Genomic DNA, 57,671 nt, shown 5'->3' on the forward strand with positions numbered 1-57,671 from the left:
TGACAGCTTTTCAGTTGTGGGCCCTTAACCTGTCAAGAATACACCTTTATTTTGACAAGTTTTCAGTTGTGGGCCCTTAACCTGTCAAGAATACGCCTTTATTTTGACAGCTTTTCAGTTGTGGGCCCTTAACCTGTCAAGAATAGGCATTTATTTTGACAGCTTTTCAGATATAGGCCCTCAACCTGTCAAGAATACGCCTTTATTTTGACAGCTTTTCAGTTGTGGGCCATTAACCTGTCAAGAATACACCTTTATTTTGACAAGTTTTCAGTTGTGGGCCATTAACCTGTCAAGAATACACCTTTATTTTGACAGCTTTTCAGTAGTAGGCCCTCAACATGTCAAGAATACACCTTTATTTTGACAGCTTTTCAGTTGTGGGCCCTCAACATGTCAAGATTACACTTTTATTTTGACAGCTTTTCCCTTCTAACCTCAAAACCTGTCCAAACTTCCGCCTACTTTAGACAACTTTCCCTTCCAACCTCAAAACCAGTCCGAACTCCTACCTCAAACTAAATTCTTCCCTGCTGCACAACAATTCAATCCTACTAAAATTCCTCCTACCAATCAGTTCTAAACCTAGCATCCCGCCAATATGTTAGTGATAGGAAAACTAATACTATGGAAAATAGGTGATTTGCTATGTTTGTTGTCCATTTTTTCGAAAACAGAAATGAGCTTTTGAATCAGCTCCGCCAGCAGGTTCCTTCTGTTGGGGAGGATCTGAGGATCAAGGGGCGCAAAGGAAAGGTTACAAGCGTTCTGGCTGTTAATGAGAAAACCTACCATGTGCACCTGGCACTTGAATCCAAGCAGAAACCAACCGTGGCTGCGGATCCTGGTAAAAAGAAAAAGAGGTAACTAGCAAAAGTGGAGAGCCCATAGGGTTCTCCACTTTTATTAGTTTTTATTCAAATAAGCCCATGCATACTGAGCGTAGAGTTCTGCGCCGGTACTCAAAGCATCTTCATCGATGTTGAATTTGCCATGATGGTGGGCCCACTCTGTATCTTTTTCGGGATTGCCGCTGCCTACAAGGGCAAAGCTGCCTGGCACCTCGTCAAGATAAAAGCTGAAATCTTCGCCGCCCATGGTTGGTTTTTCATGAAAAATGACGTCATCACCGAATGCTTCTGCAGCCACCTGCTGTACTAGCAGCGCGCTACTCTCGTCATTGATGACCGCCTGCGTACCTCGAGTATATTCTACATGTGCGTCAGCGCCATATACCGCTGCGACGTTTTCTGCGTAATGGCTGAGCTGCGCCTCAATGTGGTCACGTATAGCCGGGTCAAAGCAGCGTACAGTTCCCTCAATCACGGCATTCTCGGCGATGACATTAAAACGGGTGCCGACGACCATTTTTCCGACAGTCAACACAGCTCCCTGCTGGGGATCGATCGTTCTGGACACCACTGATTGCACATTCATCACAAACGATGAGGCGACGATGGCAGTATCAATGCAAGCTTGCGGCATCGCTCCGTGTCCGCCTTTTCCCTTAAATGTAACTTTGAACAAATCCGCCGAAGCGAAGGATGGACCTGGTGTGCAGCTGACCTTATGGGTCGGCATTTGCGACCATATATGGATGCCGAAGACGTTGTCGACACCTTCCACTGCTCCTTGTTCAACGAGAGCCTTAGCACCCTGGGCGACTTCTTCCGCCGGCTGGAATAATAAGCGGACATTGCCAGGAAGGTCTTCCTTGATCTCATTCAGTGCTTTTGCTGCAATCATCAACATTGCCGTATGGGCATCATGGCCGCATGCGTGCATTTTCCCTTCTTCACATGAAGCGTAGGACAAGTCCTTATTCAATTCTTCGACTGAAAGGGCATCCATATCCCCTCTCAAGGCGACTGTTTTTCCAGGCTTCCCGCCCTTGATTTCAGCAATCACACCTGTAGGTTCTGTCCTGCGATAGGAAATGTTCAGTTCATCAAGATAGGCGCAGACAAAATCAGTTGTTTTGTATTCTTCCCAGGAAAGCTCCGGCTCGTTGTGCAGCTTCCTGCGCAAATCGGTTAGTTCTTCTTTATATTCATGAAAAGCTTCCTTTAATTTTTGATTAATCATCATTCCGCCTCCGTTAAAGTCTTTGCTGTTTCGTAAAAAATCTTTACGGCCGTTGCGATGTCTTCTGAATCAGACCACTCTTCCGGACAGTGGCTGAGCCCGTTCCTGCTTGGAATAAACAGCATTCCAACATCCGTAAAATCGGATAGCACCATTGCATCGTGGCCTGCGCCGCTGTTGATCGAACAATACTGAATACCTAGCTCACTGCTTCTCTCTTTTAAAAGAGAGCGGACTTCCGGATGTAATTCTTTCGGCTGGGTATACAAAAGCTGCTCCACCGAGGTTTCGATTCCATTTCCAGTAAAGGAAGCAATAAGATTATTTGTTTTTTCGATCACGTTCAGGACATTCTCTTCCTTTCCAGAACGAATGTCCACAGAAAATACAACTTGATCCGGGATGACATTGGCACCGTTCGGATAGACATTCAAACGGCCAACCGTGATGACTGTGCCTTCTCCTTCTTCATTTGCGAGCCCTGGCAGCTGGCTGATTATTTTGCTCGCCGTTACCAGTGCATCAGCCCGGCGATCCATCGGCGTTGTTCCTGCATGGCCTGCCTGCCCTTTTACGGTTACCTCCAATTGTGTCAGGCCGACGATGGCCTCCACTACGCCAATAGGAATCTCTTTTTCTTCTAAAATAGGTCCTTGTTCGATATGTAATTCCAGAAAGGCTTTCATTGTTTTTGGGTCCCGTTTCTTTGGCAGTGATGGATCTAGTCCAATATCGGTCATGGCTTCAACAGTTGAGATTCCATTCTGGTCCTTTAACAACTTAAATTCTTCTTCATCAAGAAGACCAACCATACCACGGGACCCCATCAGGCCTCCGCCAAATCTCGTACCTTCTTCTTCCACCAATGCGACGACTTCCAAGGGATACTTGGGTTTCAAGCCGTTTTTAGCAAAAAGAGCTGCTACTTCCAGCGCTGCCACGACTCCGGCGGGTCCGTCATAGGAACCGCCGTGAGGCACAGAATCAAAATGGGAACCAATCATCACACTAGGTCCGTCAGCAATCAGTCCTTCCAGTTTCCCGAATATATTGCCGAATCCATCCTCACGCACCTGAAGACCATACTCTTTCATCTTCTCCTTTAAATAGTTGCGGGATTTCAAATCCTCCTGGCTGTATGTCAGTCTTGTCGTTCCTCTGCCAGGGGTTGCAGTGTACTGACTGATTTGTTCAATATGCTCTTCAATCCGTTCCTTTAATTCTCGCAATCTAATTACCTCCTATTTCTTACAAGAATCCGACGAAGATGCCTGCAAGCACAACCGATACGATTGTGACGGTCACGAATCCGCCAACAAGCATTGGTGGCAGCATGTGACTCGTGAGTGCTTCTCTTTCTTTTTCATCTTCTGTCAGTGATTTGATGACTTCATTCGTGATGATATAATCAGCCGGGAATCCATAAAGTGCAGTAAGGGATACGGCAAAAGCCATCTCTTTGCTTACTTTTAAGATCTTGCCGGCAACAAATGAGAAGATATACATTCCGGCGACCCCAAGGACGATAGCACCGATCAGCGGGACCAGAATTTCAAGCAGCATTCCTGGTGTTGCCTGCTTCAGTCCATCGAAAATGAATAGCATCAAAACAAGGATTGCGATACCAAAGCCATTTGCCTTTTGCAGAACCTGCTTTTCTAAGAAACCAACACTTGTTGCGATTACACCAAATAACAGTGCCAGGACAAACGGGCTGACTGAGACGACCGGCGCCAAAAGTGTGGATGTTAAGTAAGCCAAATATGCGACCAGTGAAAGTCTGAAAAACTTAAAAAATTCGGTGTTATATTTTTCTGGCAATCTTCTAAAAAGCTTCAGCTCCGTTGGAGGTGCCACTTCAGCAGTTGCGGCCACTTCAGTGGATGCAAGGCCTCCCTCACGATATTGCTTCAAAAGTCGCTTGCCTTCTTTTTTCAACACTAGTGAAGTCAATGGATAACCAGCGAATCCTTGCATGACATAAATGACGATGGCGAATACAGATAATGACGCAAGGCCTGCTTCTTTGGCTCCTTCAGACATGATCAAAGCGGAAACCACTCCGCCAACTAAAGGTGGTACAGCCACAACCATCGTCTGGAATCCGAAGATCAGCGTACCCACACTCAAGAGTACGGCGGCGATCCCCAAAATTCCTGACAGGGCGATCACAATCGTTTTCCACTGATTCTTCAACTCGCGGATCGAAAGCAAGGTGCCCATATTCGTGATTAACAAATACATCATCATCACCGCCACTGCGGAAGGCACTCCAGCCAGGGCGACAATCTCTTTCGGAAAAAATGTCCAGTATCCAATCAGAAACAAGACGGCCGATACGAACATGGACGGAATCCATGCCTTTGTCCTGACAGCAACCAAATCGCCGACTAGTAAGATGAATACTACAATAACCAATGCTAATAATTGAGACATGATAATTTCCCTCCAATTTCTTTTTCACTTCAACGCTTCGTCTTACGAAAGAAAAAACTATTAGGACGATAATAATATAGATATAATATTCAGTCAATCGTAATTTTGAGAATTTTCGAAAGAAAGCGTTTCCACCGCATATTCCTACGTGCCAATGACCAAAAAAAGACGAACTACCTTTTCAGTAGTCCGCCTTTTAATTCTATACATTTAATCCGGGTTTTTAGTTTTAATGGAAACAGACAATGGCTTTTTATCCAAACAATATTCCAGAAGCACGATTTTACCTTCAAGTTCCAAATGTTTGGCCAGGGCGATCAGTTCTTCCCCTTCTTCCGTTGAGGAGATGGACGAAATTTTTAAGTTGCCATCACTATTCTGGATTTGGTCCAATAGTTCTTCTTTTGACAGTTTCAGTTTCGTCATTTTTCTCACCCCTTAAATGGATTAACTATCTTTACCCATAAGTTTAAGAGGTGAACCAAGGTGAATAATGGTAATAGAGATAATTCATTTCCTCTTAAGAATTACAGATCATCAGGACATTGCCATCCGGGTCTTTGAAGTTGAAATATGCGAAATCGCCGATACGCTCTATTTCTTTTATAACAGGAAACCCTTTTGAAACGACAAATTCATAAGCTTCATCCACGTCATCCACCAGCATGTTAAACAAAGCATGCTCAGATGGCTTTAACTGAAAGCCAGGATCAAAAGTGTGATCATCCAGAGTCAATCCGGTTTCTGAAGTAACGGGAATATTATGTACCGGTGATTCCACCTTCTCAGGATCAAATGGAATTCCCAGCAGATTGTAATACCACTCCGAGGACTCCTGAAGATTGCTTACATGGACGAATACATTGTTTACTTTATTGAAAATTGGTGATTTCATCGATTATCTCTCCTATAAAAAAACATTTTAATATTCCAATGGACTTTCCCCATACCTCGCCCATAATGCAGGAAACTTCTTTTTCAATCCTTCTTCATCATCTTCATCCCAGTCAAATTCAATGTCCGGCATGCGGTTTTGATCTTCGGTTATTTTTTCATATAATTCATAGTAATCGTCATAGTCTAAGCCCGTTTTTTCTTCATAAGCTATACTTGCAACACTCAGCAAGTCCTCCAGTTGGGGAACATCTTCATCATCTTCAAGCACTTTTAAATGAGGAATGATTTTTTCCGGATCATGGATGACAGTTTCGTATGTATCCTTCCCCTGGTAGAGCAGCCAGGCCCTAAAATAGTCAAAAGAATCATCCGAAGCTCCTCCCATGATAATATAGGCTGTAGCCCACAGGGCGGAGGTATAGGACTTCATGTAATTCTGATTGAAATAGTAATCGAACATCACAATTTCTTTGACAGGCTTCTTCGATAAATGGTTGATAAGCCACTCTATCTGCTCATCAGCGTCTTCTCCTTTTTGTTTAGCGATCTTTATTATTTCCCAGAATAAGTGGTCTGTCATCGTGCTTTCCTTCATCAATTGATCAGAAGGATTTGCCGGTACATAGCCCTTTTTCATTTTCGATCGGACCAGCCTGTCTGCATTTTTCTGGCAGGCTTCTTCCGTTTCGAATGTCTTTACTTTTACCGCTCCAACAGTACCGATCTTTCCGTAAGTCACCGTATGACTTTTTCCAGCCACTTTGATTTTCCAAAATTTATTCGAGAATCCTTCTTTTAAAATTAGGATTGTTTCCATCATTATTACTCCTCTATCTTTGGTTGGAATTGTTCCATCAAGGATTTTTGGGACAAGCCTCTACTATTGCCGAAAAATCAGCCTTCTTCATTATCAAATAACAAGTAAACTTCGTTTCGCAATTCTTCAAGTAAAGGGAATTCTGTGACAAATCCCAGACTATTTATCACATTCCTGTAATACCATTCCTGATGCTGCTTGCCTCGTCGGAACCTGTTCCACACTTGTTCTCCGGAGATTTCGGCATCAAGCCGGATTGATCGGAGATTGTGAAGCTTGTCTGCACAAGCGACCACCCTGACCTCCTCAGGAGCATTTTTTAAATAATCGATCGTGTGTTGTTTTCGTTCTTCCCAGGACAGGGATTTGTCTGGTTCTGAACAGCCTTCTACCAGCTGGGCTATTTCCTTTCCGAATTCTCTTTCAATATCCTCCAATGTCAATTCGGTATCTTCCACTGTATCATGCAGAATGCCAGCTGCAACCATTTCCTTCCTATAACCTGCTTCTTGCAGAATCATGCCAACCGCAACAGGATGTGCAATATAAGGGATTTTTGTGTTTTTTCGGTATTGGCCTTCGTGAGCAATAGATGCAATCTGCAAAGCTTTATCGACCAGGTCCATTTTGTTTTCCTCCAAAATTTCAGATACTTATTACTTCTTTGTTGACAAGTAAATTCCTTCTAACACAGAAAAGCTGATTTTTTTCCAGATTCTTCTGCTATATTTAAAATATAAACATCATTTGGAGGCTGCCATGACCAAACTGACAGACCATTTAATCGTCATCTCATTCGATTGTCTTTCTGAGCATGATGTACCATTGCTCAGGGAACTGCCTAATTTCAAAGCATTCATTGAAAAAAGTTCATATTGCACAAAAGTTGAGACAATATATCCTTCTGTGACCTATCCATGCCATGCGACGATTGTGACGGGGAATTTCCCTAAACGCCATGGAATCGTGAACAATACATTCATACAGCCGGGAAGGATTTCTCCGGACTGGTACTGGCATCGTCACCACATAAGAGGGACAACCCTCTATGATGAGGCAAAAAAGGCCGGCATGAAAACAGCTGCCTTGCTCTGGCCTGTGACGGCAAAAGCCGACATAGACTACAATATGCCTGAAATTTTTTCAAACAGGCCGTGGCACCACCAGATTCCGGTTTCCCTGTTCAACGGAAGTCCGCGATACCAGTTGGAGATGAATTCTAAATTCGGCCACATCCGAAAGGGGCTTAGCCAGCCAGAACTTGATGACTTCGTACTAGCAACAACTGTTGAAACAATAAAAACGAAGAAGCCCGATTTGATACTGATACACTTTGTCGACCTGGATTCCCAGCGGCATATGCACGGTTTTTCATCGAATGAAGCCCAGGAAGCTCTTCATCGACATGATCTAAGATTGGGTAAAATCCTTGAGGCTACCAAGGAGGCCGGTATTTTTGAAAACACCACCTTTGTCCTCCTGGGAGATCACAGTGCTCTTGACGAGTCTAAAGTCGTGAAATTGAACGTATTATTTAAAGAACGGGGATTAATCAAGGTGAATGGTGCTGGCAAAGTGACAGATTGGAAAGCTTACTGTAAGAGCTGTGACGGATCGGCGTACGTTTATGTAAATGATGAGAACAATATTCAAACAAAAAACACAGTTGCAGAGCTTTTAGCTCAGCTGCTTCAAGATCAATCGAATGGAATCGAAAAAATTATTACAGGCCAGGAAGCGAACATGTTAGGCGCAGATGGAACTGCCTTCAGGATGCTTGAAGCTGCCAGAGGTTTCTATTTTAGTGAGGACTTCGACGTTGATTACATTGAAGAAGTCAGCGAACAGGATGCTAAAAGCAAAAAATACACACTTGCCTGTCATGGTTACTCCCCTTATAAAGACGGGTATCACACTGTTTTCTTTGCAGCAGGCAAAGGGATTCTCCCCGGAATTTCTGTTCGTTCTATGCATCTCGTAGACGAAGGCCCTACTTTCGCCCGCTTGCTGGGATTGGACCTTGGTGATACAGACGGCCGCGTAATCGAGGGGATTTTGGATATTTAAAGATTGGAAATGAAGGTTATTCCAGTTTCAGAAGCGAATTGTAATGTATCTGCAATTTAAAAATATAAATTATTGGGGGCAAAATGATGAAAGGTTTCACAAAGGAAGAGAGCAGCTGGATTCGCTATGACTGGGCCAGCTCAGCTTATTCGATAATCATTTCGACAGCTGTTTTTCCGCTCTTTTACAAGGCTTCTGCTACCGAAGCTGGTGTGAGCCTGTCGAATTCGACGGCTTATCTTGGGTATACAATTGCCATCGCCACCTTCATTCTCGCCTTGATAGGACCGATTCTCGGGACGATCGCAGATTACAAAGGGATGAAGAAACGATTCTTCCGGATATTCTTCACTCTGGGAATTGTATTTACAGCTGGATTGGCTTTTGTGCCAAGCGGAAATTGGCTGATGCTGCTGGTGATTTACACCTTGGCAGTACTGGGATCGACAGGATCAAATGTATTTTATGACGCATTTATCGTAGATGTTACCACCGATGAACGGATGGATAGGGTGTCAGCGCGCGGGTATGGGATGGGATATATCGGTAGTACGATCCCCTTCATCATCAGTATCGCTATCATTATTTTGGCACAGACCAAGGTGTTGCCGATTTCCATGACACTGGCAAGCCAGATTGCTTTCATCATCACTGCGCTTTGGTGGGGACTTTTCTCGATACCCATGTTTAAAAATGTCCACCAAAAGCATTATATTGAGCGTGAACCACAATTGGTTCTGCAAAGCTTTAGACGCTTAGGGAAAACATTCAAGGAAATTCGCAAATACAGGGCATTATTTCTTTTCTTATTAGCATATTTCTTTTACATTGATGGTGTAGGAACCATTATCACGATGTCTACAGCCTATGGAACCGATCTAGGCATCAGTTCTACTAACCTATTAATCATTCTTTTCGCAACGCAGGTTGTCGCCTGGCCTTTCGCGATTTTGTTTGGAAAATTGTCCGAACGTTTTACCGGCAAGAAAATGCTTTATGTAGGTATCATTGTTTATATCTTTGTCTGTATTTATGCCTACTTCCTGGAAACAACGACTGATTTCTGGATTCTGGCGATGCTGGTTGCGACCTCACAGGGTGGCATCCAGGCACTGAGCCGGTCCTATTTTGCCAAATTGGTCCCGAAAGCAAATGCAAATGAATTCTTCGGTTTCTATAATATCTTTGGAAAATTCGCTTCGATCATGGGGCCGCTTATGGTCGGTCTGACAGCACAGCTTACAGGAAATTCGAGCATGGGCGTTTTCAGCCTTGTCATCCTCTTTGTCATTGGGATGATCATTCTTGCGTTCGTACCAGAACCGGAAAAACAATCTCATGCACCTGAAATTGCCTAACGAACTGCCTCTGGGAAACCGGAGGCTTTTTTGAAAATTTGGAGGTGTTCAAGTTATCTATGAAAAAGCTGAAGTTAACCTTGACGATATTTGGCGTCCTGCTCCTATTATTCGGGGCCATCACCATGTCCACTGCCCTCACCTTGAAATCTCGTCAGCCAGCACCTGATTCATTCTCTGGTTCCCTGAATGAAGACAGCGCGATTGAAACACTGTCAGAGGCTATTCAATTCCAGACCATCTCTTATCAGGATCGAAGCAAGATGAATATGCGTGAGTTTGACGCTTTTCTTTCTTTTTTGGATAAGAGCTTCCCCAAAGTCTATCAAAATCTTGAATTGGAAAAAGTGAATGACTACGCACTTATTTTTATATGGAAGGGTTCTAACCCAGCAAAGTCCCCTGTCGGTTTGACTAGCCATTATGATGTTGTTCCCGTTCTTAAAGGTACTGAGGAAAACTGGGAGCATCCCCCTTTCAGCGGCACCAAAGCCGACGGTAAGATATGGGGTCGCGGTACACTTGATGACAAAATCGGTGTCATTGGCATTCTCCAAGCTGCCGAGCATTTGCTGTCGGAAGGATACCAGCCTGAGCGAGACATCTATTTTATGTTTGGATTCGATGAGGAAATTGGCGGAGATGAAGGTGCCAGCAAGATTGTCAGCATTTTGAATGAAAGAGGAATCAACTTTGACTTTGTTCTGGATGAAGGCGGAGCCATCGTCGAAAACATGGTCCCGGGTGTAGATAAACCAGTGGGTGTTGTTGGTATCTCCGAGAAAGGCTCAGCAACAGCAGAACTTACAATTGAAGGCAGTGGCGGCCATTCTTCCCAGCCGAAAAACAGTACTAATATAGGCAGGATTGCAAGAGCTATTTCTAAGCTGGAAGACACTCAATTCCCTGCGGACTTACAGGGTCCTGGCGAGGACTTATTTGAATTCGTCGCTCCAGAAATGGGCTTTGGAATGAAATACGTATTTGCAAATAAGCTCATTTTTGAGCCTGTGATCGAAAGAATCCTTCTGCAGCAGCCGGCATCGGCAGCCTTGATCCGCACAACGATTGCGCCAACGATTTTTCAGGCTGGAGAACAATATAATGCCCTTCCTGAAAAAGCTTCAGCCGTAATTAATCTCCGTCTTATGCCAGGAGATTCACTGGGCGAAGTTAGAGAATATATTGAAAAGACGATAGATGATGACCAGATAAAAGTGACGATTCAAGGTTCTGAAGCTTCGGGTGTTTCCTCTGTTGACAGCTGGCACTTCAAGGCCATCCAGCAAGGCGCCCGCAACGTTTACCAAGACGCAGTCATTGCACCTTATCTGATGTTTGCCGGTTCTGATGCAAAACATTATGACAGTATTTCCGAAAACACCTACAGATTCCTTCCCGTCCAATTGACATCTGAAGATTTGAACCGGATGCATGGTACGAATGAGCATATCAGTATTGAAAACTATCTGAATGCCATCCGTTTCTATATGGAAATTATTCGTGAGAGCGATCAATAGTAAGGAAGGTGTATCTGTGAAATATTATATCTTTTCGCTTCTTGTATTCTTTCTGCTTTGGCTGATTGCATCAAGCCTTTATTCCGAACCAATCTGGTGGTCCATTTTTTCCTCAGATCGTTCGACCCATACTCCCTTACTTGAACAAATTTCAATCATTAAGTTTACTTTTGCTGCTTTGGTTTTTGCTGGAATTGGTGCAATTCTATCGAAATGGCGATCAAAATAGAAATTTTTTCTACTAAAGAATTTGCAAAGCATGTCGAAATAACCAAGTAGAGACTTTAGTTTTTTTGCGCGAAAGGGATCAATTTAAATGAAAATCAACCTTCGAGCCTATATGGCTCTATTTTTTGGTGTGATCATCATTGCACTTACCATGTTGTTGAGTATTACGATCAGCAAGCATTCAGGTGAAACGATTAAAAGAGAGATTGGGAACAGCCTTTCTACTACTGCCTATCTTATGGCTGATAAGCTAGATTCGTTCATGTGGTCACGAATCGGAGAGGTCGAAGTACTGAGCAAGATTGATGATATCAAATCCCAGGAGGACATCCAATCGGCCCAGGCATTATTGGACCAATTAAAATCAAGCATTCATGTATTTTCGTGGATTGGATTGACTGACTCATCCGGGAGAGTGGTTGCAGCGTCAGACAAAATCCTCGTTGGCACTGATATTTCTAATCGGCCTGTTTACCAGGAAGGAAAAAAAGGAACATTTATCGGCGATGTCCATAATGCTGTCCTCCTTGCTAACCTGCTGCCCAATCCAAATGGAGAACCAATGCAATTCGTCGATATCAGCAAGCCTTTGACCGATAAAAATGGGAATTTCAGCGGTGTGTTGGCTGCACATTTAAGCTGGGAATGGTCGAAACAAGTAAAGGCAGCGATTATCAAACCTTTAAAGGATGAATTAAGCGAAGCGGAAGTTTTTGTTGTGAGCGGTTTGGACGGCACGGTACTGTTAGGGCCAGAAGGAATGACAGGAACCCTGCTAGATGTAGAAAGTGTTCAAAAAGCGACCAAGGGTGAGAACAACTGGCTAGTAGAAGAATGGCCTGATGGTAAAGAGTATCTGACGGGGTTTGCAGTCGGAGACGGCCATTATGATTATGCAGGTCTTGGCTGGAAAGTCATTGTCCGTATCCCCACAGATCATGCATTTTCCCCTGTTGAACACTTGAAATCATACATTATCAAACTTGGTACCATAACGGCTGTTATCTTTGCGTTCATAGGCTGGCTTCTTGCCGGTTTCATTTCGAATCCTTTAAGAAAAATTTCAAGAGCTGCCCATGGGCTTAGAACAGGGAATGAAGCGGTAATCCCTTATATAAAAGGAATCAAAGACCTTGAACTCCTATCCGGTTCCCTCAGAGATCTCGTTGACTCATTAATCCGGACAGAGTCCAATTTAGGAAAGATGGAAACCCTTGCCCACCAGGATCTCTTAACAGGTTTAGGCAATCGTGTCGCATTAGACCAGTTTATGAATAAAGTTAAAATGGCAGATCAGTCACTGTCGTTTTTATATCTGGATCTGGACGGTTTTAAATTAATCAATGATACTCACGGACATCATACCGGTGATTTGCTCCTTAAAGAAGTAGCAAGCAGACTGAAAGATAGCACGCGTAAAGACGATCAGATATTCAGGCTCGGCGGCGATGAGTTCCTTGTCGTGCTTGAAACACCGTCAGAATCAGTGGAATTTTCACTTGCTAATATTGCAACCAAACTAATCAATAGCATAAACGCCCCCTATCATCTTGAGAATGCTGAGCTTATGGTTGGATGCAGCATCGGTGGAGCAGTTTGGCCAGAGCATGATATTGATCCGTTTACTGTCATCAGTTATGCGGATGAAGCACTCTATGCTTCCAAAAAGGCAGGCAAAAATAAGTTCACCTTCCATCAGAATACAGAATAAACCAAATGCCAGGAGCGTAACCTCCTGGCATTTCTTTTGATGAAAATACCACCACATTCTTTTAAAAATGGAATGATGATGACTGAACGATTCATTTTTCATAGCATATCCATTATGTTTGTTTACCAGTTAGAGAAAATGTTGAAAAAAAGATCAAAATTTTTGTCCATGCTTAGCTAAATAATCCTCCAACCATTTGTAGTCGATAGGTTCATTAATGATATCATATTGATCCATTCCGATAAGGGCTACATCCCTTTCAATTAAATTAGGAACGGTAATTCGCTGGTCACTATATTCCAATTGAAACGTAAACTGTTCTTCCGGATATTTAGATAGAAAGTTTCTCGATCCCGTTTTTTTTACCGTGTACAGACTAAAAAATTCAGTAAGTACTTTAATCGACGTTTCATTTACAATTTTTCTGTTGAAGGCTTTATCTTCTTCAAATGGCCTGATATTAAAATAGACTGCAGTCACTTTATTGGCATCAAGGATTTCGGCCAGATTCTTTTCCCTATAATCATACCATCTGTTAATGCCATAAATAAGTAAAACCACAATAATTACAATTAAAGTCCTTTTAAACCTCACCCTCTTACCCCTTTCCCATAAATGAGCAGCTTTCCGAGCGCTACACCATACAAACCATGCCCAACCATCCAGAAAAAGAAGGAATATGCACTGGAGATCTCAGGTGTCCGGTCAGAAAGCATGGTTGTGGGGTATAGGAAAAGTCCTATTAGTAAGGAAACCTTAACAACAAATCTAACTTTCTGTTTAATTGGGAAGTCCTTTTTTATTAAATAGATATGTAAAAGGACACCAAGTACCATCGAAACTATCAAATGTAGTAAAAACTCAATTATTTCAGAGACTTTAATGTCTTTTAAAAAAGGGATATAATCAACATTCAGAAGCAATATGTATACCTTTAGTCCAGTAACCGACTCTACTAAGTTCAAAAAAAGACCAAGGAGATTTCCTGCCAATAGACCAGTAAAACTTCCTTTTGCGATAGCAGTCAAATGTTTAATCTCCTTTCATTTAATAAGAAAATAATCTCTATAGCTTCCTTACTTTCTTGCCATCCACAATCATCAAATTGATTCCTGAGCCTTGGCCACTTAATCCGCCTCTTCCTAATTTAGCTAAATCAATTTGAGTCTCGATTGTTATCACTTTGCTCTCTTTTCCATGGAGGGTAACCTTGTATGGGCCTCCTTCATTTAAAAGAGATAGCATCGGATAGTCATCTTCGAACAAATACTTTTCATAAAATTTGATGTTGAATTGTACTGTTTCTTTGCTGTGGTTCTCAAATGGGAGAACACAAATTGCGTATAATGTTGTTTCGTCTTTCATCTCGAACGTGAAATTGCTCTCCCCTCTTTCGTACTCGATGGCATAAATTCCAGTAGCAAAGGTGTTCTGGTATGCCTTCACCATTTCCATCGGCAGGAACACAACAAGAAATATCGCGATCAAAACCATTCGCACATGATATTGATCAAGCGATTTAACGAGATAAAATAAGCTGATTATAAATAAAATGAGGCCTGTGACCCCAATATAGTTCACTCCGTCCATAGTGGTGATTGGAAAATTAAATGCTGATGAAAATTCCTGACCAACAGGATATTCGTGAGGGAATGGAAAATTAAGAGCAATCGAAATAAAGAAAAAGATGATGGCCATGGCTAAATATTTATTATTCTTAATCATTTAAGTCCTTCCTCTCCACACAATTATATGATGCCGCCTTCATGCTAAATAATTTATTGGGTCAGCCTAGTCAATACTTCAAACTGGATAACGAGGAGAACGATTCCAATAAGAACAAGTCCTTCCGCTATGGAAAGAATGGCCTCTTTTGGATGGTCTGAAGCTTTCCATTCAAAATAAGCGCGCAGAAAGTTTTGCCCAGTGATCAGTAATGTCAGGACCAGAAGGAAAAGATTTACCGAAACATCTCGATACATTAATTTAAAAAATAAAATCAGATAAGTGATTACAGTCGTAATTCGCAGAATTCATTCAGCATTTCGATGCGTTTTATTTATATGATTATAGGAAAATACCTTCCTTTTAATCTTTGGATATTGAAGGCTTTTCTTAATAAGAACTTCATTAACCAGACTATTGTTATAATGAGAACAACAAAGAGAATATACTTCATAATACCCCTCCTTATTTAGTATATTACCATCTCCTTCCATTGAATGATATAGGGGTCTTACCGTTTCTTACCTCTTTAATATGACTCTTTTGAGTTAAGATGAACTCTTCTTAATTCCTGTTGTTTTCCCCTCAAAAAAAGAGCCTTACCGCAATTAAGCGAAAGGCCCTTCCTTGTTAAAACAATTACTATTTATTACTCTTTTTCTTCACATTGATGAACAATTTTCCCTCTGCGGTTTTTCTTGTTTCATTGCCATAGGCGTCAACGGCTTTGACTTCGATGATGGCGCCATCTGCCACAACATCTTTAGTCGCTGTATAGTAGCCTGCGTAATTTCCTGGAGATACTTCACGCATTGGAAGCTCTGTTGCATTCATTGTCAGTGAATTGCTCGTTAATGGCATATGAATGACAAACGTCGCATCCAGGTCTTCTTCACTAGTGAATTCGACCTTTACGCTTTCTCCTTTTTTCAAGGTCTGATCTTCTTCCGGTTTAACATTTGAAATCACAGGTGCAGTGTATTTCACATCTACTTTTATAGATTTTTCAGTTGCGTTTCCTGCCTTATCCACTGCAACCACTTTGATTTCGTTTTTCCCTTCATCCAGCATTACCCTGGCTGAATAGGTTCCGTTCTCCACCTTCGCTGCAGTTCCGTTAACTGTAACAGTGTCCAGATTGGCATCAGTAATTGCGCCGGTAACCGTAACGGTTTCTTTGTTGATTTTGCTTCCATCTGCAGGGGAGGCAATCGACAATTCAGGTGCATTAGGGTCAAAAACCACTGTTGCTGGCTCTGATGCATCAGTAATTCCCTGCTCTGTCGATGCTTTGGCTGTCAATACATTCGTGCCTTCATTTAGATCTATATCAACTGCATACTTACCATTATCGCTTGCAGCTGTGGTTGCAATCTCTTCGCCATCATTATAGATATGGACAGTCGTTGTTGGCGCTGCCGATCCTTCTACTTTTACAGAACTTTCCTTTGTAAAAGATCCATCTACAGGTGAAGAGATACTTGGTGTCGTAACCTCATAATCGACTACCGCACGGATCATATAGTTTCCTTCATCCTCTGGAGAAGGTGACCAGCCACCACCTACTAACTGCCAGCTTCTTAATGCATTCTTTCCGTTTTCATCGGTAGCCAGGCCAGGTGAAGCTGTGTTGATGCCAGCCTGGATATATACCAGGTAGAAATCTCCTTCTACTACGATTCCATGGCTGCTCAAATCAACATGTGTCCACTCGCCGTTTCTCAATGCAGTGGCATCAATTGGTCCTGCCAGCTTCTTGCCTGGAGATCCATCAGTTCCTGTGGCATCGTATACTTCCACTTTGAAGGCTGTGCCGCCCGGAACCGGCCACTCAGTATCCCAGAAACGGAATAGACCGCCTGTAACCAGCGCTTTGTTGTTGCCCTCAGCCAACGACATCTTCACGGCCCAGCCATTGCCCGCGTCATAGAATGCCCGAGCATTTTCCGCACTGCCGTCATCATAACCGATTTCACCCGGGTAACCGATGAATGGTTTAATTTCAAAGTTTTGCTCAACATCCCCATCAAGGGTGACAGTCGCTTCCTGACTGTAAAAATGAGGAGCAATTACTTTTAGCGTGTATTCACCTTCATATGCAGTCAGCGAATATTGTCCATTCTCGTCTGTTTCAACAGGTGCTATCTTCGCATCCTCCAATAGGTAAACGGTCGCACCCGCTACAGGCTCACCAGTTGCCTTATTCGTGATGGAACCGGTTATTGTTCCTTTTGGCAACTCTTCTAAATTGAAGTTGGCTGTTGTCTCTCCATCCTGTGCAATGTTTACAGTTTGAGTCTGTGGACGGAAACCATAAGCTTCTGCTACCACCGTGAATGTACCGGCAGCATGTGTCAGTTCGAAACTTCCATTAGCAGGATTTGTTTTTACGGAACGCCCTGATTCAATAACCGTCACTTGAGCCTGCATAGGCAATGCCATTGGATTTGCTGAATTTTCAGCTTTTTGATGCTTAGGCAGTGACATTTGGATCTTGTTTGGATCAACCTTTTCTTTCAGGCTATCCTTCTCGTCGTCCTTGTTTCCTGTCGTGTCAGCCTTAGCTGGCGCGGCAAGCGGAGTATTTGTTAAAGAAACATCATCCAAATACCATCCATCCCTGACTACGCTGCCATCGGTTGTGACGTTAAAGGCGATATAAATTCTTTGGCCAGCATATTCACTCAAGTCTACTTCACCATCAATCCAGCCATTCGATAGATTGTTTACACGCAGTTTTTGCACCCAGTTAACAGCATCAGTGGAGACAAACACATGGCCGTAGTCATAATTTCTCTCCAGGTTATACCATTGCTTGAATTGCAGGTAACTGCTGCCTTCCGGCAAATCGATCGGCGGCATTTGCAATGACATGTTCGCTCGGTTTTGGTAGGTTCCGCCAAGAGCCGTTCCATAGACTTTCTCTCCTGAAAATGCTGAACCAGGACCACTGGTCGGAGTGCCCCACTCCCAGCTGTTTGCGGCTCCATAAGAGGTCCAGCCAGAAGCATCATTTTCAAAGTTTTGTTCATAGCCTACAGTGATTCCTGGCAGCACGGTCACGGTAAATTCACTTACCGTTTCATTACCGCCAAAGTCCACTGCCTTCCATTTGTATGAAAATTCGTTCCCGGATATCGCTTCACCTGGAATAGCAGCCTGATACGTACCATTTTTATAGTCACCGCCAGTTCGTGCAGCGGGAATAGATGACCAGGTTCCATCCTCCAATTGATATTCAACTTCAACATTTGTTACACTGATGTTGTCGGCAGCTGAAGCCTCTAAAGTCAGTGGCATTCCTGCGAAAACCGTGGCAGGTTGGGAATGCTCCAACACCGGTGCTTCACTGTCGTCTCCATCCTTTGTAACCTGTCCTTTAAATTTCCCCAAACCAGAAACAACCGAGGAAACCGCATCAAAAACATTCAACAATCCAGAACCATAGCCATTATTCGGTGATTCTGGATAAGCATTGTCTGTTAAAGGCAGCGCTGTCGTCATAATAATCTCTTCCAGATCATCAACAGTCAAACTTGAATTTGCCTGCAGCAATAATGCGATTGCAGCTGAGACATGAGGTCCGGCCATAGATGTTCCATTCCAGCCGCCCTCATAACCGCTTCCAGGTACTGATGAGCGGATATTCACTCCAGGTGCTGACAGCTCAGGCTTGATTTCTCCATATGGAGACGGGCCCAAGAGAGAAAAGCTTCCCAAATTATTATTGATGTCTGTCGCACCTGTTGCGACTGATTCCGGATAATTGGCCGGGTTCGCAACAGAACCAGGTCCCCCAGGATTGCTGAAAGTCGTATTCCCGGCAGAGAACTCAGGGAATATTTCAGCCGCTCTCCATGCTTGAACCATTGGGCGATACCATTCATCCAATCCCGGTCCACCGCCCCATGAATTATTGACAACGTCAGGAGCTAAATCAGGATTTCCATTTGGAGCGAGGATCCACTCACCAGCTTCCAGTAAGTCAGCATCTGTACCGCCAGAAGCTGTAAATGCTTTAACAGCGATCCATTTGGCGCCTGGAGCAACTCCAACGACGTTTCCACCATCAGGCTCGGACCCTACCATAGTACCGGTAACATGCGTCCCATGCCCATGGTCATCATATGGTGCAGATTGTCCACGAACGGCATCAAACCAATGATCAGCATGGGATACTTGTCCGGTGGCTGAGTCATAGCCACGGTATTTCTCCTGCAATGCCGGGTGATTCCACTGTACCCCTGTGTCGATTGTTGCTACGGTTATTCCGCTCCCATCGATTCCCATATCCCAGACCGCTGGTGCTCCTACACGGTCGATATTCCATTCGATTGAATTGGTTTTGGCAACAGGGTCCTGAACAGCAACAGCTGATTTTTCCGGAACAAACAGCTGCCTTGTTTCATTTGGAAGGATTTTATCAACCTCAGCAAAAGCAGCAACTTTATCCATTACTTCTTTTGTGGCTGTTACCGCAATGGCATTCACCACATGGTAGGAATGGACCTCCTTAGCTGTACCCTTCTTTTCTTGCTCCCTGAGGAATTCCATTACATTGATCTGTGTTTCTTGTGCCGTTGTTTTTAATTCTGATACAATCGTCGAGCGCTTCATTGATTTGGTTTTTGCCGGTGTTGCTTTAGCCAGGCTGGCTTTTTTCTCTGCCTCCTTAGCAACAGCTTTCGTATCCACCTGCTCTTTCATTTTTACCAGGAACGTTACTTTATCCTGATCTTCAAATTGCGTATAAAGCTTTTTGTTTACCTTTTGTTTTGCAGTCTGGACTGCTTCCTTTGCAGAAACACTGACTCCCTTTGTTGCTGCATTTGTCTGCATCTGTGGCTGAAGCAGCAATGGTACAACAAGTGCTGTGGATAGAAGTACGGATAATAATCGGCGTTTTTTACGTTTCATCCCTCTACCTCCTAAGTATTTTCCTTTAGTCTAATTTCCTGCCCTCCTCTCGTCGCACACTCTATGTCAAAATAGGTGCTAAATAAACCATAGCCTTTTGTGTGATACAGGTTTGTCGAAATTTAGGAGAATAAATCTGAATATTCAAAAAATGAATAGTAAGTTTTAGTTGGGAAATTTTTAAAATAATTCCTAATCAGTGTAAAATCAATTAGTTACATACCAAGTCTAATACTTTCTAATTATTTCCAGTATAGAAGGCGCCGGTTGGATGTAGGAGAAGCATAAAAATGATTCCTTGGTCCTGAATTTGATATTAATTCCTAGGTAATATGTTTAATAACTAGCTTTAAACGACCTTTTTCATTGACTCGTATAGCCCTATTTTAACTCTGCAGGGTATGTCAATTGACGGATTTAGCATTATTAGAAATACAGGTAGGAATAAAAAAAACAAAGGGATAGTGCCTCTGCCTGGGTATTGCTTTTATTCAATTACTTGCTTCACTTCCTGTCCTATTTCCTTTTCAAATGTACATGGCGTAAAGGTAATCTATAAAAAGAGAATTCTGCCTTTTTTTGCAGAAAAACAAGGAATATCAAATTCCTGCTTGTGACTCCTTAACTAAAAAAGTTTCAGAAATTACTAAATTATTATTTCGCTTTTCGAAAAAGATGCTACAATACTATTTAAATCGTACATAAAGAAGGGACAACTATGAACAAAAAATTATGGCTTACATATGGCATGTTGACTTTTGCCACCTCAACATGGGGCAGTGCTTTCATTGCCGGAAAATACGCAGTACAAAGCTTCGAACCGGCGACTGTCGCCTTTTTTCGTTTTTTTGGGGCTGCTATCCTCCTCATTCCTCTCATGTTCTTGATGGAGAAAAATCGCCAGAAACCGAACTTGAAGGATTATATTTTATTTGCCGTTCTTGGCCTCACTGGAATCGCATTATATAACATCTTCTTTTTCCTGGCGAGTAAGCATGCACCTGTCATTAAAAGCTCCCTCTTCATTGCGTCCAACCCTGTGTTGATTGTGCTTTTATCAGCTTTATTTTTAAAAGAAACCATCACCCGCAACAATGTTATTGGATTGGCGATTGCCCTTTCTGGTGCTTTTTTTATCATAACTGATGGGCATCTCATGAACTTGATTCAACTCGGTTTCGATCCAATTGATTTCGTTTTGATGGGTGCTGTAGTAAGCTGGGCGCTCTACAGTGTAGTTGGAAAAGTGGTTCTGAAGAAGTTCAGCTCTGTCGAGTCCACTACCTACGCAGTTGTTTTCGGTACCTTCTTTTTACTTCCGTTCGCCCTGGCTGAAACATCCTGGCAGGACGTCCAAAAGGCATCAGGTACAACCTGGTTCGCCATTATCCATATGAGCGTGTTGGTCACGGTCGTTTCATTCGTCATGTATTATAACGGAATCAAAGAAATTGGCGCCGCCAAAGCATCAATTTTCATCAATGTCATGCCGGTTTCTGCGGTCATTATGGCTACTTTATTTTTAGGCGAAAATTTCACAGCTGCTCATGCAGCCGGAGCAGCACTGGTATTATCAGGCGTCTATATTGGAACCAATCCAAGGCTTTTTAAAAGAAAGCCAAAAGACGAAATAGTTAAAAATGAAATTGCATAAGGAGATGAATCCATGATACATAAAATTGATTTGAAATCAGAAAATTTGCACGGGTCTTTCTCTAATGAATATAAACCAATCATTACAGTTAACTCTGGAGACTCAATCCGCATGCAGACTCCAGACATTGAATGGGGATATTCAGCATCCAAAGAAATTGAAAGAGAGTTCTTTCAGTCTGCTGTAAAAGAAGAAACTCCCCTCCATCCGATGGTTGGTCCGATTGAAGTCAAAGGGGCAAAGCCAGGGATGGTGCTAGAAGTGAAATTGAATGATGTTGTGCCCGGATGGTATGGGACGAACTGGGCAGGGGGCAAAAAAAGCTGGCAAAATGACGCAGTTGGTCTAACGGGATCCGAGAGAATCAGACTCGACTGGGAGTTGAATCATAGCACAATGACTGCAAGGACCGAGGTAAGTGGCCGACCGGTCAATGTTGCCTTAAATCCATTCATCGGCCTGATGGGCGTCGCTCCTGCTGAACCAGGCGTACATCGCACCTCCCCTCCCCGTTACTGTGGCGGCAACATCGACTGCAAGGAGTTAAAAAGGGGCAGTACCCTTTACCTTCCGATCTCTGTTGAAGGAGGATTATTCTCAATCGGTGACGGCCACGCTGCACAGGGAGATGGTGAATTATCTGGCACGGCAATCGAGTGTCCAATGGATTTGGTCGATATCACCCTGACACTGAGGGATGATCTTTCACTGAAGCTGCCGCGTGCTAACACCCCGGATGGCTGGCTGACTTTCGGCTTCAATGAGGACCTCAACCTCGCAGCCGCACAGGCACTTGATGAGGTGGTCGACTTGTTATGTGAACTTCACGAAATAGAGCGCACAGAAGCCCTTGCATTAGCAAGTGTGACCGTTGACTTACGAGTCACCCAGGTCGTGAACGGCGTAAAAGGAGTTCATGCTGTTTTGCCGCACGGAGCAATCAGGTAAAATTTTAATTTGTTTAGTGGTGTTGTCTTGGAGCAGATCCTATACATGCTCCAAGGCTTTTTTAACATTTGTTTAGTGAAATGAATTCATAAAACCAGTCTCTGGACTTCAAGAAATATCTATTCCCGCTTTTTTATCTAAACAGCACGATAAACTTTGTAAACCAGGCAATATATCTTGCTCCCCATAAGAACAGTCCCTGAGCAAGAATTGTTCCTAACAATCTTGAGGTTACCATCATGATTGACATACTTTTAAGGGTATTGTAACTCCCTCTTTGATTGACAACATCGTCTGCTATGACAGATAATTTGGGATCAACAAAAATGACCAGAAGGATCGTTGCAATCCCATTTATTAAACCAGATGCCATAATAGCTGTAGCAGCTCTTTCAGGTACTAATAATGCTGCATACAGTGCAGCTAAAACCCCAATGGTATAAATCGCCGTTATGATCATATTTACAAAAAAGAGCCTTACCGGAATCTCATTCATTTTCGTTCCCTGTAAATATGAAAACTTGGGAAGACTAAAATGAGTGATGCCGCGTTTTATGTATTGCAATGAAAAAAGCCTTTTCATCAAGGAAGGCACAGATCCTTTTTCTTCAGATAAATGAATGATTGCCCTCGAAAATAATGCTACAAAAGTGGGAAGCAGAATAATCCCAAATAATGTACCAAGAGTTGATGCGCCAATTAGTATTCGAAATTGCGCTTCCACAAACTCTAATGTATTCTCCTTTGGGGCGTTATCAATCAGGCTTCCTGTGAAAGGCTGCTGCATCATATTCGCTAATCGTGAGACAATCACCATTATATTAAAAAGTGAAAGAGCAGAAGCAATCATTTTAACGCGTGCACCCGATAACCTCACAGCATAAGCCAATGTCTCGATCGAATGAATGATAAAAATAAACAATGCTATGAATAATAATCCTTGAGTGAAAAACTCCATTTAGCTACCTTCTTTGCTTAGTGATTTTGCAACAAAAATTCAGGTTTGTTGACTTGAGAGCATGGATAAATTGCTCTTAAATACACTGCGATAATTGACTTTGCATTTTGACTTAAATCAATTAGTCAGCAATCCATTACTCCGAAAAGGAAATAAAGAATGCAAGTTTTATTCAGGTTATCTTTTAGTAAAGCAATTCCATTTTACTATTATTTCGCATGATTACCTCAAGTTCTTTCCTTGTATCTGGATGAAGAATAATCTTATCAGTAAGGTCCAAAGTCGATAGATTTACCTTCCTTCCCCACTTTCTTGAAAACGACCGCCAATCACAAACCATTTCTAGTAAGTATTTTCGTGGCATAGGCAAGGCCTGTTTTTTATTCGGGTCAATCACCCAATACTCCCAGTGATGTTTATTTTTATGCTGGTGAGTCAGCCATGCATAACGCCATCTTAATTCATCTTCTACACTTAATTTTTTTTCTGAGTAAAACTTCCTGGCATAAGGAAAAAACTCTCTTGGATAGAATTTAGATAGATCGTGGGTGATACCCTGGATGTATAGTCCCTCTGACCAGCATTCAACCAGGACATTTATTTTATGGTCAAGAATGTATAGAATGTATTTCACATACGCCTTCAGCATATCCATACCTGCCAATCTATTAAACTTACCTCTATATTCTGTTCATCTGTTTACATTTCCTTCCTGGAGTATTCAGAAATGATGTGTAATCATAAAAAAGCAACCCAATCAATTATGAAATGGGCTGCATAAATATATTTAATTTTTCAAGATACCTAAATAACTCTTCCACGGCCCCACCGATTCTTCATATTTTTTTGCCATCACTCTGGTTATCTGTGAAATATGGGTTAAATCATGAACCACCCAGGTAGAAATCAATTCACGTGCTGTTACTTCTCCATATTCCGGGTGGATTCCCGTCATTTCAGGCTGTGCTTTATCAGTGATCAACAGTTTTAGTGTTTCAATATTTTCCCTGCGTAATGAAGCGAATTCCTTCATTTTTTCCTCAATTGACCAATCATGATATTGTTGCAAATGTGAAAATCGGTCAAATACCGGGAATCTTTTTTCCTTTGATTCACTTAAGATTAACTCCAATCTAGGAATCCAATTATATTTCTCCCCGTCAATAAGATGGCCGATAACCTGGGATGGGTTCCAGGTCCCGTCTCCTTCATTGGTTTGAAGCCAGCCATCGGATAAGCCAACTAAATATTGCTCTAATATTTTGGGAGTCCGTTCTAATACTTCAATTACTTCCGACATGATAAACGCCATTTTTAGTCCAGCCCCTTTATTTTTCATAAATAGCTATATGTAACACAATGTCATACTGCTGTTCTTTTTCTGAAAAAAATCAATGGTAAGATAGATTTGTCTGATAATTTTTTAAGATAAGAGAGTGAAATAGATGCTGACAATCAAAGAAGCAGCTGAACAATTATCTTCTTTCGGAATCGATGTAACCAATGAAGAGATTTTGTTGTGGATACAAGAAGGACAATTAAAAGCTGAAAGATCCCAGAGGAGAAATGTATTATATAAAATTCATCTGAGTGACCTGATTGAATTTATTGTTCAGGAACAGAAAAATGAATTAACGAATGAACTAGAAAAGTCCAAGCGCAAGAATCAAAAACTTAACGAAGAACTTGAACTATTAAATACCCGTCTGCATATTGAGCAATCCAAAGTGCGGACATTGAAAAAAATGCTGAATGCACAGATTGAAGCTGCGGCCACCGATACATTCCAACTGGAAGAATTGCTAGGTTTAAAACGGGACACAAGCAGTCCGGTCCTGAAAAAGGAATTCAAAAAGCTCCTAAAAGCCCTTCATCCTGACCGCGGTGGAGATGAGAGGCTTTTTAAAGTGTTCAGAGAGCAATATGAGAAGTTGAAATGAGGCTATTTTGCAGCGGGAGATCAATTTTTCATTGCTAAATAATAAGTACTGGCACCCATTAATAGTCCACCGGTTACACCAATTGCTGCTCCTGGCACAACCCAAATGGTCGATAAGTAGATTCCTGACATGTATAACAACAAGCCGAATAAGAACAAAAATTTACCTTTTTTCATATTTACTCCTTTAACCCATTGTTTTACATAACCACTTCTATATGGACATGTGGAATTCCTTTTTTACAATCTAGTTGGGGGAAAAGTAAGTCATAACTGCGGATATTCGAATTAAAATCTAAAAAAGCGCAAGACAAAAACCCCCTCCAAATCATGCAGATTCAGAGGGGAAAAAGGACACTTATTCTTTCGGCTCGACTGGGCCTTCATACACCTTTGCTTGTTTGGCAAAGCTGAATTCATTTTTGGCAAGGCCGCCGAGTGAGAGGTCAAAATACATATTTACATGGTCGCCTGTTTTATGTGCTTTTTTATTTTCGATTTCTTTTGCACGCATGATGGCCTCTTCAAATAGTGTGGCGTGGGCAGCTTCGCGGTCGATCAGGAATTGGAACATCTCCCTTGCGCCCGGGTCGTCTACATGGCGGTATAATTCTTCGTATACCTTTTTGGCTCGAAGTTCAGCAGCGAGATCTGATTGAAGGTTCGCAACGAGATCGCCAACATTATTAATGAAATTCCCTGTGAAAGGTGTTCCTGAAGAATCCACAAAATCAAGTCCATGTCCATCGAGAATCATGCTTTTCTGAACCGTAGAATTAAAGTTGAACTGCATCATATTATTGATCTGGTTTTTAGCATCAGATAAGAGGTTTCCTTCACCAGACATTTTCCTTTCATCTTCACCCATCTCTTCCATCTTCTGCTCTTTATCAGTACCACCCATCAATTGAGTGATACACTCCCCCACCATTTCAAGATGCGAGATTTCCTCAGTTGAAATGTCCATCAGCAAATCGCGAATCGCAGGGTCGGGGGTACTAAAACTCTGGGCAAAATATTGGAGACAGGCTTTCAATTCACCATTGGCACCGCCAAACTGTTCAAGTACTGCAGCAGCATGGGCAGGATTTGGGCTCTTGACTTGGACTGGGAACAATAGTTCTTTTTTGTGGATATACATGATTCAGCCTCCATCAATATATTTTTGTACATTTAGACACATTCCCAAGTAGATAGAGGGTAAACCAACCTTCCTGATTTTTCATTCAAATGAAACAAATCAAAGTCGATACAAATTATCCATAAATGATATAATAAGATTTCATCTTAAAACGATATACTAGAGAAGATACATAAGGAGGTGCATCATGCGAAAGTCAATCTTCATCCTCATCCTTTTCACCGTGGGAGCTATCATAAATGGTTGTTCAAACGAAAAATCCGAGTCTGCCACGCTAACCCTTCCAGATGAAAACGGGAAGGATGTTTCTTTTGAGAATATGGAAGAGCCTGCACTTGTTTTCTTTTTTACAGGAGTTGGTTGAGACTTCTGTAAATCGCAGCTGGTCGAGCTGCAGAACCGAAAAGACTTATTCAGCCAGTTCCCTGGCAATATTTACGCGGTAAGTGCATCTTCCGTTAAGGAACATAAAGCAATGAAGGAAGAATTGGGACTTGAATATCCGGTTATTTCGGATAAAGACCTGAAATTGATCAAAAAGGTTAATTTACTAGATCCAGAGTCTCCGATTGCTGTTCGAGGGTTCGCTGTTCTAGATAAAGACGGCACTGTCCTCCATTCCCAGCAAATTGATCCCTTCGGTATCGAAGCTGAAGGAATCATTCCTTATGCTGCGGACATAGCGAAAGGCAAGAAACCATCAGAATAAGCAGACAGAACCACCCGTTGATTTGCGGGTGGTTCTTTTTGTTAAAAACCGAAATAAGTTCCTGTTAGTTGAAATTTGAAAACTCAACAACCTCTATTTGATTACCAGATGGATCTTCGATGATATTGTATCTTCCCGGCGGGCATGGTCTTGCTTCATCAAACAGGATTTTGACACCCTTTTGGCGAAGCTGGCTGACATCCTCATCGATATTTTCAGACAGAATTCCCAGCAAAACCTTCGGGTTACCTGAAACATGTTCCCCTTCATTCTTTTCTAACACAATTGGAATCTCATTATGTACAAGTGATACGATATTCTCTCCATAATGCTTAGACACTTCAAAATCCAGCTTCTTTGTATAGAATTCAACAGCTGCCTCCATATCATCTACCTTAATTGTTAAGACACATACTTTGTTCAACATAAACATCACTCCTTTTCTTAAAAATTATCACTGGGCACTGGATTACTAGCTGGCCCATAATTAAACCATAATCCCTATCCAAAAATTGTAATCTTATAATTTATTCGCTTATTTACTTAAAAAACCTTTTGGAACCCACTCGAAAATCCTAACTTTTTTACAAACGAAATCAACAAAACGCTCCATTGGTGATCTCATTCTCCTGTATTCTTACAAATCGTGGTTCCAATACGGTCTATTGGTGACCCTATTCTCCTGTATTCTTACAAATCAGGGCTCCAATACGGTCTATTGGTGACCTCATTATCCTATATTATTACAAATCAGGGCTCCAATACGGTCTATTGGTGACCTCGTTCTCCTATATTCTTACAAATCAGGGCTCCAATACGGTCTATTGGTGACCTCGTTCTCCTATATTTTTACAAATAAGTGTTCCTATACACTTTATTGGTGACCTCATTATCCTGCATTTTTACAAATCAGAGTTCAATAGATTCTATTAGTGCTCCATTTTCTTTTCGATGCCCGGATATTTGAATTTTGGCGATACCTGATCTCCCGCAGCTTATAGTATGGAGTTTATATCTAATAAAACTCTTCTAGATGGGAAAGATGCTGAGACAGATTCACTTCATGTCCATATCTACACAACTGAGGATTATCCTTTAAAAGCATGATTTTAACTCCTCACTACCTCAGATAAATAAACTAGCTGGTTTTCCTAAAAAAAAATGACGTATGCCTGTACATACGTCATCTTGCTTTTGTATTTTAGCTTATAGATTAATCTATTCGATTAAACTTGTTCAATCCTAGTCTTCCTCTTTTTTCACCCAATCACCATCATCATTCTTCTCATAATCATTTTTAACCGCGCTCCAGGCGACTTTAAACGCTGTTTCTTCTTCATCATATTGCTCAGATGCTGAGTTGAAGGCTTCTTTGAAGATTTCCTGTGCGTGGTGCGGCAGGTTATCTTTCACTGAATCTGGCAGGTCTTTTAGAGATTTGTAAGGCATAACGATACCTCCTTAAATTAACTAGATATAATTTTCTATTTCCCTCCCTGGGAAAAATGAAACAATTCGCTTACATACCCAGCAAGTACATAAATCAGGTAAACGATACCACTCAGCTGTTGGTTTCCTTTTTGCCGAAACCGGGAACATCTAAATACCAAGAGAATAATAGAGGAAGTGTTGGTTTATATGAATTCACCATCTACTGTAGAAGTTAGAAATAAAATGAGAGAAATGAAACCGTGGGTTCGCCGTTTTGGGCGTTTTGGCTTTGTTGCCAAAGGGCTGGTTTACGGAATGGTTGGGGTTCTTGCTGCCTTAGCCGCTTTCGGACCAAAAGGAAATACAACCGGGACATCGGGCGCCCTGCAATCCATCGCTGAGATGCCATTTGGTGAAATTGCACTCTGGTTTATTGGTATTGGGCTGATTGGTTATATCTTGTGGAAGTTTATTATAGCGATAAAGGATCCAGAAAATGAAGGAACAGATCCTAAAGGCCTTGTCAAAAGGACAGGCTACTTTATTAGTGGGTTAATCTATGCGAACCTAGCTTACGGTGCCATCAAATTAGCCAGCCATACCGGTTCCGCTGGCGGAGATAACTCAGAAAAAACGATTTCCGCAAAGTTAATGGAACAGCCGTTTGGCGAATGGCTGGTTGGCATAGTAGGAGCCATTATTATTGGATATGGGGTTTATGAACTGTATAGCGGGGCAAAAGAAAAATTCATGTCTAAATTCAAGACCTATGAAATGGATGATAAAGAACGCAAATTGGCGGTTGTAGCAGGCAAAATCGGGTTAATATCAAGGGGAATTGTTTTAAGCATGGTAGGATTTTTCTTCATACGCACAGCATACACCAATAATCCAAACGAATCTAAAGGACTCGGCGGTGCTTTAACCGAACTTGCAAACCAGCCATTGGGCCAAGTGATGCTCGCAATCGTCGCCGTAGGGCTGATATTATATGGAATCTACCAAATCATTCGCGGGCGTTATCAGCATATGAATTTTGGGTGATAAAATGAATGACGATAATATTGAAAAATGATAAAAAATATAAATGAATAACAGACTTTTGCAGTACAAATAGCAAGCAAAGAACGCCAGGACTTATATCCTGGCGTACTCTTTTGCTTCTTTACACATACAAAGGTTTTATTTCTTTAACAAAATATGATTATTGTTTTCTAAAGTGGAAGTTACTATAATTCTGCCGCAATAGCTCTCCCTGCTATGCGTCCTGTAAAAAGGCAGCCACCCAAAAAAGTTCCCTCAAGTGAACGATAGCCATGTATTCCCCCGCCCCCAAACCCGGAAACTTCACCAGCAGCATATAATCCTGGAATAGGCTGTCCAGAAGAGTTCAAAACTTTTCCTGATAAATCAGTTTGTAACCCTCCTAAGGTTTTCCGGCTGAGGATATTCAAACGAACTGCGATTAAAGGGCCGTTTTTTGGATCAAGGATTTTGTGCGGTGCTGTCACCCGGATTAATTTATCGCCAAGGTAATTGCGTGCGCCGCGCATAGCGGTTATTTGCAGGTCCTTAGTAAATTTATTATCGATTTCACGGTCTCTTGCTTCTATTTGTCTTTTGATAGTTTCCAAATTTAATAGGTTTTCACCTGTTAGTTTATTCATGCGGGAAACCAGGTCGGCTAAATTATCCGCAATAATAAAATCTTCTCCTTTATCCATAAATGCTTTTACAGGATCCGGAACACTTTGTAATGCTCTTCCAATAACTTTTCGAATGCTTTTTCCCGTTATATCAGGGTTTTGTTCTGAACCGGAAAGGGCAAATTCCTTTTCAATAATCTTGTGTGTCAGAATAAACCAGGAGTAATCATAGCCAGTCTTTTTGATTGCATCAAGGGTTCCCAATGTATCAAATCCCGGAAAATTTGGTGCCTGGAATCGCCTTCCCGTTGCATCCAGCCAGATGGAGGACGGTCCTGGAAGGATTCGGATCCCATGGTTGTTCCATATAGGATTCCAATTCTTAAGTCCCTCGGTGTAGTGCCACATGCGGTCTGGATTCACGATGCGGCCGCCTGCCTCTTCTGTTATTGCCAGCATCCTGCCGTCAACATGGGCAGGTACACCTGTAACCATTTCTTTGGGAGGTTCGCCAAGCCGGCTTGGCCAATTTTTCCGAACCAGGTCAAGGTTGCCCCCAATGCCTCCGCTTGATACCAATACTGCTTGGGCTCCATATTCAAAGCTGCCGACTACCTCCCTGCTGCTATCTTCTCCGCGAGCTGATGTACTTGGCAAAAGAACTGAGCCACTCACCACAACAACCGCACCATTTTTTGTAATAAGTTTATCTACTCTGTGGCGTGGAAGAAACTTAACTAGTCCGGTTTTAATATGTTCACGAACTCTTCGTTCAAATGGGGCAACAATGCCGGGACCAGTTCCCCAGACAATATGAAATCGAGGCACGGAGTTACCGTGCCCATCGGCAAGATAACCGCCTCGTTCCGCCCAGCCAACAACCGGAAAGAAGCGGACACCCATTTTAGTTAACCAGGCACGTTTCTCTCCTGCAGCAAAATCAACGTAGGCTTCCGCCCATTTCCTGCCCCAGTAATCCTCAGTTTCCTCCCGGTCAAATCCGGCAGTTCCCAGCCAGTCCTGCCATGCTAGTTCCTTAGAATCTTTAATACCCATCCGCCGCTGTTCAGGTGAATCAACCAGAAACAATCCCCCGAACGACCAGAATGCCTGCCCACCCATTGACGCGTCAGGCTCCTGATCCAAAAGCAAGACCTTTTTACCTGCATCAGCCATTTCAGCTGTTGCTACAAGACCGGCTAGCCCTGCTCCCACAACAATTACATCGAAATTCACGCTTCTTCCCCCACTCTATTTCAATATTCAGTTAATTTTAATATATCATATGTTATAGCTCTTAATTTCACTGGTCTCTATAATTCTCCTCCCACTTTGCCCGCCAATCTCTATAATCCTCATCTTCCAGAAACTCTTCAACTGTAAGTCCATCAAGAGAATGCGGCGACCCCGCTATCCCTTTTCCAATGGGAAAAGATGTTCCACCGATAATTTCCCATCGTTAAAAATAAAAACGCTTAATTCAACTTTGCTTGAAAAACCGGTTTGCGGTCCGTAAATTTTGCCAAGTGGATGATTCTTAACTATGAATACTTCCTGTGTTATTTCCTTTCCGATATAAGGATCTGGTTTTACAGGCTGGACCGCCCACACCATATCGTAAGGCTTATTCAATAAATCATGCTTTTTGAAGGTAAATGATTGCTTCCCCTCATAGGACTTAATGGAGTATCCTTTATCTTCAAGATATTGTCTAGCTAATTCAGCATTTCCGTCCAATTTTGGGCCGCAACCTGCCAGTAAAAAGAGAAACACCAAAACGAGTATTCTTTTCATAGTTACTCCCTCTCACTTTTGGCAAGATATAAAATTTCCTGGATAACAGTTTGAGTGTCTTTGCTATCTTTTATTACATATAAAAAGCCTGCTTCATTTTTCGTCGGATTGACGATATCTTCTTTTAAAGAATCTTCGCGCTGTTTTTGTAATACTTCCATAAAGCTGGAATAGTTCCCGCGGAAAATATCCTTACTGCGTTGACTTACTGCTATACGGTCTTCGAGAATATCATCAGGGATATCAAAGTGGACCAGAATACGAGTGAAATTTCTTTGCGGAAACAATTCTTCAAGCAGGTAAGCTCGACCTTTACGACTGCGATTGGAATTGCATATGATAAGATGATGATTCGTTTGCTCAATTGTATATTGGACAATTAGTTTGGAAATCGCATGTTTGAGTGTATTGGGGCCATTTTGTGACTGAAGTTTTCTATAATATGTATTAATAAATGCAGCATGAATGTCTTGGTCCATTACAATGGAGTGATCAAGCTCTTTTTCAAGATTCCTTGCAAAGGTTGTTTTTCCGCTGTGAGTTTTGCCAACTGTTATGACAACTAATCTTTTCATCAAGCTGCCCTTCTTTCAGAAAAATTAGGTTTCCAGGCTTTTTATTTTTTTTCGACAAGGAGAACCGTTTTTTCTCCAACACCATTATTACAGCCTTCTAGCACATACTCAGTTTTATCCTCTACCTCTTTTTCAACAATCCTTTCGCATGTGGATTGTTCAATACTTCCCTGTCCGTATCCATCCCTTGTAGAATCATAGGTTGATTGAATGCTTTTACCGTCAAAAACCAAATTATGAAGCATCGGGGCTCCCTCTGAGGTATTAGTGACGAGCCTGATATCGCTTTTTTCCCCTTGCTTGACACGTTCTAAAAAAGAGTAAAATACTTCAAGGTGTGTTATCTCGCCTTGTATGTCGACTACATCATCCTTAGAATGAATATAATCAGGCAATATCTCTTTTACTTCAGGCAGTGTTTGTTCCTCCTTCTGGCAGCCGGAACCTACAAAAAGTATAAAAATTATCGCGATTACTTTTTTCACCCTAATCCCCTTTCTTTAAAACTAAAAATACTTAGTTAAATATTACCATTTCATTCCCTTTATGAATATCTAATATTAAATTTGTATGTGTTCCCCCTAAGGTGATTGGGTAATCTGATTGTATGATTACTTAGCAAAGGTGTGTTAGAGAGTGAAGAATAAGTTATACTCAGAAATTGCTGTCCCAATAGAGGTTCCATTTGGCTTCATGCCCGGAAAAGAATCTGAGCGGGATTTTACTTTTGATAAAGAGGATTGCTTTAGGGATTTCCTTCTAAAAAAAGGTGGACAAACTTACGATGTTAGTCTTGATGATCAGGGACAATGGTATTTTTTCATTTCAATGGAATGCGATACGCTCGACGAACTGAAGCTCTCAAGGCAGATTTTTCGTCCACCCTATTTAAAAGACGAGCATCTTGAACTTGTAGATATAATGGAAAAATTGGAGATTAGACCATATTATGAGGGACACGATAAAGCATACGGCCATGTGCTTTCGCTTGTGGATAATCTTGATACCGTGTCTGCCTTTAAACAGGCCCGGCTTGCTAATTACGATGGCACCGATGACCCAACGATCATCAAGAAAATCCATTTCATTGAGAATGAATATAAAGGAGAAAAAACTCGCTTCATCTCCGGCTTTGAAACTCGCTCATTCGCAACAGTGACAGAAAACGAATTCTACGCAAAAGAAATCCACCTTCAAGGTAATGCAAGGACTTATTTGAAACTATTCATTTATTTCGCACGGTACGGCAAGCTGCCATCTCAGCAAATGATGCCGAGATTCCTGGGAAACCTCTGGTCATCGACACAAAGCTTGAATAATGCAGCAAACCCTGCTCTCTTTAGAGATGAAGGGGTAGAGTGACTAAGATCTAATTAGTCTGGTTCCGTGGCAATACGATGATAATAGGTGCACAGCTGGAAAAAGATACCCATGATAGCTTGGTTTTATGGTGACGGTAATTTCTTTGCCACATTAATTTCGTTCGGATCTTACTTAGCTTAGGCTCCGACTGTATTTCCATAGCAACTCCAACTACGGTCGCAGCTTTGCTTCTTCTGTGACCGTATTTCCTTCACCTATTTTTTTCGGGCAGAGCTTTACTTAAGCTGCGACCGTATCTCCTTCACTTCTCCATTTTGGGTCACAGCTTTGCTTAAGCTGCGACCGTATTTCCTTCACTTCTCCATTTTCGGGCAGAGCTTTACTTAAGCTGCGACCATATTTCCTTCACTTCTTCAATTTCGGGCAGAGCTTTATTTAAGCTGCGACCGTATTTCCTTCACTTCTCCATTTTCGGGCACAGCTTTACTTAAGCTGCGACCGTATTTCCTCCACTACTCCATTTTCGGGCACAGCTTTGCTTAAGCTGCGACCGTATCTCCTTCACCTCTCCATTTTCGGGCACAGCTTTACTTAAGCTGCGACCATATTTCCTTCACTTCTTCAATTTCGGGCAGAACTTTACTTAAGCTGCGACCGTATCTCCTTCACCTCTCCATTTTCGGGCACAGCATTACTTAAGCTGCGACCGTCTCTCCTTCACTACTCCATTTTCGGGCACAGCTTTGCTTAGGATGTGACCATTTTCTTTTATTTCATTCAAGGCCAATGTTATTACCATGGCCAGGATCCAAGATTAAATTTAATATAATTTACCGTCTGTAAATTCACCCGAAGCGGACTTTAAATTCCATTCTATCCTCCTATCAAGAACGCATTAACATTATGACAGGCTGTTACTAATATAATTTCTGTAGAGGTGATCAATATGCCAAGGGCAAAGTATACGGACAGTGATGTTGCATTGGTGGCAAGAATGATGAGGGCGGAAGCCGAGGGTGAAGGTCAGCTGGGAATGCTGATGGTGGGCAATGTCGTTGTTAATCGATTGGTATCCAATTGTCTTGACTTTAAGGATTTACGGTCTATTCGGTCGGTGATTTTCCAGATCCAGGGTGGGAATTACTCGTTTGAAGCCGTGCAGAAAGGTAATGTTTTTTATAACAGAGCAAGAAGTGTGGAGAAGAGGTTGGCGAAGCAAACTCTTGATTATTGGAGGCAACACCCTTCCAAGTTTGCTCTCTGGTATTTCAACCCATATGCGCCATGTCCGCCAACATGGTATGACCAGCCTTTTTCTGGACAATATAAACAGCACTGTTATTATGAACCAAAGGCAAATACTTGCGAAGGCGTATATATCGGATAGCAAAGCCCCCACATAGTGTGGGGGTTGAGTTTTGCAAATTGCAACTAAAATAAGCCGGGAAAAGGTATTTCTTTTCCCGGCTTCCTCATTATTTTGTGTTCGTAAACCCGCCATCGATGCTGATTACTTCGCCATTAATGTACTCCGCGTTGGATGTCAGCAGAAAAGTGACCAACTCTGCAACTTCTTCCGGCTTGCCAAGACGTCTTTGTGGTATTCCTTTTGTTGCATTTTCCTTCATAGCCGGATTTGCTTCATAAAACTCTTTGACCATCGGTGTCTCGGTTGGTCCCGGAGCAATCGCATTAACCCGAAGGCCATCTTTTCCGTATTCTGCCACCATGCTCTTTGTTAATCCAACGATGCCATGCTTTGTAGCAGAATAGGTGACAACAGAGTCCTGACCAATCACACCTGCACTTGAAGAGGTATTGACGATTGAACCTCCGCCATTCTTCAGCATCACCTCACCAACATAACGGACACCATATAGCGCACCTAAAAGATTAATTCCGACAATTTGCTGGATTTCTTCGATAGAAGAGTCCAAAAAGTATGATCCGCTTCCGGAAATTCCGGCATTGTTGAAGAAGTAATCAATTTTGCCGAAAATTTCAACCGTTTGATCAACATATCTTTTCACGTCTTCTTGCTTCGAGACATCTGCCTTGATGAACATCGCTTCCACACCGCGTTCTTTTAGCATCTCGACTGTTTCATTACCGCCTTTTTCGCTGATATCAACGACTGCAATGTTTACTTTTTCTTCTGCTAACCTTAGGGCAGTGGCCTGTCCCAAGCCACTGCCTCCACCGGTAATGATCGCTACTTTATTTCCGTTTGCCATTTTTCCAATCTACTCCTTTAATTAATCGGTTTTCACATACTTCAGCTATTGCTTTTTCTTTTCAAGTGCCTTGACTAACTCTTCTCCCATCAACTCTGAAGAAAATGGGTCACGGCTTGTGACAAGCTGTTCATCTGCCCATACAGCATGACCCGTTTTTTCTAGATCACCCTGATCGTATTCGCTGATTTTTCTCATTTCCTGCTCCAAACTAAAAGGCAGGATGTCCAACAGACCCTCTGGCTCCATTTCGTCTGGATAACCGGTTACTTTTTTGCCAGCGATGAAACTTTCACCATTAGGACGCTTTGCGAACACAAGCGGAGCTGGACCATGACATTCTGCCGCAACAATTCCGCCCGCATCATGGATCTTGTTCATGATATTATGCAAATCCTCATTCTTTGCCAGGTCATACATGGCACCATGCCCGCCTACAACAAGCACGACATCATACTCATTTGGATTCACATCTGAAAGCTTCATCGTATTATCGGCTTTGCCTGATTCGTAAAGTTCCTTATAAATGCCTTTTGGATCATAATCCTCACTTAGACTCACCATATCAATTTGAGGCTTTCCTCCAAGCGGTGATGCCAGGTCAACCTGATGTCCTGCATCCTCCAGAATCTGCATTGGAGCGAATAATTCCTCACCCCACCAGCCAGTTTCATAATTATTTTTGTCATCCTTATATCCACTTGATAGAACTGCCAGTACTTTTGACATTTGAAAAAACCTCCTCTATTGATTCCAGAGTTTGTTTTCCCTATTATAGTGCCCATTACTCTTTTAAAAATTTCCATTTAAAATAAAAACGCCCGGACATCCGAGCGTCTAAGTTAATTCCATTTGTAAAAGGCCATCTAATGCGAGATCTTCCATTTTAAGAAACGTTAACTTGCACACTTGCATTGAAACTCTTTTCCCTAACATTTATGATTCTTGTCAAAGTCTCGTTTCAACAAAGAATACATATATAAATCATCAAATTTACCCTGTGTAAACTCATAATCCCTTAATAATCCTTCTTTTATAAATCCGAATTTTTCTACTAATTTTTGTGATGAACGATTCTGTGGCTCTATTAATGCTTCTATCCGGTGGAAATTCATATGCTGGAATCCGTAGTTAATAATAGCTTCAACTGCTTCAGCAGCTATACCTTTTCCCCACAGCTCTTGACTTAATTCAAAGCCAATTTCAGAACGGAAGTGCTTAGAAACAATGTTATGAAAACCACAACTGCCAATCACTACTCCTTGTTCCTTTAAAGTAATTCCCCATCTTATACCTGTTCTGTCGTTATGTATTGATTGATACCAGGAAATCTCATCCAATGCATCGTTAATCGATTTAAACGGTTCTAATCCATAGTACTTCATGACCTCTTCATTAGACAGATACTTAAATATGCTGCTAGCATCGTCTTTTATCACTTTTCTTAATACTAATCTTGCGGTCTCAAGTACAGGAAACGTATCAATATCCATTGTAAAAGCAGCCTCTCCTTAAAGATATCCCGTCTTATTTACCTGCTTATTTCAAAACTATTAACCTTTTTGAATACTCCCTTATGATTCCGTATAATGGTGATAAAATTTACTAGAATGCTGCTCTAATAAATTCTAGTTGTTTACTTCCAAATCCGAAAACAACATCCCATACACCATGCTATCGGTCCATTCACCCTTATTCCAAAAATCTTTTTTGAAATGAGCTTCTTTTCTCATCCCTATTCGTTCGCATAACTTTTGGGATGATTTATTTCTTGCGTCAAGGGTTGCTTGTATACGGTGAACCTGAAACTCATTGAATAGCCACCTGACTAGACTGCTCACCGCTTCTGTTGCATAGCCTTTTCCTGAAACTTCACTAGCAAAACAATATCCAATCTCAACCGTATCTTTCATATTTGTATACCAAACAGATAAGTCACCAATTACTTTAGTATCAATGACTACTGCTAAACTTAACATTGTTTCTTTTGTGAATGAATTATTTTTTAATTTTTTATCAAAGTTCTCTTTTATATTTTCCTCGGTCCATTTATCATGCAAGAGATATCTACATGTCTCCTCATCCTTATAAATGTTAAAAACATCTTGTAAATCATCACTCTTAAAAGGCCTCAGTAATAATCTTTCCGTTCTGAACTCCAATATAAACCCTCCAAACCAGGTACCGCCATTTTAATAATGATATATATTTACATAGATGGTACAAAATGATCATTGATCCTTTTCTAAATGAAACTTGCGTCAATCATTCTAGAATTGACGCATCCTAAATAGAGAGAAGCTTATAAATATGTTCATTTATCAACTATGGTATTGGGTCTCCAATCAACTACAGGTTTATCCAATTGCGGAGGGAAATTTAATTCTTCCGCGGCAGCAAAAATAAATTCTTTACAGAAATAGAAGCTTCTATGGAGTACTATCTTACCGTTCTCGATCTCTTGATATTGTATGTCATGAATCATCCTGGTCCCATCTGCTGCATCAAAGAAAACAACGATAACATTTTTACCCCAAAGCAGAAGCTCCTCTGCTCGGAAGCCAGGAAGTCCAAAACGCATAGAACCAGAGCGCATTTCTTCTTTTGAAAATTCTTGAAAGCCCATTGGAGCCTCATTTTGGGCTTGTTCAGTCATGAGTTCTAAAACTTTATCAACATCTCCATCATTTAATGCCTTTAAATAAGATTGAATTACCGTGTTACTAGCTGGTTTATCTATAGAAACAAGAGAATTCGTTTTTTCCTGAATAGGATTTTCAGAAAGTTGCTTTTGCATTCTCCTTACGGTCGCATATACTGCACCTGGTGTTGTTTTAACCATACCAGCCACTTCCTTTGCGGTAAATGTAAAAACTTCTTTCAGGAGAAATACCGCGATTTGACGTGGAGTAAACAATCCTAATAGGTACTCTATAGCCTCTTCTGCATCAAAGCTTTCAGAATTATATTCTGCCTCTACATCCTCTTCTTCTAGATGACCTATCATACGCTTTTGCTTACGGCAATGATCAATCCAAGTGGTTGTAGCTATTCTATAAAGATAAGACTTTGGATTAGTAGGGTGCCAGCGTTGATAGATACTTCCATATGCTTTAACCATCGTTTCCTGGAATAGATCCTCGCCATCCCACGGTGATCCTGTTAAATAGCGACAATACCTCCATAGCCCTTCTCTAAATTCCTCAATTATTTGATTGAACTCAACCTTTAATTCACGAGTTTTCTCAGTAAACGTTAACATTTGATTTTCTTCTGATTTTCCCATAGTAACCTCCTTTAGTTCACTCACTATGTATAACGAATGGGACAAGGGAAATTATACGCATACCCAAAAAAATTTTCTCGATACCTTGTTATAAAAATTCATTAACTATTGACCAAGTTATTATTACAGTATTTAATGAGAAATTTTGAGAATCTTACTGTTTGATCCAATTTCTCTAACTCTGTGCTAAAAATCTTTGTCTTTATACCTTTACGTATATTCATAGCTTCATTAATGATTTTATGCCATTCCAATGGCAATTGGGTTAATCCATACTCACCAGCGTCCAATTTGGATACGATATCATATTCCTTTATCGTATAAAACTGGCGAAGTAATCCTAACACCGTCCATTCTATTTCTAAATCTATTTTTTCTCTTGGGAGATTTACCAGTTGTTCCATTGAAGCTTCGGCCATTAGAATCCTATTTGTCCAGTATGTATTCATATTGCCAAGTACATAGGAAGATAATTCTTCAGGGTGGAGGTCAAATTGAAAGTTCTCTAGCTTTTCCCCCAAAATGGTAATTCCCTTTCTTTTTAAAACCCACCAAGTAATTGGGTTAAAATTAAAAAAATCACCAAAGTGCAGTTCACCATTATTATAATACGGGCAGCAAACATCATTTCCTCTGTTTTTGTGAAATACTCCTAAATCCTCGCGAAGTGCATAGACTCCATCCATTTCTGGCTTTTTATATTTATCTGCAATGGTTGTATGTATAAAGGTTAAAGCTTTCGAATCCTCTTCTGCTAAACGCCTTTTTGTCACTGTGATAAAGTCAATGTCGCTAGAATCTTCGACGTATGCATTTAGGGCAATTGAACCGTGTATATATAACCCTTCCATCATTCCAGGAAAATGTTCATTAAATAGATTTATATACTCAGTTAATATTGTATCAACATCTTTTGGTATTCCCATCAATAAACTCCCTTTAAAAGAATTTGCACTAATATTTTAACATAAAATCCCATTTTGAATCATATAACATTTCACAATTAAAAAACGGCGTGGTAAATTTCCACGCCATTTACTTAAACATCTTTTTATCAGAAAGAATACTTAGCTTCTCTATTAGCTTATTCTGCTAAAACCTTTTCCCCGACAAATTGATCAAAAAATTCCAGGATCGTCCGGTTCACAAGGATTTCGTTTTCTTTTTTCGAAAATCCATGACCTTCATCATCTAGAACAAGGTATTTGACTTCACGGCCCTTTTCCTGAAGTGCCTTGACAATCTGGTCGGATTCCTGCTTCACAACTCGAGGGTCGTTTGCTCCCTGGATGATCAGCATTGGCTTTGTCATGGTGTCCAGATAAGTGATTGGCGAGAACTCTGTCAATTTATCGAAATCCTTGACTGGATCGCCTACCCATTGGTTCATGATCGGCTTCCAGTGCTCTGGGACTGATTCAATGAATGAGAATAGGTTCGACGGCCCGAAGATATCAACTACGGCTTTGAAATATTCCGGATGGCGGCCGTGCAACAGAAGCGCCATATATCCACCGAAGCTTCCACCCATCAATAGTGTCTTGTCCCTGTCAGCTAAACCGTTCTCATAAAGATATTCAAGGCCTGCGATATTATCGAGGCGCGGTCCTTCGCCCCAATTTCTCTCGACCATCTTAGTGAACGCCAGTCCATAACCGGTTGAACCGCGGAAATTCGGTGCGAAAATACTATACCCTCTGTTCACAAGGAACTGGAACATCGACCGGAAAAATTTCCTTTCTGCTGCCTGCGGCCCCCCATGCGGCCAAAGGACGACATGGCCATTGCTTACGTCTTCATTCGCTTTGAAAAATAATGCTTCCATTGCTAGTCCATCATAGGATGGATACGTGATCACTTCTGGCGTTATAAGGTCTTCTTCCTTCACACCCGGAACAGTCAGGTTGGTCAGTTGAACCCATTCATCACTACCTGCTTCCATTTTAAAAATATTATTAGGCTTTGTCGCTGAACCAGCCAAAATATACACATTTCCACTCTTGGCAACCATGCCGCCATGGATAATCGAAGCAGGAAGATTCATATTTTCATACGATCCATCAGCCAGATTGTATCGATACAAATAATCTTCGACACCCTTTGACGTTACAAAATAAAGGCTATGGGAACTCTCACTATGTCGAATCGCACCTAAGTCTTCCTTTTCAATCGAAAGGACTTTTGAAAATTCATGTGTCTCTAGATTGAACTTTGCCAGATAACCAAAATCCTCACCAAAGGTTGTGACAAAATAGTACTCATTCCCAACGAATACTCCCTCACCAACAGTAAATTGCTCATCCGTTTCCGGAGTCAGGGAATACGAACGCCCATTCTGAAGAATAAAACCCGGCGAATATGTATTTGCATATTGCTTGATATAGGCAAAATTACTCTCGTCTTCGTCAACAGCCACTAAGAAACACGCAGCACCTTCGCCCTCAACGACAATGTCTTCCACATCGTTTTTGATGTCGTAACGGTAAATATTCAAGAATGTCTGATTGCCTTTTGTAGAAGTATAATAAAGACGCTGGTCATCCTTTGACAAAAACGGAAGCATGTGGCGGTGGCCCTCAGCCGTACGGAGTGGCACCATTTCGCCGCCTGCAGGTGGAAGAGCATACAGCTGACCGTTTTCATCTCCATCCTGGTCAAAACCTACAACCAAAAACTTTCCTGCATTTGAATACCGCAATGCCTGGCACGTCTGATCAATAAACGTCAGCGGATACGGATACTGGTTCGGCAAATCCATTGCCCATAAATTATACTTGCCTGTTAAATTCGTACTGAACACTAATTGTTTTTCATCAGGGCTTACCGTAAAAGCTTGAACATTAAACGTACGATAAAAATTCTCAACATCCGGCTTCTTAAACTGCATCATTTCCCCAACCCCTATTATTTTAGAAATTTCTATCTATACTGAAAACTTAAACAGAACTAAGGTCAAATGTCCAGCCAAAAACAAAACACACTTTCGACATGTTTCTTATCCGGACTGGGCCATAAACACAAACTGCCACAAAGTACAAAAAAGCGACAAACCTTAAAAATAAAGTCATATCCTGCGCTTTCCCGAGAAATAATTTACGGAATTCAGGAGGATTTCCTAGTCTAAAATTGAATTTAAAAAACATAGAAGAATGTCTTGGGGGAAATGATTTGTTATTTTACTTCTTATGCATTTCAAAGCTAGTAAAAACTAATGAGGAGTTGATAGCGGGTGTTATTTAAAAATTCGCTTGCAGGTATACAACCTGAAATGTTGGAAGGCTTCTTTGTCGGTTGGCCAACGCCACCAAGTCCAGAGACTCATTTCAAATTATTAAAAAACAGCAGCAAAGTCATCTTAGCATTCGATAAAGAGTCTGAACGAGTTGTTGGTTTCATCACAGCAATCAGTGATGGGGTCCTATCAGCCTATATTCCCTTCTTAGAAGTGCTGCCAGAATTTAAAAATAGAGGAATCGGCAAGGAATTAGTCAATCGAATGATGACAGAACTTCATGATATATATATGATTGACTTGTGTTGTGATGATGACCTTGTCCCCTATTATGAAAAGCTGGGTATGATAAAGGCAAATGGGATGCTTTTAAGGAATTATGAGATGCAGTCTGGGATTATTAAAAGTTCTTAGTATCTGATATCTCCAGAGTCTTTCACAATATATTGTTATTTCTACAAATTTCCCCCTCTGGTCTGTGGATTATCTATAAAAAATGCAATAAAAAAACTCTCACCACCCAAGAATTATATCTTGAGGACGAGAGTTATAACTTCGTGGTACTACCTCAGTTTGTTGATTTGTCGCCAAACCAACCTCTTCGGGTAGTTACATACCCTATCTTTATTTCGGAAGAACCCGTCTTATGATCCCTATTTCTTCATTAGATTAGCAAGAAGCTCCGAGACTTTATTCATTAAGGTAGATATTTCTCCCTTCCAGCAGCCAGGAGCTCTTTGTGAATAACCAATAATTAACTACTCTTCTCATCAACGCTTATATAATTTGGAATTTTAAATATTTTATCTGTTATATTAAGTTAAGACAATAAATATCTTCTATCCGGTCAATCATTAGATTTTTGGCTCTCACAGTCTGCGCCCGAACAACCTGTAAAATTTATAACTAAAAAACCTCTAACTGAAACAATTTGTCTGCCACAAACATCAGTTATAACTGTTGGAGTAAAAAATGTTGCTCCCCCAAAAGAATAACAGTCATCGACACAGGATTCTTGCCCACACGTATATCCAATTATTTGATCAACACAGACAGTCGTATAAAAATTTAATGGTGATCCCTGATTTGGAAAGAGTGGTTGATTGGCGATCACGTTAAGTGCACTTATATTAACTTTTAAGCAGCCAACTAAATGTACAGACTCAAGAAATACAGAACATTGCAGTGGGTTGCCTCGGCATGGATTTGGTATTTCCACTGGTTCTGCCACTGTTTCAAGTAAGCATTTCAATTGCGAAACGTCTACACTAAAATTTGAAAACCCTGCAGAATTAAATGTAAAGCCGTCTGGAACAACTGCAGTGGCACAGAAGTCCACCGTATTTTCACATTCTAACTGTTGTGTTGCAACAGGCTCTTCCACTATTTCACCCTTATGGTTAAAATGAACAGCACCTTCTTCCGCTCCCACAAAATCAGTCCCTTCCTAAAAAATGTCCTTATATATAAGTATGCAGGAAAGAAAGAAGTGAAAGGGACAAAGATACAATTATCAACAAACAAAAATGTCGTGGGTTTCCACGACATTTTTGTTTGTTATTCACCAAAGGAAAGCTATCCTGCTCTTGCCAAGACCTGTAATTAGAATACATATCCATTAACTTGATTTCCGTCCAAGATAGGCCTCCATGATCCGCGGGTCGGTCAAAAGGTCACTGGATTTTCCTTCTGCGACAATTTTTCCTGTTTCAAGCACATATCCATAATCAGAAATACGGAGAGCCTGCCTTGCATTCTGTTCCACAAGGAGAACGGTTGTCCCTGTTTTGTTAATCTCCTTGATGATCTTGAAAATGTCGGCAACAACAAGTGGAGCCAGTCCCATTGAAGGTTCATCTAGCAATAAAAGTTTTGGTCGGCTCAAGATTGCCCTCGCGATTGCAAGCATTTGCTGTTGTCCTCCAGAGAGGGTCCCACCCAGTTGCTGCTGCCTTTCCTCTAGTATCGGGAATCTATCCATCACTTTTTCAATATCATGTTTAATCTCATGATCCTTGCGGTGATAGGCACCCATTTCTAGATTTTCGAGCACCGTCATACCTGAAAGAATTTGCCTTCCTTCAGGAACAAGGGCAATTCCTGTTCGCACCAGCTGATCCGGCCGCCTTCCTGTTACATCCTCTCCAAGAAATTCTACCTTTCCCTCCTGCGGTTTTAAAAGGCCGCAGATCGTTTTCATTGTAGTGGATTTACCAGCACCATTTGCACCAAGGATGGTAACAATGCTGCCTTCCTCAACCTCAAGACTTATATTTTTCAGCACACTGATTTTTCCATAGGAAGTAGAAATACCCTGAACCTTAAGCATATATTTCATCCTCCTCACTCCCGAGATATGCCTCGATGACATCAGGATTATTCTGTATTTCAGCAGGTGTGCCCTCGGCAATTTTCCTGCCAAAGTTAAGCACCGCAATCCGGTCACACAAATTCATCACTAGCGGCATATCATGCTCGATCAGCAGGACAGTAACGCCATTTGCCTGTATCTTTTTTATCAACTCAAACAAACTGCTTGTTTCGGTTTCGTTCATCCCGGCTGCCGGTTCATCAAGCAGCAGCAATTGTGGATCACTTGCCAGAGCTCTGGCAATTTCCAGCCTTCTTTGCTGACCGTAAGACAGGCTGTCTGCTACTATCTCCCCATATCCCGCCAGCCCGACAAACTCTAGCAATTGTTTCGCTCTGCTTCGTATATGCTCCTCTTCTCGTCGCTGTGCTTTTGTTCTGAAGACACTGCTTAATACACCCGACTTGCTCCGGCAATGCTCCCCTACCATTACGTTTTCTGCCGCTGTCATTTCAGGGAACAGGCGGATATTTTGAAATGTACGGCAAATCCCTTTTCTTGTAATCAGGTGTGGCTTGATTCCGCTAATATTTTCCCCGTTAAAAACAATTTCTCCTGATGTTAGGGGAAACATCGATGTAACTAAATTGAACATCGTCGTTTTTCCTGCTCCATTCGGTCCGATTAGCCCGAAGATTTCACCTTTATTGATGGAAAAGGTGACATCGGACACTGCACTTATTCCGCCAAAATTTTTACGCACTTTTTTGATTTGCAGTACCATGCTCTTTCCCCCTTTTCTTCGTTTTCATCTTCAGCCATTTAAGAAGATGAACGTCAATGAGTCCCTGAGGACGGACAGCCATCATGATGAGGATAATCAAACCATAAATCATATAACGGTACTCACTGATAAAGCGAAGAACTTCAGGCATGACAGTTAAAAAGAATGCTCCAAAAACCGGCCCCCAAATGACCTCGCTGCCACCAAACACTGCAAAAATCAAAATCTCTACTGCCCTATGGTAAGCAAAGTCAGCCGGACTGATATAGGCAAGCACGTGAGCATACAAGGCTCCAGCAAATCCGGAAAGCAAAGCCCCCTGTGTAAAAGCAAGAACTTTAAAGTAAGTGATATTGATCCCCATTGATTCAGCTGCCTTTTCATCCAATTTGATGGCAGCAAACGCCCGCCCGATCCGAGAGCGGTTTTGTCTTCTGAAAAACCAGACAATCCCCGTCACAATGAATAATAAGAGCAGAAAAACCATCAAAAAAATGAATTGATTGTTTTGCAAACCTATCATCCCCGGGTCAAAGCCCACTTCCTTAAAATTTCTGAGGATTTCCCTCCCAAGATGTGGAATACCAGATAACCCAATAGATCCTTTCGTCAAAGACTCCCAGTTTACTAAAACAACACGGAGGACTTCTCCAAATCCGAGAGTAACGATGGCCAAATAAACTCCTTGAAGCCTAAGTGTCGGAATTCCAATAATAATACCGAACAACCCTGCCATAAGTGTCCCGGCTAAAATGCCAACCAGGATCGAAATATCGAAGTTCAATGTCAAAAGCGCCGATGTATAGGCACCTATTCCCATGAACCCTGCATTTGCGAGTGAAAGTTGGCCGGTAGCAAGTGTGATATAAATGCTTATGCCAAGTATGACATTGATCAAAATAAATGAAGCCACCTGTAAATAGTATGGATTGATAAGTTCTCCAAGCATTGGTTCACCTTCTTACGCCGAAATTTTTTGGCCGAATAATCCCTGCGGCCTAATCAGGAGAATGACAATGATTGCCACAAAGGCAATTGCATCCCGATAGCCCGAGTCTCCGTACACCACAATGAAGGTTTCCGCCAATCCAAGGATCAGGCCGCCTGCCATCGCACCCTTGACATTTCCCATTCCACCGAGAATGATAATGGCCAATCCTTTTAAGCCAATAGATAAGCCCATTTGAGGGGTGACTGAGTTAAACGCCATTCCGACCAGGATTCCTGCAATTCCCCCCATAGCCGAAGCGATAATGACAGTCATGGTGATTGTCTTTTTCGTATTGACTCCAAGAAGACTGGCCGTTTCAAGGTTCTCTGCCGTCGCCCTAAGAGCTTTGCCTGCTTTTGTCTTCCCAAGCCAATACGATAGTGTGTACATTAAAATAACAGAAATCATAAAAATGACAATTTGGACCAGATACACTGTTATAGATCCAATCTGGAAGCTGATTTCCGCAAAAGAATTATTGAAGGGATGGTTTCCTGCCCCAAATAAATGGTGGGATAAGTTTTCAAGCAAGATGGAAACACCAATGGTACTGATTAAAGGGGCAAGATGTGAAACTCCCTGTTTATTTCGCAGTGGTCTCAATGCAAAGCGCTCCAGTAAGTAGCCCATTATCCCAGTCACCAAAACAGCGGCTGCGAAAGCAAGCCATAGTGGCCCTTTGAAAGTGGAGGTTACAATAACTCCTATAAAAGCTCCAAACATGAATATTTCACCATGGGCCATATTGATGATGCCAAGCACCCCAAATACGAGTGTAAAGCCGAGTGCCACAATGGCATAAATGCTGCCCAGGGTAATACCGTTGATTAACTGTTCGATTAACATGGCATCTCACCTTCTGAATTAAAAGAAATTTCCATCAGCGGATTATTCCGCTGATGGATCTTAGGGATGACTATTCAAAAACCTTGAACTTGCCTTCGTCAATTACAAGTACAGTAGGCTCCATTACAACATCTCCGTCCTTATCAAACGAAAAGTTTCCAAGGATCCCCTGAAAATCTTTGGTTTCCGCTAATGCATCTCGAACTGCATCCCGGTCTGCCTCTCCAGCCTTCTTTAACGCTCCAGCCATAATATAAAGAGCGTCATACGCCTGTGCAGCAAACTGGTCGGGCTTTTTGCCGTATTTATCTTCATACGTTTTTACGAAGTCCTGTACTTTCTTATCGTCTTTTTCACCATACCAGGGAGTTGCCACAATCAAGCCGTTGGCAGCATCACCAGCAATTTTGATCACTTCAGGAGAGTTGAAACCATTCCCGCCGACAAACGGAACATCAATTCCCATTTTACGTGCCTGGTCCATAATGACCGCACCTTCGTTATAAAGAGCGGAAGCCAGGATTAGATCCGGTTTCAAACTTTTAATCTTCGTCAATTGTGCATTATAGTCAGATTGACCTTTTTGGAAGGTCTCAATGGTCAAGATTTCAAGCCCCTTCTCTTCAGCTGCCTTTTTCATCGTATCGAATCCTGACTTTGTAAACACATCATCATTTCCATATAAGATTGCTACTTTTTTAGCGTCATACTTTTCAATCGCTTTATCGATCGCTGCTGGAATAGCCAGTGCTTCAGGAAGAGAATTACGGAATACATATTCACCAATTTGCGGAATTCCTTCTGCAGTAGTAGATGTTCCCATAATCGGCACCCCATTCAGGTCCGCTTCAGGACCAACTACATTCATCTCGGTACTTAGGGTTGGCCCAATAATAGCCGTCACATTTTCGGAATTCATCAATTTCTGCGCAGCGGTTAATGCCTGATCCTGCTTACCTGAGGAATCCTCAATGACGAGGTTGATCTCTACTTCTCCCTTTTTATTAATTTCTTCACTTGCAAGGTTCAGCCCGTTTGTAATTGCTTCACCATAGGCCGCTCCCGGTCCGCTGATATAGGATATAACTCCGATATCAGCTGTTACTTTTCCTCCTGCCCCGTTTGCCTCCTTTTCTACAGATGACTGGGCACCCCCACAAGCCGACAACAATAGCAGACTTGATAAGGTCGTAAACTGGGCAAATCTTCTAAATTGCTTTCTCATTCACATATTTCCCCTCTCTTTTTTTGAAAAATTATAATATTCTAAACTATATAACAATTAAAATACAAATCTTTTACAAAGTAAAGGCTAATAAAAAGAATTTTCTATTAAGTAATTTATTTAAACTAACCATCTAGATTAGGTAAGGTAACCAGAAAAAAAGAAGTAAAAAAAGGAACCTCCTTAAATAAGAAGACTCCTTATCAGTTTATTTTTTAAGAACACATCCTCCTAGTTCATTAATCTCATTTTGAGTAACACGAGTATGCAGTGATTTAATTTTTTCACTTTCCCTATTTAGCGACCTACAATTACATGGGGATAACCCCACTGATTCCAAGTAATAAAGGAAATCCAAAACGGATCAGAAATTTATTCAATTTGCCTTCCGTTTAAAAACAAAAAAGCGTCAATCCACTTTCTGGATCAACGCACAATTTTCGCTAGTGTTTACTAATTTTCGGATAGTTCATCTTTTGAAGCATCTTGATGTTTTACACCTTTACTTTTATAGGGTTTTGCACTCTTTTTTTTTATTTGCACTTGCTTGCCAGCGATTCCAGCCTTTTTTGCCTGTACCTCTGCCTGTTCCGCTCTTACCCTTATCTTTACTCAAAAAATCAACTCCATATTCTTGTACGTTCCTTGTTTAGTTTTATCCGTTTTTCATTAGTAAAAACCAAACTGATCGAAGTATTATCATATACCAGTCGGCTCCTATTTTCTATAATAAAAAATAAAGCAGTTCAATTCACCTGGAATTGGACTGCTGATCGTTTTGATATTTAAAATTCTGAGTTATATACTTTTTAATGTACTCGAATGATTTCATAGATATCTTCATCGTGATGAACTCTTGTATGCTTTGATTCGATTCTTTCAAATTCCTCATTTCCGACCTTTGGCAAAGTGTCACCTAACAACCAGTTTCTGAATTCATAGATAATGTCTGCTAACATCGTAATTCCTCCCGGAAATGGTTCTTATTTTTTTACACTCTCATTATACTTGTGAATAGTTTCACATGTAAAGCGCTTTCATTATATCCGGAATAGCAAAATAATATAGAATTATGAGAAACTTATCAAACATAAGACACTCAATTTATCTGTCACTATTACAACTACAAGAATAATCCTCCAAAATTCGAACAAAATACATATGATTAAAAAGGAGGTATTTACATGCCAAATCAAAATGATAACAAGTTCAGGAAAATCCAATCTGAAAGTTTCAAGCAAGGGAAATCGCAAGAGGAATACGCAGCTGAGCTAGAAATGAACAAGTTAAAAGCACAAAAGAGGAAGTAAGGAGCACTTTCTTTTTTAGAAGTGGTGAAAAAATGCCGTGGCATCACCACGGCATTTTGATATTTTTATTCACCCTTCAATAATGGGATATCCACCTCAACATCTAAACGGGTGAGAACCTTACCAAGTGTCTCAAGCCCGGACTTCGGATTGATTTTCATCTCTAGATAATATACATCCCTAGAAATTTGTGATTGATAAGTATGAAGCTGAGTAAATGGTCTTTGATCTGGATGGAAGGGCTGGAGCGCAATGGCATAACGCTTGCCAATATCGGTAGATCCAAGGATAATGCCTGCTTTTACCAGGTTGTGCAGAGGAAGACGATTGTCTTCCATCCACTTCATCGCTTCCTTCCAAATTGCCGGAACGCTAGAACCTTCAATAACAGATTGATTACCATCCAGCTTTACTTTTACGTATAATGATTCCCACTTCTTGAAGCTCTTTCGCTCTGTTGAACTATTGTCATCTGCTTGGACTGTGTGGTTTGTAACCCTGGCCTTCAGCTGATCGAATAACTTCTCAACAGTCCCGACTCCAACATTGTCATACTTCGCTAAAATCACAAGCTCCATTGGAAGCTGGCTGACAGTATAAATCTGGTCTTCATTCAACTGTCTCAACAAACTTGGAATCCCCGTGAATTCCTCAGCAGTCAGTGGAACTTTCTTCAACTCATCTGTCACGACAAGATGATTCGCTTTGTAAAAGAAAAACAATTCGCCCTGGCGCTTCAGTGTCAGGTTCCTCCGCACTTTCTCTTCTTCGATAAAAACACCAAGCTCGTCGAAAAACTGCTCATCATTTTTTTCACTGTAACGCTTCACATTCTTATGCAGGCCTTCCAGGTTACCTGGCAGTTCACTAATGATTCGAGCCTCCTGCTCTGCACCAAGTCGAATCAAAAAAGTTTCGGACTTATCGAAACGCTGGGGCAACAGAAATGCATCACGCAGAAAATAAGGAATTTCAAGAGATCTTCCTTTATAAGTGATCGTCCTGATTGGCGTAAAACCCGGTGTCTCCTGAACTTCGATTGCTATCGGCGCAGCAACTGCCGCGGCCACTTCCTCCATTGCCTGCGTCTCAGCTTGTTGTACTGGCGGGTTCTTCAATAGTTCTTCCAAACCCTTCAACCTGATCTCTAGCTCTGTCATATCGAACACTTTTTCTGTCTGTGGAGAAGGATCCTGATATTCCGGCACTGCTGATTCAATTGGACCGTATACCTCGACATACCATTTAACGATGCTATACAAAGCTTCCCATGACAAAAGCGCCTCAGAATAGCGAAACATTCGCGCATCATGTGCTGCCTGGTTTCCCAATCTCCGAACCAAGTGCAGCGCATCTCGAATCTCAGGAATCAAATATCCCTGATCATTGAGCAAATCCAGCCTTTCTTTCAAACCAGTCCGGGCATCCTCTGAAATTCCCTCTAGTTTGGTCACCTGCTGCAAAATATTTTCAATAAATACCCTTGAATGAGTCAGCATCGTTCTTGGACTAGAGAAAATACTATTTTCAAGTTCCCTGGCCAGCAATGCCAGTTCCTTTGAAAGCGGCTCTAAAAATTGATAGAAATATGTATAAGAATTCATTTTTTGCTCCCTCGATTTTAGTCTCCTCTGATTTTATCATATTAATTCTTCTTTGATAGGCTCACCCGGAAATTGGGAACAGTAAGATGACGTTAAAAATCAGTAAATAAATTGATTAACAAGGTCCAGAAACTTATTTACAAAAGGTTATCAATTCTCGTGTTTAGTATGGTTTTCATCTACATAATTTTTTATGAACAGGGCAATTTAAAGGTCAGGAGGCGGGATACACATGAAAGATAGATCCATATTGAATATCTTGACTTTAATTGGTCTTTTCGGAAGCATCTTTTTTTTGTCGAGAAAAAAATATAAATTTAAAGACTGGGTTCTTATTTATTTTATAAAGACTCTGGTCTCTACGATTTTTGACGGTCCAGTTATAAAAAGAAAATATGTTAAATACCCACATCGCTATTTCCCGAAATTTTTCGATTCCAACATTGTTTTTTTGTATGTCCTGTTTCCTTTAACATGTGTGATGTATAATCAATTCACTAACAAAATGGATACCTTAAAGTCTATATTATGTGTTCCACTATTTAGTGGACCGATGACCATTTTGGAGCATTGGCTTGAAAAGAACACTGGTTTAGTTAAATATCATAAAGGGTGGAATAGCTATATTACCTTTATGGTTCTTTCCTTTACTTTTTTGTTGGTTAAAGGGTCCATAAAGGGAATTCTTTTATTGGATCAAAAATTCAACAATCCCTCAAAAATTGAAAACCAAGATGTCCTACCTAAATAAGGTACTATTCTGTTCTAAGATGAAAATAAAAAAATCCCTCGATATCTCGAGAGATTTCACTATTAAGCATATTGAACTCCTGCAGCTTTTACTTTATTGATATCGCCGGAACTGCATGGGGTAACGCCGTATGTCATGCCACAGTTCGGGCAATTAGTGATTACCGTTTCCATCGTGAACATTTCACCACATTCACAAGCAATTCGGTGTGCGACACGCGGTTTGATTTTTTCTTTTCCTTTGCTTTTCACATGGTCGACAATAGCTTTGCCATCTTCCAATCGAGAACATCCACAGCTCATGAAAAAAACTCCTTTATGCTTGATTAACACTATTACCATAGCACAAAGGATTCATGCGGGGGTATAGCAAAAGTCACACCTTACAATCGACTTTTTCTAGAAACTCACCAATCACTCTCAGATACTCTTCAGGTTCCTCAATGTACGCCATATGGGCACTGCTTTCAAAGACATGTACCTCTGATGCAGGGGTCATTTGGGCATAATACTGAGTCGATTCTGGGGTCGCCTCATCAAAACGGCCACATGTATAAAGTGTCGAACACTCAATCCTGCTCAATTGCTGGGTACAATCGAAGGTTTTAAGATTCCCTTTTACCGTGAATTCGGAAGGTCCCCACATCATTTCATAAACCACTGGGTTCCTCATCCCAGCTCCAGCCTTTATCCATTCCAGATCTGGTTCACCCCGGAAAACAAATTCCTTATTGAACGCCTTTATCGCATCATGGAATTCCGCGGAATCCGTCTCCCCGCTTTCCTCACAGCGCAAAATCGTCTCCTGAACCTCAGTCGGCAGCTTGGCGATATTCCGCTTCTGATCCTCTTCCCACATAGGTGCACTCAAGCAGGGGCTCGAAAAAATGACACTCTTCACGCCAATTGGCTTGGTCAAGACATATGCAGCAGCCAATGTAGTTCCCCAGGAATGTCCAAGTATATGAACTTCGGTAAGCTTCAATGCTTCGCGAACCTGTCCAAGCTCCTCAACGAATCGATCAATTTTCCATAGAGAAAGATCATCCGGCCGGTCTGACTTACCACAGCCCAGCTGATCGTACATCACAACAGGGCGATCCTCGCCAAGCGCTTTTAATCCTTTTAATGAATAAGTCGAGGATCCTGGACCTCCATGTAATATCACAACCGGTGTCCCCTTTGCATCCTTGTTGTAAATCTCATACCAGACTCTTCCCCCGGTAACCTCTACAAACCCTTCTTGGTACATCATCTAATCCCCCTTCTATGCTTCCTCTGCTAATTGTACAGTTTTCTTTTTGGTAAAAGAAGTGATGGCCACTCCTGCAAAAACAAGGCATCCGCCAAGGATTTGCGGCAAAGATATCACCTCACCGAGAACAAAGAACGCGAACACGGTACCAAACACCGGAATTAGATTCAACGATATCGACGCCTTTGAAGGCCCAATTAGCTCAACCCCACGATTCCATAATAAAAAAGAACAAATGGATGGGAAAATCCCTATGTAAAATAGCGCACTCCATTCCTCTAGTCCTACATTTCCCACCGGGACCATGAACAGTTCGATCCCCACCGCAGGAATCATCAGCAAAAAACCAATCGTCAGCGTAAATCCGAAAATTGCTAAAGAAGGTATTTTACCGGAAATCTTCTTAATAAAAATAGAATACAATGCCCACGAAATGACAGCCAGTACCATAATCAGATCACCAATATTAAAATGCAGTGACAGCATCCGTTCAAAAGAACCATGAGTAATGACAACAAGCACCCCAAGCATCGAAATAACCATCGAAACCCAGTACCTCAGCTCCATCTTCTCCCCGATCAACAGTGCTGATAGAAGGAAAATAAACAGAGGGCTCGTACTGTTCAATAAAGTCGCATTTATGGCCGTTGTATAATTGACAGCCCAATAGATAAGTAAATTAAAGCCAATCACGCCCGTCACCGCCAGGAACAAAAGCAGCCTGAAATGCTCGCGGAAGGCAGCTCTTTCATGCATGAATAGCTTAATGATGACCGGAGACATAATTAAAACCCCAATCGCCAAACGAGTGAACGATATTGTCACCGGCGGAAGCGAACCAGCAAGAAACTTGCCAGCCACCGCATTGCCTCCCCAGAACAAAGCAGCGATGACTAATAAAAAGTAAGGTGCATTCACCATTCTTTGCAGCAATTCTCTCCCCTCCTCTTTTTCTGCAATTGGCTTACCATAGTTTATATTTATTCTGCAAAACCCTAAGATTACCTTCTTACTTGGATAGGAAAACAGGAATGGTAAACTAGGAACTATTTTAAAGAGCATTGCTATCAAAAAAAAGAGGCGTTAATCTATTTTTAGATTAACGCCCCCGAGAGACAGGGATTACCCGCTTTATAACAAATATTATCTAGCCGATGGGAAAACTCGTTGGACCATTTCCTTAAATTGATCATACAGGCCTCTTACAGGCTTTCCATTCTGAATTTGGTTGCCATAATCACTCATACGGTCAACAAAATCCGGGTTACTTGAAACATAAACATTGTCTATACTTTTATCAGTTGATTTAACTTTATCAGAAATTTTATTTTCGAGATCTTTTCTGATATTGCCTGTTTCATCATTATTTAAAACAACAGCTACATATGCAGTATGATCTGTAACAATAACATGTGCCCTTCTAACTTCCTTTAAATCCTCGATGTTGTTTTTTACATCATCGTGAACTCGCATTTGCACATCATTATTATCGCCATCGAGATTATCATTAAGAATCCTCGCGCCTCTGTCTGTTTGGTCGTAATTTTGGATCCTTGTATTATTGTCATCCCTGACATCTTCCCTGGCTCCATTGTTCATTGCACATCCAGTACTTAAAGCAATGACTAATACGATTGTTAACCCTTGAAAAAACTTCATGTTCTTTCCTCCTAATTTTAAATTCAAATATAGAGTTTCCAAACAATCCGTTTTTATGTATTAACCTTCAAATGTTGCTTGGATGCAAAAAAGACTCGGAGTTTAAAATCATACTCCGAGCCTTTAAATCACTTATTTATCATCCACTAACAAACAGAATCGTTTGGTTTTGGATTTTTCAAACCGAACAGCGGACGAATGAATAATGCTACCATCGTTCCAAGCATAGCCATAATTGCCCACACCCAGCCATGCAGACTGAAGCTTGCAATTCCTCCAAAATAAGCACCGATGTTGCATCCAAAGGCCAATCTCGCTCCATAGCCCATCAAAAGACCGCCAATAATGGAAGCTCCTGCAACGCCAGGCTTTATTTTGCCAGGCTTAAAATTACCCTGTGAAGCTGCTGAAATTAATGCTCCAAGGATGATTCCAAAATTCATGACACTGGTGGAATCAGCAAGAACGGTATTGTTCAGGGCAGCAATATTGGCGTCTGTTGAGAAGTATCCCCATGACGTGACATCGATTCCCATCGCCATCAGTGCTTTTCCTCCCCATAGTGCAAAGGCTGAAGTAATTCCCCATGGTGTTCCCCGGACTGTAAGGGTAAGAGCATTCAATACGGCCAGGACAATAGCTGCAGCAAATAGCGGCCATGACCCGCGCAATACCTTTTTCCAGCCAGTTGTGGTTGGAAGAGCCTTCATCGCAGGCGCTTTTCTTTTTTTAGCAATTTGCAGTGTAATCCAGTATATCAAGGCAAATAGAACAAGCTGGACTGCCAGTGCACCGCCATATCCCAGGCCCGTAGAGGTCGCTAGCGAAATTGGAGGCAGTGCAGGCGTATCTTCCATCCAGAATGAAAAATGGTACGCCCCAAGAGTTGAACCTGCTACAAATGACAACAGAGTAAGAATCATGGAAGAAGATCCTCCTCCAAGTGAATAAAGCGTTCCTGAAGCACAGCCATTACCGAGCTGCATTCCTATACCGAATATGAAAGCACCAAACAGAACACTAACTCCAACAGGTGAGACATAACCCTTAGGTTCAATGCCAGTAAAGCTAAAACCAGTGCTTAAAATAATGGCAAACAGAGTAGAAGCCACCGCAAGCATGAGCATGTGTGCCTGAAGTCCCTGGCCATTCCCTACAGATGCAAACCTCCTGAAAGCAGATGTGAAACCAAAGCGGGCATGAAGAAGCGTTGCTCCAAGGGCAAGGCCAATAATGAACAACACACCTTGTGTCCCATTTGCTACCGCTAAAATTGCGATGAGCATAATCACCGAAGCCAAAACCCCTAGCATAACAAACGGCTTCTGAACTGGATTCAGCTTAGTTACTACTGTCGTTGGTGACAGCTTTAAATTTATAGATTGTTTAGCTTCATTGTTGTTTACATTAAATTGAGCCAAACTAAACACTCCCTTTTCTTATAAGTTTAGTCGGAATTACAAAAAGTAATTATAACGGATTATATAGAATATGTAAATTGTTTTTAATTGGAGATAAAAAGGATTATTAACCAACCTTTAAATTAAGGCTAATCATCCTTGTAGTCTGGATAAAGTTGGTGGCTCCAGTCTTAGTTTTGTGCGCACATTACTTTAGTGTGGAAAATTTTAGTAATACAGTTACGATATTGTTTTATGATGACTATGGTTCAGACAAAATTAGCTGCGCTGGCTTGGTTTTTGTCCGAACTTGGTCCTGATTCGGACAACTTTTGTGCTTATTATTGAAAATCTGTCCGAACTTAAGACGACTTCGGACAACTTTTATGCTTACCATTGAAAAGCTGTCCGAATTTGAGGCTACTTTGGACAACTTTCGTGCTTAGCGTAGAAAAGCTGTCCGAACTTGGGGCTACTTTGGACAACTTTCGTGCTTACCAGTAAAAAAGCTGTCCGAACCTGGGGCTACTTTGGACAACTTTTGTGCTTACCAGTAAAAAGCTGTCCGAACCTGGGGCTATTTTGGACAACTTTTGTGCTTACCGTTTAAAAGTGTCCGAACTTGTGGCTACTTTGGACAACTTTTGTGCTTACCAGTAAAAAGCTGTCCGAACTTGGGGCTGCTTCGGACAACTTTTGTGCCTACCGTTTAAAAGCTGTCCGAACTTAGGGCTACTTCGGACAACTTTTGTGCTTAGCGTAGAAAAGCTGTCCGAACCAAAGGTTACTTCATACAAATCGTATCTTAAGCCACCTATCTATAATCCTTCGTCCCATTTTCAAAAGCCTGGGAGTCATCATTTTCGACTCCATGCAACGCTTCTTGCAATGCGAATGTACTTTTA

Annotated in this window: 59 protein-coding genes, 2 pseudogenes and 1 other annotated feature (1 of these 62 running past the window's edge); of the genes and pseudogenes, 16 read left to right on the top strand and 45 right to left on the bottom strand. The window is 41.4% G+C overall.

Annotation, left to right across the window (positions count from 1 at the left end; all coding sequences use genetic code 11):
• Positions 1-648: 648 nt before the first annotated feature.
• Positions 649-867 carry a hypothetical protein gene (locus FS736_RS06470; RefSeq protein WP_144475575.1) on the top strand — a complete coding sequence of 73 codons (219 nt, stop codon included), beginning with the start codon at positions 649-651 and terminating at the stop codon, positions 865-867.
• Between the two features lie 39 nt (positions 868-906).
• On the opposite strand, the gene FS736_RS06475 is transcribed toward FS736_RS06470, so the two are convergent.
• From FS736_RS06475 to FS736_RS06505, 7 genes are all read right to left on the bottom strand, one after another.
• Entirely contained in the window at positions 907-2,085 is a 1,179-nt protein-coding gene (locus FS736_RS06475) for an amidohydrolase (protein ID WP_144476051.1), read from the bottom strand.
• A complete protein-coding gene (locus tag FS736_RS06480) occupies positions 2,085-3,314 on the bottom strand; it encodes a Zn-dependent hydrolase (protein WP_144475576.1) in 1,230 nt (409 codons plus the stop codon). The genes FS736_RS06475 and FS736_RS06480 overlap by 1 nt, the downstream gene beginning before the upstream one ends.
• 19 nt (positions 3,315-3,333) lie before the next feature.
• A complete protein-coding gene (locus FS736_RS06485; protein ID WP_144475577.1) occupies positions 3,334-4,521 on the bottom strand; it encodes a hypothetical protein in 1,188 nt (395 codons plus the stop codon).
• Between the two features lie 210 nt (positions 4,522-4,731).
• Positions 4,732-4,947 carry a hypothetical protein gene (locus tag FS736_RS06490; RefSeq protein ID WP_144475578.1) on the bottom strand — a complete coding sequence of 72 codons (216 nt, stop codon included), beginning with the start codon at positions 4,945-4,947 and terminating at the stop codon, positions 4,732-4,734.
• A gap of 94 nt (positions 4,948-5,041) precedes the next feature.
• Positions 5,042-5,416 carry a VOC family protein gene (locus tag FS736_RS06495; RefSeq protein WP_144475579.1) on the bottom strand — a complete coding sequence of 125 codons (375 nt, stop codon included), beginning with the start codon at positions 5,414-5,416 and terminating at the stop codon, positions 5,042-5,044.
• 27 nt (positions 5,417-5,443) lie between these two features.
• Entirely contained in the window at positions 5,444-6,235 is a 792-nt protein-coding gene (locus FS736_RS06500) for a DUF4240 domain-containing protein (protein ID WP_144476052.1), read from the bottom strand.
• 77 nt (positions 6,236-6,312) lie between these two features.
• On the bottom strand, positions 6,313-6,861 hold the full coding sequence (locus FS736_RS06505) for an HD domain-containing protein (RefSeq protein WP_144475580.1): 549 nt from the start codon (positions 6,859-6,861) through the stop codon (positions 6,313-6,315).
• A 133-nt stretch (positions 6,862-6,994) separates the two neighbouring features.
• On the opposite strand from FS736_RS06505, the gene FS736_RS06510 reads away from it, so the two are divergent.
• The 4 genes from FS736_RS06510 to FS736_RS06530 all read left to right on the top strand — a co-directional run bounded on the left by FS736_RS06510 (position 6,995) and on the right by FS736_RS06530 (position 13,119).
• A complete protein-coding gene (locus FS736_RS06510; protein WP_144475581.1) occupies positions 6,995-8,302 on the top strand; it encodes an alkaline phosphatase family protein in 1,308 nt (435 codons plus the stop codon).
• 83 nt (positions 8,303-8,385) lie between these two features.
• A complete protein-coding gene (locus FS736_RS06515) occupies positions 8,386-9,660 on the top strand; it encodes an MFS transporter (protein ID WP_251541308.1) in 1,275 nt (424 codons plus the stop codon).
• A 59-nt stretch (positions 9,661-9,719) separates the two neighbouring features.
• Positions 9,720-11,180 carry a M20 family peptidase gene (locus FS736_RS06520; RefSeq protein ID WP_144475582.1) on the top strand — a complete coding sequence of 487 codons (1,461 nt, stop codon included), beginning with the start codon at positions 9,720-9,722 and terminating at the stop codon, positions 11,178-11,180.
• Positions 11,181-11,496: 316 nt separating this feature from the next.
• Entirely contained in the window at positions 11,497-13,119 is a 1,623-nt protein-coding gene (locus tag FS736_RS06530; RefSeq protein ID WP_144475584.1) for a sensor domain-containing diguanylate cyclase, read from the top strand.
• A 153-nt stretch (positions 13,120-13,272) separates the two neighbouring features.
• On the opposite strand, the gene FS736_RS06535 is transcribed toward FS736_RS06530, so the two are convergent.
• The 5 genes from FS736_RS06535 to FS736_RS06555 form a co-directional block, all read right to left on the bottom strand.
• Positions 13,273-13,713 carry a hypothetical protein gene (locus tag FS736_RS06535; RefSeq protein WP_144475585.1) on the bottom strand — a complete coding sequence of 147 codons (441 nt, stop codon included), beginning with the start codon at positions 13,711-13,713 and terminating at the stop codon, positions 13,273-13,275.
• Positions 13,710-14,147, bottom strand: a complete 438-nt coding sequence (locus FS736_RS06540; protein ID WP_260983545.1) for a hypothetical protein — start codon at positions 14,145-14,147, stop codon at positions 13,710-13,712. Before FS736_RS06540 ends, FS736_RS06535 begins: the two co-directional genes overlap by 4 nt.
• Before the next feature lie 37 nt (positions 14,148-14,184).
• The gene (locus FS736_RS06545; protein WP_144475587.1) at positions 14,185-14,844 is read right to left on the bottom strand and encodes a hypothetical protein; all 660 of its coding nucleotides are present in this window, start codon (positions 14,842-14,844) and stop codon (positions 14,185-14,187) included.
• Between the two features lie 53 nt (positions 14,845-14,897).
• Positions 14,898-15,152, bottom strand: coding sequence for a DUF4181 domain-containing protein (locus FS736_RS25450; protein WP_395883508.1), 255 nt, complete (start codon positions 15,150-15,152; stop codon positions 14,898-14,900).
• 334 nt (positions 15,153-15,486) lie between these two features.
• The gene (locus FS736_RS06555) at positions 15,487-19,761 is read right to left on the bottom strand and encodes a S8 family serine peptidase (RefSeq protein WP_144475589.1); all 4,275 of its coding nucleotides are present in this window, start codon (positions 19,759-19,761) and stop codon (positions 15,487-15,489) included.
• A 718-nt stretch (positions 19,762-20,479) separates the two neighbouring features.
• Between FS736_RS06555 and FS736_RS06560 the strand changes: the two genes are divergently transcribed.
• Both FS736_RS06560 and FS736_RS06565 read left to right on the top strand, forming a co-directional pair.
• Positions 20,480-21,415 carry a DMT family transporter gene (locus FS736_RS06560; protein ID WP_251541327.1) on the top strand — a complete coding sequence of 312 codons (936 nt, stop codon included), beginning with the start codon at positions 20,480-20,482 and terminating at the stop codon, positions 21,413-21,415.
• Positions 21,416-21,427: 12 nt separating this feature from the next.
• The gene (locus tag FS736_RS06565; RefSeq protein ID WP_144475590.1) at positions 21,428-22,363 is read left to right on the top strand and encodes an acetamidase/formamidase family protein; all 936 of its coding nucleotides are present in this window, start codon (positions 21,428-21,430) and stop codon (positions 22,361-22,363) included.
• A gap of 133 nt (positions 22,364-22,496) precedes the next feature.
• On the opposite strand, the gene FS736_RS06570 is transcribed toward FS736_RS06565, so the two are convergent.
• The 3 genes from FS736_RS06570 to FS736_RS06580 all read right to left on the bottom strand — a co-directional run bounded on the left by FS736_RS06570 (position 22,497) and on the right by FS736_RS06580 (position 24,633).
• Complete coding sequence (locus FS736_RS06570) at positions 22,497-23,321, bottom strand: lipid II flippase Amj family protein (RefSeq protein WP_144475591.1); 825 nt, start codon at positions 23,319-23,321, stop codon at positions 22,497-22,499.
• A 184-nt stretch (positions 23,322-23,505) separates the two neighbouring features.
• Positions 23,506-23,970, bottom strand: coding sequence for a DUF5662 family protein (locus tag FS736_RS06575; protein ID WP_144475592.1), 465 nt, complete (start codon positions 23,968-23,970; stop codon positions 23,506-23,508).
• A gap of 138 nt (positions 23,971-24,108) precedes the next feature.
• Positions 24,109-24,633 carry a DinB family protein gene (locus tag FS736_RS06580; protein WP_144475593.1) on the bottom strand — a complete coding sequence of 175 codons (525 nt, stop codon included), beginning with the start codon at positions 24,631-24,633 and terminating at the stop codon, positions 24,109-24,111.
• Positions 24,634-24,766: 133 nt separating this feature from the next.
• Between FS736_RS06580 and FS736_RS06585 the strand changes: the two genes are divergently transcribed.
• A complete protein-coding gene (locus FS736_RS06585; protein WP_144475594.1) occupies positions 24,767-25,261 on the top strand; it encodes a helix-turn-helix domain-containing protein in 495 nt (164 codons plus the stop codon).
• A 20-nt stretch (positions 25,262-25,281) separates the two neighbouring features.
• On the opposite strand, the gene FS736_RS24195 is transcribed toward FS736_RS06585, so the two are convergent.
• Positions 25,282-25,437, bottom strand: coding sequence for a hypothetical protein (locus FS736_RS24195; RefSeq protein ID WP_186326697.1), 156 nt, complete (start codon positions 25,435-25,437; stop codon positions 25,282-25,284).
• Positions 25,438-25,618: 181 nt separating this feature from the next.
• A complete protein-coding gene (locus FS736_RS06590; RefSeq protein ID WP_144475595.1) occupies positions 25,619-26,401 on the bottom strand; it encodes a manganese catalase family protein in 783 nt (260 codons plus the stop codon).
• A 187-nt stretch (positions 26,402-26,588) separates the two neighbouring features.
• On the opposite strand from FS736_RS06590, the gene FS736_RS24200 reads away from it, so the two are divergent.
• Positions 26,589-26,765 carry a hypothetical protein gene (locus FS736_RS24200; protein ID WP_186326698.1) on the top strand — a complete coding sequence of 59 codons (177 nt, stop codon included), beginning with the start codon at positions 26,589-26,591 and terminating at the stop codon, positions 26,763-26,765.
• A gap of 15 nt (positions 26,766-26,780) precedes the next feature.
• Positions 26,781-27,110 (top strand): annotated as a pseudogene (locus FS736_RS06595) (redoxin domain-containing protein); the annotation flags it as partial.
• Positions 27,111-27,174: 64 nt separating this feature from the next.
• Here the strand turns inward: FS736_RS06595 and FS736_RS06600 are convergent.
• Positions 27,175-27,537: a VOC family protein gene (locus FS736_RS06600; protein WP_186326699.1), complete on the bottom strand. Its 363-nt coding sequence runs from the start codon at positions 27,535-27,537 to the stop codon at positions 27,175-27,177.
• Positions 27,538-28,352: 815 nt separating this feature from the next.
• Entirely contained in the window at positions 28,353-28,559 is a 207-nt protein-coding gene (locus FS736_RS06605; RefSeq protein WP_144475598.1) for a ChaB family protein, read from the bottom strand.
• A gap of 225 nt (positions 28,560-28,784) precedes the next feature.
• On the opposite strand from FS736_RS06605, the gene FS736_RS06610 reads away from it, so the two are divergent.
• Complete coding sequence (locus tag FS736_RS06610) at positions 28,785-29,585, top strand: DUF1206 domain-containing protein (RefSeq protein WP_313959707.1); 801 nt, start codon at positions 28,785-28,787, stop codon at positions 29,583-29,585.
• 185 nt (positions 29,586-29,770) lie between these two features.
• Here FS736_RS06610 and FS736_RS06615 read toward each other — a convergent pair whose 3' ends face one another.
• From FS736_RS06615 to FS736_RS06630, 4 genes are all read right to left on the bottom strand, one after another.
• Positions 29,771-31,423 (bottom strand): FAD-binding dehydrogenase, encoded by a 1,653-nt coding sequence (locus FS736_RS06615; protein WP_144475600.1) that lies wholly within the window; start codon positions 31,421-31,423, stop codon positions 29,771-29,773.
• Positions 31,424-31,597: 174 nt separating this feature from the next.
• Positions 31,598-31,981, bottom strand: coding sequence for a hypothetical protein (locus FS736_RS06620; protein WP_144475601.1), 384 nt, complete (start codon positions 31,979-31,981; stop codon positions 31,598-31,600).
• Between the two features lie 2 nt (positions 31,982-31,983).
• Positions 31,984-32,556 (bottom strand): ATP-binding protein, encoded by a 573-nt coding sequence (locus FS736_RS06625; protein WP_144475602.1) that lies wholly within the window; start codon positions 32,554-32,556, stop codon positions 31,984-31,986.
• A 41-nt stretch (positions 32,557-32,597) separates the two neighbouring features.
• Positions 32,598-33,041, bottom strand: a complete 444-nt coding sequence (locus tag FS736_RS06630; RefSeq protein ID WP_186326700.1) for a DUF4362 domain-containing protein — start codon at positions 33,039-33,041, stop codon at positions 32,598-32,600.
• 151 nt (positions 33,042-33,192) lie between these two features.
• Between FS736_RS06630 and FS736_RS24205 the strand changes: the two genes are divergently transcribed.
• Positions 33,193-33,918 carry a hypothetical protein gene (locus tag FS736_RS24205; protein WP_186326701.1) on the top strand — a complete coding sequence of 242 codons (726 nt, stop codon included), beginning with the start codon at positions 33,193-33,195 and terminating at the stop codon, positions 33,916-33,918.
• A gap of 907 nt (positions 33,919-34,825) precedes the next feature.
• Entirely contained in the window at positions 34,826-35,266 is a 441-nt protein-coding gene (locus FS736_RS06640) for a cell wall hydrolase (RefSeq protein WP_144475604.1), read from the top strand.
• 88 nt (positions 35,267-35,354) lie between these two features.
• Here the strand turns inward: FS736_RS06640 and FS736_RS06645 are convergent, their stop codons facing one another.
• From FS736_RS06645 to FS736_RS06675, 7 genes are all read right to left on the bottom strand, one after another.
• Entirely contained in the window at positions 35,355-36,113 is a 759-nt protein-coding gene (locus FS736_RS06645; protein WP_144475605.1) for an SDR family NAD(P)-dependent oxidoreductase, read from the bottom strand.
• A 45-nt stretch (positions 36,114-36,158) separates the two neighbouring features.
• Positions 36,159-36,842, bottom strand: coding sequence for a type 1 glutamine amidotransferase domain-containing protein (locus FS736_RS06650; protein ID WP_144475606.1), 684 nt, complete (start codon positions 36,840-36,842; stop codon positions 36,159-36,161).
• Positions 36,843-37,042: 200 nt separating this feature from the next.
• Entirely contained in the window at positions 37,043-37,606 is a 564-nt protein-coding gene (locus FS736_RS06655; protein ID WP_144475607.1) for a GNAT family N-acetyltransferase, read from the bottom strand.
• 135 nt (positions 37,607-37,741) lie between these two features.
• Positions 37,742-38,275: a GNAT family N-acetyltransferase gene (locus tag FS736_RS06660; protein ID WP_144475608.1), complete on the bottom strand. Its 534-nt coding sequence runs from the start codon at positions 38,273-38,275 to the stop codon at positions 37,742-37,744.
• A 152-nt stretch (positions 38,276-38,427) separates the two neighbouring features.
• Complete coding sequence (locus FS736_RS06665; RefSeq protein ID WP_260983546.1) at positions 38,428-39,399, bottom strand: sigma-70 family RNA polymerase sigma factor; 972 nt, start codon at positions 39,397-39,399, stop codon at positions 38,428-38,430.
• 101 nt (positions 39,400-39,500) lie between these two features.
• The gene (locus FS736_RS06670) at positions 39,501-40,325 is read right to left on the bottom strand and encodes a DUF4111 domain-containing protein (RefSeq protein WP_260983547.1); all 825 of its coding nucleotides are present in this window, start codon (positions 40,323-40,325) and stop codon (positions 39,501-39,503) included.
• A gap of 158 nt (positions 40,326-40,483) precedes the next feature.
• Positions 40,484-42,289 (bottom strand): S9 family peptidase, encoded by a 1,806-nt coding sequence (locus FS736_RS06675; protein WP_144475610.1) that lies wholly within the window; start codon positions 42,287-42,289, stop codon positions 40,484-40,486.
• Between the two features lie 339 nt (positions 42,290-42,628).
• On the opposite strand from FS736_RS06675, the gene FS736_RS06680 reads away from it, so the two are divergent.
• Complete coding sequence (locus FS736_RS06680; protein ID WP_144475611.1) at positions 42,629-43,045, top strand: GNAT family N-acetyltransferase; 417 nt, start codon at positions 42,629-42,631, stop codon at positions 43,043-43,045.
• Positions 43,046-43,164: 119 nt separating this feature from the next.
• Positions 43,165-43,414: a binding site (T-box leader), on the bottom strand.
• A 64-nt stretch (positions 43,415-43,478) separates the two neighbouring features.
• Here the strand turns inward: FS736_RS06680 and FS736_RS06685 are convergent.
• From FS736_RS06685 to FS736_RS24210, 8 genes and pseudogenes are all read right to left on the bottom strand, one after another.
• Entirely contained in the window at positions 43,479-44,063 is a 585-nt protein-coding gene (locus FS736_RS06685) for a hypothetical protein (RefSeq protein ID WP_144475612.1), read from the bottom strand.
• Positions 44,064-44,249: 186 nt separating this feature from the next.
• Positions 44,250-44,960 carry an ABC transporter ATP-binding protein gene (locus FS736_RS06690; RefSeq protein WP_144475613.1) on the bottom strand — a complete coding sequence of 237 codons (711 nt, stop codon included), beginning with the start codon at positions 44,958-44,960 and terminating at the stop codon, positions 44,250-44,252.
• Entirely contained in the window at positions 44,953-45,726 is a 774-nt protein-coding gene (locus FS736_RS06695; RefSeq protein ID WP_144475614.1) for an ABC transporter ATP-binding protein, read from the bottom strand. Before FS736_RS06695 ends, FS736_RS06690 begins: the two co-directional genes overlap by 8 nt.
• A complete protein-coding gene (locus tag FS736_RS06700; RefSeq protein WP_144475615.1) occupies positions 45,698-46,675 on the bottom strand; it encodes a branched-chain amino acid ABC transporter permease in 978 nt (325 codons plus the stop codon). The genes FS736_RS06695 and FS736_RS06700 overlap by 29 nt, the downstream gene beginning before the upstream one ends.
• 12 nt (positions 46,676-46,687) lie before the next feature.
• Entirely contained in the window at positions 46,688-47,563 is an 876-nt protein-coding gene (locus tag FS736_RS06705) for a branched-chain amino acid ABC transporter permease (protein WP_144475616.1), read from the bottom strand.
• A 70-nt stretch (positions 47,564-47,633) separates the two neighbouring features.
• Entirely contained in the window at positions 47,634-48,788 is a 1,155-nt protein-coding gene (locus tag FS736_RS06710; protein ID WP_144475617.1) for an ABC transporter substrate-binding protein, read from the bottom strand.
• A 453-nt stretch (positions 48,789-49,241) separates the two neighbouring features.
• A pseudogene (locus tag FS736_RS06715) lies at positions 49,242-49,404 on the bottom strand (DUF3934 domain-containing protein).
• A 193-nt stretch (positions 49,405-49,597) separates the two neighbouring features.
• Positions 49,598-49,747, bottom strand: a complete 150-nt coding sequence (locus FS736_RS24210; RefSeq protein WP_186326702.1) for a hypothetical protein — start codon at positions 49,745-49,747, stop codon at positions 49,598-49,600.
• 225 nt (positions 49,748-49,972) lie between these two features.
• Here FS736_RS24210 and FS736_RS25105 point away from each other — a divergent pair, with 225 nt between their 5' ends.
• The gene (locus FS736_RS25105) at positions 49,973-50,098 is read left to right on the top strand and encodes a hypothetical protein (protein ID WP_023614463.1); all 126 of its coding nucleotides are present in this window, start codon (positions 49,973-49,975) and stop codon (positions 50,096-50,098) included.
• Positions 50,099-50,163: 65 nt separating this feature from the next.
• On the opposite strand, the gene FS736_RS06720 is transcribed toward FS736_RS25105, so the two are convergent.
• The gene (locus FS736_RS06720; protein WP_260983548.1) at positions 50,164-51,702 is read right to left on the bottom strand and encodes a DUF4145 domain-containing protein; all 1,539 of its coding nucleotides are present in this window, start codon (positions 51,700-51,702) and stop codon (positions 50,164-50,166) included.
• Between the two features lie 232 nt (positions 51,703-51,934).
• On the opposite strand from FS736_RS06720, the gene FS736_RS06725 reads away from it, so the two are divergent.
• Complete coding sequence (locus tag FS736_RS06725) at positions 51,935-52,453, top strand: CBO0543 family protein (protein WP_144475618.1); 519 nt, start codon at positions 51,935-51,937, stop codon at positions 52,451-52,453.
• A 62-nt stretch (positions 52,454-52,515) separates the two neighbouring features.
• On the opposite strand, the gene FS736_RS06730 is transcribed toward FS736_RS06725, so the two are convergent.
• The 6 genes from FS736_RS06730 to FS736_RS06755 all read right to left on the bottom strand — a co-directional run.
• On the bottom strand, positions 52,516-52,734 hold the full coding sequence (locus FS736_RS06730; RefSeq protein ID WP_260983549.1) for a hypothetical protein: 219 nt from the start codon (positions 52,732-52,734) through the stop codon (positions 52,516-52,518).
• Positions 52,735-52,828: 94 nt separating this feature from the next.
• Positions 52,829-53,707 carry a proline iminopeptidase-family hydrolase gene (locus tag FS736_RS06735; RefSeq protein ID WP_144475620.1) on the bottom strand — a complete coding sequence of 293 codons (879 nt, stop codon included), beginning with the start codon at positions 53,705-53,707 and terminating at the stop codon, positions 52,829-52,831.
• 12 nt (positions 53,708-53,719) lie between these two features.
• Positions 53,720-54,640 (bottom strand): DMT family transporter, encoded by a 921-nt coding sequence (locus FS736_RS06740; protein ID WP_186326703.1) that lies wholly within the window; start codon positions 54,638-54,640, stop codon positions 53,720-53,722.
• Positions 54,641-54,850: 210 nt separating this feature from the next.
• Positions 54,851-55,366 (bottom strand): YhcN/YlaJ family sporulation lipoprotein, encoded by a 516-nt coding sequence (locus FS736_RS06745; RefSeq protein ID WP_144475622.1) that lies wholly within the window; start codon positions 55,364-55,366, stop codon positions 54,851-54,853.
• A 146-nt stretch (positions 55,367-55,512) separates the two neighbouring features.
• Positions 55,513-56,679 (bottom strand): YeeE/YedE family protein, encoded by a 1,167-nt coding sequence (locus tag FS736_RS06750; protein WP_313959712.1) that lies wholly within the window; start codon positions 56,677-56,679, stop codon positions 55,513-55,515.
• A 901-nt stretch (positions 56,680-57,580) separates the two neighbouring features.
• On the bottom strand, positions 57,581-57,671 hold the end of the coding sequence (locus tag FS736_RS06755; RefSeq protein WP_144475624.1) for a phosphotransferase family protein. The gene runs 785 nt beyond the window's last position; 91 of the gene's 876 nt are visible here — the last part of the coding sequence; the start codon falls outside the window, past its right edge — the gene reads right to left on this strand; the stop codon is at positions 57,581-57,583.

Origin of the sequence: Cytobacillus oceanisediminis 2691 (assembly GCF_007678455.1) — a bacterium.
Lineage (GTDB): Bacteria > Bacillota > Bacilli > Bacillales > Cytobacillaceae > Mesobacillus > Mesobacillus oceanisediminis_A.

Bases quoted from the DNA above. Each gene is read 5' to 3' on its own strand.
- FS736_RS06470 (WP_144475575.1), top strand. From the start codon at position 649: ATGTTTGTTGTCCATTTTTTCGAAAACAGAAATGAGCTTTTGAATCAG.
- FS736_RS06475 (WP_144476051.1), bottom strand. From the start codon at position 2,085: ATGATTAATCAAAAATTAAAGGAAGCTTTTCATGAATATAAAGAAGAA.
- FS736_RS06485 (WP_144475577.1), bottom strand. From the start codon at position 4,521: ATGTCTCAATTATTAGCATTGGTTATTGTAGTATTCATCTTACTAGTC.
- FS736_RS06490 (WP_144475578.1), bottom strand. From the start codon at position 4,947: ATGACGAAACTGAAACTGTCAAAAGAAGAACTATTGGACCAAATCCAG.
- FS736_RS06495 (WP_144475579.1), bottom strand. From the start codon at position 5,416: ATGAAATCACCAATTTTCAATAAAGTAAACAATGTATTCGTCCATGTA.
- FS736_RS06500 (WP_144476052.1), bottom strand. From the start codon at position 6,235: ATGGAAACAATCCTAATTTTAAAAGAAGGATTCTCGAATAAATTTTGG.
- FS736_RS06505 (WP_144475580.1), bottom strand. From the start codon at position 6,861: ATGGACCTGGTCGATAAAGCTTTGCAGATTGCATCTATTGCTCACGAA.
- FS736_RS06510 (WP_144475581.1), top strand. From the start codon at position 6,995: ATGACCAAACTGACAGACCATTTAATCGTCATCTCATTCGATTGTCTT.
- FS736_RS06515 (WP_251541308.1), top strand. From the start codon at position 8,386: ATGATGAAAGGTTTCACAAAGGAAGAGAGCAGCTGGATTCGCTATGAC.
- FS736_RS06520 (WP_144475582.1), top strand. From the start codon at position 9,720: ATGAAAAAGCTGAAGTTAACCTTGACGATATTTGGCGTCCTGCTCCTA.
- FS736_RS06530 (WP_144475584.1), top strand. From the start codon at position 11,497: ATGAAAATCAACCTTCGAGCCTATATGGCTCTATTTTTTGGTGTGATC.
- FS736_RS06545 (WP_144475587.1), bottom strand. From the start codon at position 14,844: ATGATTAAGAATAATAAATATTTAGCCATGGCCATCATCTTTTTCTTT.
- FS736_RS06555 (WP_144475589.1), bottom strand. From the start codon at position 19,761: ATGAAACGTAAAAAACGCCGATTATTATCCGTACTTCTATCCACAGCA.
- FS736_RS06560 (WP_251541327.1), top strand. From the start codon at position 20,480: ATGAACAAAAAATTATGGCTTACATATGGCATGTTGACTTTTGCCACC.
- FS736_RS06565 (WP_144475590.1), top strand. From the start codon at position 21,428: ATGATACATAAAATTGATTTGAAATCAGAAAATTTGCACGGGTCTTTC.
- FS736_RS06570 (WP_144475591.1), bottom strand. From the start codon at position 23,321: ATGGAGTTTTTCACTCAAGGATTATTATTCATAGCATTGTTTATTTTT.
- FS736_RS06575 (WP_144475592.1), bottom strand. From the start codon at position 23,970: ATGCTGAAGGCGTATGTGAAATACATTCTATACATTCTTGACCATAAA.
- FS736_RS06580 (WP_144475593.1), bottom strand. From the start codon at position 24,633: ATGGCGTTTATCATGTCGGAAGTAATTGAAGTATTAGAACGGACTCCC.
- FS736_RS06585 (WP_144475594.1), top strand. From the start codon at position 24,767: ATGCTGACAATCAAAGAAGCAGCTGAACAATTATCTTCTTTCGGAATC.
- FS736_RS24195 (WP_186326697.1), bottom strand. From the start codon at position 25,437: ATGAAAAAAGGTAAATTTTTGTTCTTATTCGGCTTGTTGTTATACATG.
- FS736_RS06590 (WP_144475595.1), bottom strand. From the start codon at position 26,401: ATGTATATCCACAAAAAAGAACTATTGTTCCCAGTCCAAGTCAAGAGC.
- FS736_RS24200 (WP_186326698.1), top strand. From the start codon at position 26,589: ATGCGAAAGTCAATCTTCATCCTCATCCTTTTCACCGTGGGAGCTATC.
- FS736_RS06600 (WP_186326699.1), bottom strand. From the start codon at position 27,537: ATGTTGAACAAAGTATGTGTCTTAACAATTAAGGTAGATGATATGGAG.
- FS736_RS06605 (WP_144475598.1), bottom strand. From the start codon at position 28,559: ATGCCTTACAAATCTCTAAAAGACCTGCCAGATTCAGTGAAAGATAAC.
- FS736_RS06610 (WP_313959707.1), top strand. From the start codon at position 28,785: ATGAGAGAAATGAAACCGTGGGTTCGCCGTTTTGGGCGTTTTGGCTTT.
- FS736_RS06620 (WP_144475601.1), bottom strand. From the start codon at position 31,981: ATGAAAAGAATACTCGTTTTGGTGTTTCTCTTTTTACTGGCAGGTTGC.
- FS736_RS06625 (WP_144475602.1), bottom strand. From the start codon at position 32,556: ATGAAAAGATTAGTTGTCATAACAGTTGGCAAAACTCACAGCGGAAAA.
- FS736_RS06640 (WP_144475604.1), top strand. From the start codon at position 34,826: ATGCCAAGGGCAAAGTATACGGACAGTGATGTTGCATTGGTGGCAAGA.
- FS736_RS06645 (WP_144475605.1), bottom strand. From the start codon at position 36,113: ATGGCAAACGGAAATAAAGTAGCGATCATTACCGGTGGAGGCAGTGGC.
- FS736_RS06650 (WP_144475606.1), bottom strand. From the start codon at position 36,842: ATGTCAAAAGTACTGGCAGTTCTATCAAGTGGATATAAGGATGACAAA.
- FS736_RS06655 (WP_144475607.1), bottom strand. From the start codon at position 37,606: ATGGATATTGATACGTTTCCTGTACTTGAGACCGCAAGATTAGTATTA.
- FS736_RS06665 (WP_260983546.1), bottom strand. From the start codon at position 39,399: ATGGGAAAATCAGAAGAAAATCAAATGTTAACGTTTACTGAGAAAACT.
- FS736_RS06670 (WP_260983547.1), bottom strand. From the start codon at position 40,325: ATGGGAATACCAAAAGATGTTGATACAATATTAACTGAGTATATAAAT.
- FS736_RS06675 (WP_144475610.1), bottom strand. From the start codon at position 42,289: ATGATGCAGTTTAAGAAGCCGGATGTTGAGAATTTTTATCGTACGTTT.
- FS736_RS06690 (WP_144475613.1), bottom strand. From the start codon at position 44,960: ATGCTTAAGGTTCAGGGTATTTCTACTTCCTATGGAAAAATCAGTGTG.
- FS736_RS06695 (WP_144475614.1), bottom strand. From the start codon at position 45,726: ATGGTACTGCAAATCAAAAAAGTGCGTAAAAATTTTGGCGGAATAAGT.
- FS736_RS06700 (WP_144475615.1), bottom strand. From the start codon at position 46,675: ATGCTTGGAGAACTTATCAATCCATACTATTTACAGGTGGCTTCATTT.
- FS736_RS06705 (WP_144475616.1), bottom strand. From the start codon at position 47,563: ATGTTAATCGAACAGTTAATCAACGGTATTACCCTGGGCAGCATTTAT.
- FS736_RS06710 (WP_144475617.1), bottom strand. From the start codon at position 48,788: ATGAGAAAGCAATTTAGAAGATTTGCCCAGTTTACGACCTTATCAAGT.
- FS736_RS24210 (WP_186326702.1), bottom strand. From the start codon at position 49,747: ATGTTAGCAGACATTATCTATGAATTCAGAAACTGGTTGTTAGGTGAC.
- FS736_RS25105 (WP_023614463.1), top strand. From the start codon at position 49,973: ATGCCAAATCAAAATGATAACAAGTTCAGGAAAATCCAATCTGAAAGT.
- FS736_RS06720 (WP_260983548.1), bottom strand. From the start codon at position 51,702: ATGAATTCTTATACATATTTCTATCAATTTTTAGAGCCGCTTTCAAAG.
- FS736_RS06725 (WP_144475618.1), top strand. From the start codon at position 51,935: ATGAAAGATAGATCCATATTGAATATCTTGACTTTAATTGGTCTTTTC.
- FS736_RS06735 (WP_144475620.1), bottom strand. From the start codon at position 53,707: ATGATGTACCAAGAAGGGTTTGTAGAGGTTACCGGGGGAAGAGTCTGG.
- FS736_RS06745 (WP_144475622.1), bottom strand. From the start codon at position 55,366: ATGAAGTTTTTTCAAGGGTTAACAATCGTATTAGTCATTGCTTTAAGT.
- FS736_RS06750 (WP_313959712.1), bottom strand. From the start codon at position 56,679: ATGCTAGGGGTTTTGGCTTCGGTGATTATGCTCATCGCAATTTTAGCG.